At 70.0% G+C, this 55679-nt stretch carries 55 protein-coding genes and 4 tRNA genes (2 of these 59 running past the window's edge); 23 read left to right on the top strand and 36 right to left on the bottom strand.

The window, feature by feature from the left end:
• The 13 genes from ACIPFH_RS38340 to ACIPFH_RS38280 form a co-directional block, all read left to right on the top strand.
• Positions 1-677, top strand: the 3' portion of a protein-coding gene (locus ACIPFH_RS38340) for a phage tail protein (RefSeq protein ID WP_401833975.1). 517 nt of this gene lie to the left of the window's left edge; the window shows 677 of its 1194 coding nt (coding positions 518-1194); the start codon falls outside the window, past its left edge; it ends in the stop codon at positions 675-677.
• Positions 674-1963, top strand: a complete 1290-nt coding sequence (locus ACIPFH_RS38335; protein WP_401833973.1) for a tape-measure protein — start codon at positions 674-676, stop codon at positions 1961-1963. The genes ACIPFH_RS38340 and ACIPFH_RS38335 overlap by 4 nt, the downstream gene beginning before the upstream one ends.
• 101 nt (positions 1964-2064) lie before the next feature.
• Complete coding sequence (locus ACIPFH_RS38330) at positions 2065-2994, top strand: phage distal tail protein (RefSeq protein ID WP_401833970.1); 930 nt, start codon at positions 2065-2067, stop codon at positions 2992-2994.
• A 4-nt stretch (positions 2995-2998) separates the two neighbouring features.
• Positions 2999-4315 carry a hypothetical protein gene (locus tag ACIPFH_RS38325; RefSeq protein ID WP_401833969.1) on the top strand — a complete coding sequence of 439 codons (1317 nt, stop codon included), beginning with the start codon at positions 2999-3001 and terminating at the stop codon, positions 4313-4315.
• 74 nt (positions 4316-4389) lie between these two features.
• On the top strand, positions 4390-5598 hold the full coding sequence (locus ACIPFH_RS38320) for a hypothetical protein (RefSeq protein ID WP_401833967.1): 1209 nt from the start codon (positions 4390-4392) through the stop codon (positions 5596-5598).
• 14 nt (positions 5599-5612) lie between these two features.
• A complete protein-coding gene (locus tag ACIPFH_RS38315) occupies positions 5613-6800 on the top strand; it encodes a hypothetical protein (protein ID WP_401833966.1) in 1188 nt (395 codons plus the stop codon).
• Positions 6801-6843: 43 nt separating this feature from the next.
• Entirely contained in the window at positions 6844-7944 is a 1101-nt protein-coding gene (locus tag ACIPFH_RS38310; RefSeq protein ID WP_401833964.1) for a hypothetical protein, read from the top strand.
• Entirely contained in the window at positions 7941-9086 is a 1146-nt protein-coding gene (locus tag ACIPFH_RS38305) for a hypothetical protein (protein WP_401833962.1), read from the top strand. The genes ACIPFH_RS38310 and ACIPFH_RS38305 overlap by 4 nt, the downstream gene beginning before the upstream one ends.
• Positions 9086-9826, top strand: coding sequence for a hypothetical protein (locus tag ACIPFH_RS38300; RefSeq protein ID WP_401833960.1), 741 nt, complete (start codon positions 9086-9088; stop codon positions 9824-9826). The genes ACIPFH_RS38305 and ACIPFH_RS38300 overlap by 1 nt, the downstream gene beginning before the upstream one ends.
• Positions 9827-9855: 29 nt before the next feature.
• A complete protein-coding gene (locus tag ACIPFH_RS38295; RefSeq protein WP_401833958.1) occupies positions 9856-10410 on the top strand; it encodes an ATP-binding protein in 555 nt (184 codons plus the stop codon).
• A gap of 110 nt (positions 10411-10520) precedes the next feature.
• Positions 10521-11408, top strand: a complete 888-nt coding sequence (locus ACIPFH_RS38290) for a peptidoglycan-binding protein (RefSeq protein ID WP_401833957.1) — start codon at positions 10521-10523, stop codon at positions 11406-11408.
• A gap of 15 nt (positions 11409-11423) precedes the next feature.
• Entirely contained in the window at positions 11424-11684 is a 261-nt protein-coding gene (locus ACIPFH_RS38285) for a hypothetical protein (protein WP_401833956.1), read from the top strand.
• Entirely contained in the window at positions 11681-11941 is a 261-nt protein-coding gene (locus ACIPFH_RS38280; RefSeq protein WP_054238759.1) for a hypothetical protein, read from the top strand. Before ACIPFH_RS38285 ends, ACIPFH_RS38280 begins: the two co-directional genes overlap by 4 nt.
• A 78-nt stretch (positions 11942-12019) precedes the next feature.
• Here the strand turns inward: ACIPFH_RS38280 and ACIPFH_RS38275 are convergent, their stop codons facing one another.
• From ACIPFH_RS38275 to ACIPFH_RS38225, 11 genes are all read right to left on the bottom strand, one after another.
• Positions 12020-15919, bottom strand: a complete 3900-nt coding sequence (locus ACIPFH_RS38275; protein WP_356253226.1) for a DNA-directed RNA polymerase subunit beta' — start codon at positions 15917-15919, stop codon at positions 12020-12022.
• A 97-nt stretch (positions 15920-16016) separates the two neighbouring features.
• Positions 16017-19502, bottom strand: coding sequence for a DNA-directed RNA polymerase subunit beta (gene rpoB / locus ACIPFH_RS38270; RefSeq protein WP_401833954.1), 3486 nt, complete (start codon positions 19500-19502; stop codon positions 16017-16019).
• 556 nt (positions 19503-20058) lie between these two features.
• Positions 20059-20442 carry a 50S ribosomal protein L7/L12 gene (gene rplL / locus ACIPFH_RS38265; RefSeq protein ID WP_401833953.1) on the bottom strand — a complete coding sequence of 128 codons (384 nt, stop codon included), beginning with the start codon at positions 20440-20442 and terminating at the stop codon, positions 20059-20061.
• Between the two features lie 111 nt (positions 20443-20553).
• The gene (gene rplJ / locus ACIPFH_RS38260; RefSeq protein ID WP_307164887.1) at positions 20554-21084 is read right to left on the bottom strand and encodes a 50S ribosomal protein L10; all 531 of its coding nucleotides are present in this window, start codon (positions 21082-21084) and stop codon (positions 20554-20556) included.
• A 300-nt stretch (positions 21085-21384) separates the two neighbouring features.
• The gene (locus ACIPFH_RS38255) at positions 21385-22206 is read right to left on the bottom strand and encodes a hypothetical protein (protein ID WP_401833950.1); all 822 of its coding nucleotides are present in this window, start codon (positions 22204-22206) and stop codon (positions 21385-21387) included.
• A gap of 105 nt (positions 22207-22311) precedes the next feature.
• Positions 22312-23229 (bottom strand): hypothetical protein, encoded by a 918-nt coding sequence (locus tag ACIPFH_RS38250; protein WP_401833948.1) that lies wholly within the window; start codon positions 23227-23229, stop codon positions 22312-22314.
• Positions 23230-23376: 147 nt separating this feature from the next.
• On the bottom strand, positions 23377-24102 hold the full coding sequence (gene rplA / locus ACIPFH_RS38245) for a 50S ribosomal protein L1 (protein WP_171398899.1): 726 nt from the start codon (positions 24100-24102) through the stop codon (positions 23377-23379).
• An 86-nt stretch (positions 24103-24188) separates the two neighbouring features.
• Complete coding sequence (gene rplK, locus ACIPFH_RS38240) at positions 24189-24623, bottom strand: 50S ribosomal protein L11 (protein ID WP_006383482.1); 435 nt, start codon at positions 24621-24623, stop codon at positions 24189-24191.
• A gap of 191 nt (positions 24624-24814) precedes the next feature.
• Positions 24815-25675, bottom strand: a complete 861-nt coding sequence (nusG, locus tag ACIPFH_RS38235) for a transcription termination/antitermination protein NusG (RefSeq protein ID WP_401833945.1) — start codon at positions 25673-25675, stop codon at positions 24815-24817.
• An 80-nt stretch (positions 25676-25755) separates the two neighbouring features.
• A complete protein-coding gene (secE, locus tag ACIPFH_RS38230; RefSeq protein WP_020132677.1) occupies positions 25756-26043 on the bottom strand; it encodes a preprotein translocase subunit SecE in 288 nt (95 codons plus the stop codon).
• Between the two features lie 113 nt (positions 26044-26156).
• Positions 26157-26229: transfer RNA gene (locus ACIPFH_RS38225), tRNA-Trp, on the bottom strand.
• A gap of 218 nt (positions 26230-26447) precedes the next feature.
• Between ACIPFH_RS38225 and ACIPFH_RS38220 the strand changes: the two genes are divergently transcribed.
• Together ACIPFH_RS38220 and ACIPFH_RS38215 are read left to right on the top strand one after the other, a co-directional pair.
• Entirely contained in the window at positions 26448-27674 is a 1227-nt protein-coding gene (locus ACIPFH_RS38220; RefSeq protein WP_401833943.1) for a pyridoxal phosphate-dependent aminotransferase, read from the top strand.
• 170 nt (positions 27675-27844) lie between these two features.
• Positions 27845-28876, top strand: a complete 1032-nt coding sequence (locus ACIPFH_RS38215) for an adenosine deaminase (RefSeq protein ID WP_356253201.1) — start codon at positions 27845-27847, stop codon at positions 28874-28876.
• A 4-nt stretch (positions 28877-28880) separates the two neighbouring features.
• Here ACIPFH_RS38215 and ACIPFH_RS38210 read toward each other — a convergent pair whose 3' ends face one another.
• The gene (locus ACIPFH_RS38210; RefSeq protein WP_401833941.1) at positions 28881-29468 is read right to left on the bottom strand and encodes a TetR/AcrR family transcriptional regulator; all 588 of its coding nucleotides are present in this window, start codon (positions 29466-29468) and stop codon (positions 28881-28883) included.
• A gap of 99 nt (positions 29469-29567) precedes the next feature.
• Between ACIPFH_RS38210 and ACIPFH_RS38205 the strand changes: the two genes are divergently transcribed.
• Entirely contained in the window at positions 29568-30200 is a 633-nt protein-coding gene (locus ACIPFH_RS38205) for an NAD(P)-dependent oxidoreductase (RefSeq protein ID WP_401833939.1), read from the top strand.
• Positions 30201-30281: 81 nt separating this feature from the next.
• Here the strand turns inward: ACIPFH_RS38205 and ACIPFH_RS38200 are convergent, their stop codons facing one another.
• The 8 genes from ACIPFH_RS38200 to ACIPFH_RS38165 form a co-directional block, all read right to left on the bottom strand.
• Positions 30282-31337 (bottom strand): UDP-N-acetylmuramate dehydrogenase, encoded by a 1056-nt coding sequence (locus tag ACIPFH_RS38200; RefSeq protein WP_401833936.1) that lies wholly within the window; start codon positions 31335-31337, stop codon positions 30282-30284.
• A gap of 165 nt (positions 31338-31502) precedes the next feature.
• Entirely contained in the window at positions 31503-32969 is a 1467-nt protein-coding gene (locus ACIPFH_RS38195; RefSeq protein ID WP_401833933.1) for a DHA2 family efflux MFS transporter permease subunit, read from the bottom strand.
• Between the two features lie 104 nt (positions 32970-33073).
• Positions 33074-33643, bottom strand: coding sequence for a TetR/AcrR family transcriptional regulator (locus tag ACIPFH_RS38190; RefSeq protein WP_356265980.1), 570 nt, complete (start codon positions 33641-33643; stop codon positions 33074-33076).
• A gap of 91 nt (positions 33644-33734) precedes the next feature.
• Positions 33735-34163, bottom strand: a complete 429-nt coding sequence (locus ACIPFH_RS38185; protein ID WP_356265431.1) for a MaoC family dehydratase — start codon at positions 34161-34163, stop codon at positions 33735-33737.
• A 7-nt stretch (positions 34164-34170) separates the two neighbouring features.
• Positions 34171-34653: a MaoC family dehydratase N-terminal domain-containing protein gene (locus ACIPFH_RS38180; protein ID WP_356265434.1), complete on the bottom strand. Its 483-nt coding sequence runs from the start codon at positions 34651-34653 to the stop codon at positions 34171-34173.
• Between the two features lie 135 nt (positions 34654-34788).
• On the bottom strand, positions 34789-34953 hold the full coding sequence (rpmG, locus tag ACIPFH_RS38175) for a 50S ribosomal protein L33 (protein ID WP_003948671.1): 165 nt from the start codon (positions 34951-34953) through the stop codon (positions 34789-34791).
• A gap of 88 nt (positions 34954-35041) precedes the next feature.
• Positions 35042-35114, bottom strand: a tRNA-Met gene (locus ACIPFH_RS38170).
• Positions 35115-35160: 46 nt separating this feature from the next.
• Positions 35161-35233 (bottom strand) — tRNA-Thr (locus tag ACIPFH_RS38165).
• A 307-nt stretch (positions 35234-35540) separates the two neighbouring features.
• Between ACIPFH_RS38165 and ACIPFH_RS38160 the strand changes: the two genes are divergently transcribed.
• Both ACIPFH_RS38160 and ACIPFH_RS38155 read left to right on the top strand, forming a co-directional pair.
• The gene (locus ACIPFH_RS38160) at positions 35541-36809 is read left to right on the top strand and encodes an amidohydrolase family protein (protein ID WP_401833926.1); all 1269 of its coding nucleotides are present in this window, start codon (positions 35541-35543) and stop codon (positions 36807-36809) included.
• A 235-nt stretch (positions 36810-37044) separates the two neighbouring features.
• On the top strand, positions 37045-37701 hold the full coding sequence (locus tag ACIPFH_RS38155; protein WP_401833924.1) for an SDR family oxidoreductase: 657 nt from the start codon (positions 37045-37047) through the stop codon (positions 37699-37701).
• Between the two features lie 32 nt (positions 37702-37733).
• Here ACIPFH_RS38155 and ACIPFH_RS38150 read toward each other — a convergent pair whose 3' ends face one another.
• Positions 37734-37955: a hypothetical protein gene (locus ACIPFH_RS38150; protein WP_401833921.1), complete on the bottom strand. Its 222-nt coding sequence runs from the start codon at positions 37953-37955 to the stop codon at positions 37734-37736.
• Between the two features lie 98 nt (positions 37956-38053).
• Here ACIPFH_RS38150 and ACIPFH_RS38145 point away from each other — a divergent pair, with 98 nt between their 5' ends.
• A complete protein-coding gene (locus ACIPFH_RS38145) occupies positions 38054-38365 on the top strand; it encodes a hypothetical protein (protein WP_401833918.1) in 312 nt (103 codons plus the stop codon).
• An 87-nt stretch (positions 38366-38452) separates the two neighbouring features.
• Here ACIPFH_RS38145 and ACIPFH_RS38140 read toward each other — a convergent pair.
• A tRNA-Tyr gene (locus ACIPFH_RS38140) sits at positions 38453-38534 on the bottom strand.
• Positions 38535-38759: 225 nt separating this feature from the next.
• Here ACIPFH_RS38140 and ACIPFH_RS38135 point away from each other — a divergent pair.
• Entirely contained in the window at positions 38760-39248 is a 489-nt protein-coding gene (locus tag ACIPFH_RS38135; protein WP_328480289.1) for a YajQ family cyclic di-GMP-binding protein, read from the top strand.
• A gap of 178 nt (positions 39249-39426) precedes the next feature.
• Here the strand turns inward: ACIPFH_RS38135 and ACIPFH_RS38130 are convergent, their stop codons facing one another.
• Positions 39427-39693, bottom strand: a complete 267-nt coding sequence (locus ACIPFH_RS38130) for a GlsB/YeaQ/YmgE family stress response membrane protein (RefSeq protein ID WP_020132690.1) — start codon at positions 39691-39693, stop codon at positions 39427-39429.
• Between the two features lie 186 nt (positions 39694-39879).
• On the opposite strand from ACIPFH_RS38130, the gene ACIPFH_RS38125 reads away from it, so the two are divergent.
• Positions 39880-41133, top strand: coding sequence for an APC family permease (locus tag ACIPFH_RS38125; RefSeq protein ID WP_401833915.1), 1254 nt, complete (start codon positions 39880-39882; stop codon positions 41131-41133).
• A 132-nt stretch (positions 41134-41265) separates the two neighbouring features.
• Here the strand turns inward: ACIPFH_RS38125 and ACIPFH_RS38120 are convergent, their stop codons facing one another.
• The 13 genes from ACIPFH_RS38120 to ACIPFH_RS38060 all read right to left on the bottom strand — a co-directional run bounded on the left by ACIPFH_RS38120 (position 41266) and on the right by ACIPFH_RS38060 (position 53853).
• Complete coding sequence (locus ACIPFH_RS38120) at positions 41266-41838, bottom strand: SMI1/KNR4 family protein (RefSeq protein WP_401833913.1); 573 nt, start codon at positions 41836-41838, stop codon at positions 41266-41268.
• A gap of 122 nt (positions 41839-41960) precedes the next feature.
• Positions 41961-42353 carry a YccF domain-containing protein gene (locus ACIPFH_RS38115; protein WP_401833911.1) on the bottom strand — a complete coding sequence of 131 codons (393 nt, stop codon included), beginning with the start codon at positions 42351-42353 and terminating at the stop codon, positions 41961-41963.
• Positions 42350-43213, bottom strand: coding sequence for a zinc metalloprotease HtpX (gene htpX, locus ACIPFH_RS38110; protein ID WP_401833909.1), 864 nt, complete (start codon positions 43211-43213; stop codon positions 42350-42352). Before htpX ends, ACIPFH_RS38115 begins: the two co-directional genes overlap by 4 nt.
• Before the next feature lie 199 nt (positions 43214-43412).
• Positions 43413-44948 (bottom strand): NADH-quinone oxidoreductase subunit N, encoded by a 1536-nt coding sequence (locus ACIPFH_RS38105; RefSeq protein ID WP_401833908.1) that lies wholly within the window; start codon positions 44946-44948, stop codon positions 43413-43415.
• Positions 44945-46543 carry an NADH-quinone oxidoreductase subunit M gene (locus tag ACIPFH_RS38100; protein WP_401833906.1) on the bottom strand — a complete coding sequence of 533 codons (1599 nt, stop codon included), beginning with the start codon at positions 46541-46543 and terminating at the stop codon, positions 44945-44947. The genes ACIPFH_RS38105 and ACIPFH_RS38100 overlap by 4 nt, the downstream gene beginning before the upstream one ends.
• A gap of 6 nt (positions 46544-46549) precedes the next feature.
• Positions 46550-48544 (bottom strand): NADH-quinone oxidoreductase subunit L, encoded by a 1995-nt coding sequence (locus ACIPFH_RS38095; protein WP_401833905.1) that lies wholly within the window; start codon positions 48542-48544, stop codon positions 46550-46552.
• Positions 48541-48942 carry an NADH-quinone oxidoreductase subunit NuoK gene (gene nuoK, locus ACIPFH_RS38090; RefSeq protein ID WP_401833902.1) on the bottom strand — a complete coding sequence of 134 codons (402 nt, stop codon included), beginning with the start codon at positions 48940-48942 and terminating at the stop codon, positions 48541-48543. The genes ACIPFH_RS38095 and nuoK overlap by 4 nt, the downstream gene beginning before the upstream one ends.
• Complete coding sequence (locus ACIPFH_RS38085) at positions 48942-49601, bottom strand: NADH-quinone oxidoreductase subunit J (protein ID WP_401833900.1); 660 nt, start codon at positions 49599-49601, stop codon at positions 48942-48944. The genes nuoK and ACIPFH_RS38085 overlap by 1 nt, the downstream gene beginning before the upstream one ends.
• Entirely contained in the window at positions 49598-50182 is a 585-nt protein-coding gene (locus tag ACIPFH_RS38080; RefSeq protein WP_401833898.1) for a NuoI/complex I 23 kDa subunit family protein, read from the bottom strand. Before ACIPFH_RS38080 ends, ACIPFH_RS38085 begins: the two co-directional genes overlap by 4 nt.
• A complete protein-coding gene (locus ACIPFH_RS38075; RefSeq protein ID WP_356247389.1) occupies positions 50182-51150 on the bottom strand; it encodes a complex I subunit 1 family protein in 969 nt (322 codons plus the stop codon). The genes ACIPFH_RS38080 and ACIPFH_RS38075 overlap by 1 nt, the downstream gene beginning before the upstream one ends.
• Positions 51147-52724, bottom strand: coding sequence for an NADH-quinone oxidoreductase subunit C (locus ACIPFH_RS38070; RefSeq protein ID WP_401833896.1), 1578 nt, complete (start codon positions 52722-52724; stop codon positions 51147-51149). Before ACIPFH_RS38070 ends, ACIPFH_RS38075 begins: the two co-directional genes overlap by 4 nt.
• Complete coding sequence (locus ACIPFH_RS38065; protein ID WP_401833893.1) at positions 52721-53455, bottom strand: NADH-quinone oxidoreductase subunit B; 735 nt, start codon at positions 53453-53455, stop codon at positions 52721-52723. Before ACIPFH_RS38065 ends, ACIPFH_RS38070 begins: the two co-directional genes overlap by 4 nt.
• Positions 53446-53853 (bottom strand): NADH-quinone oxidoreductase subunit A, encoded by a 408-nt coding sequence (locus ACIPFH_RS38060; RefSeq protein WP_356247383.1) that lies wholly within the window; start codon positions 53851-53853, stop codon positions 53446-53448. The genes ACIPFH_RS38065 and ACIPFH_RS38060 overlap by 10 nt, the downstream gene beginning before the upstream one ends.
• Positions 53854-54052: 199 nt before the next feature.
• Between ACIPFH_RS38060 and ACIPFH_RS38055 the strand changes: the two genes are divergently transcribed.
• Together ACIPFH_RS38055 and ACIPFH_RS38050 are read left to right on the top strand one after the other, a co-directional pair.
• The gene (locus tag ACIPFH_RS38055) at positions 54053-55390 is read left to right on the top strand and encodes a sensor histidine kinase (protein ID WP_401833891.1); all 1338 of its coding nucleotides are present in this window, start codon (positions 54053-54055) and stop codon (positions 55388-55390) included.
• A gap of 179 nt (positions 55391-55569) precedes the next feature.
• Positions 55570-55679, top strand: the beginning of a protein-coding gene (locus ACIPFH_RS38050; protein ID WP_401833889.1) for a sensor histidine kinase. Its footprint extends 1297 nt past the window's final position; 110 of the gene's 1407 nt are visible here — the first part of the coding sequence; its start codon is at positions 55570-55572; the stop codon falls past the right edge of the window.

The following is a 55679-nucleotide window of genomic DNA, read 5'->3' as shown; positions in this document are numbered from 1 at the left end:
GCATCAAAAAGGCGATCTCGACGGTCGTCAAAGCCATCGCCACCGTCATCAAGACCTACGTCAACACCTGGAAGAAGGTCATCAGCACCGCGCTGAACGCGATCAAGACGGTCGTCTCCGGTGTCTGGAAGGGCATCAAGGCCGTCATCTCACCGGTCGTCAACTGGGTCAAGTCCGCGATCCCCAACGCCTTCAAGGCCGTCAAGGACAAGCTGTCCAGTATCTGGGGCGGCCTCAAGGGCATCGCGAGCCGTGCCTTCGACGGCATCACGAGCGCCGTGAAGGGCCCGATCAACGCGGTCATCGGCATCATCAACCGTGCCATCGGCGCTCTCAACGGCATCAAGGTGTCCATCCCCGGCTGGGTCCCGGGCGTCGGCGGCAAGACCTTCGGCGTCAGCCTGCCGAGAATCCCCATGCTGGCCACCGGCGGTGTCGTCATGCCCCGCTCCGGCGGTGTCCCTGCGATCCTCGCCGAGGCCGGTGAGGCGGAGGCCGTCCTGCCGCTGAGCAAGCTCGAGCGGCTGCTGAGGCGGGCCGCCGCGCAGGGCCCGGCGTACGCCGGGGCCGCCGGGGCGGGCGGCGCGCTGCACATCGAGCACTACTACGCGGCCGAGAGCAGCAGCCCGCAGCGGACCGCCGACGCCCTGATGTTCCTGGCGAAGGCACGCGGATGAGTACCGCCAAGAGGACCGCGGGCGGATGGACGGCCGATCCGCTCGTGGGAGTCCGGCCCGCCCTGCGTACCTTTCGCAGTCGGCTCGAGCAGAGTGGCGGCAGCCTGCGTTCGCTCAAGGGCGCTGTCACGAAAGCAGCCACCGCCGCCGACCGCGTCCAGTCCGTCACCGACCAGAGCAGCACCGCGGTACGGCAGACGAAGGCGAACGCCGAAGCCGCCACCCGCTCCGTCGCCCGGGCAGGACAGACAGCGACCACCGCCGCGACCGGAATGAAGTCCGCCGGCGGCGGGGCAAAGGGCTCCTCCAGATCCCTGGGCAAACTCCTGTCGGGACTCGGAGGGGTCGTGGCTCTCGTCGCGGGGCTGCTCAGCATCGCCGGCCCGCTCGGCGACCTCATGGGCACCTTCGGCACCGCCATGACCATCGGCTCCGGCGTCATGCTGATCATCAACGCGCTCACCCGCGCCAACCCCATCGGCTTCGTCACCGGGCTGCTGCTCCCCGTGGCCGGATGGCTGCTCGACCTCGCGATGAACTCCGAGACCGGGCAGCGGCTGATGCAGCAGCTCGCCACGCTCGTACTGAAGTACGTCGAGGGCTATCTGACCGTCATGACGCCGCTGCTCAAGGGCATCGCGAGCGCGGTGAACACGTACGTCACCGTCTACCTCGGTGTCATCACGACCGCGCTCACCGTGATCGGCGCGCTCGTGGGTACCGGCTTCGCCGTCCTGAAGGCGCTGACCACCGGGGACACCCGGGCGCTCAGCGGCAGGGTGGCGTCGGTCTGGCGGGGTTTCAAGGACGCGGTGAAGCCGGCGCTGGACTGGATCACCAAGGACCTCCCCCGGATGTTCACCCGGATCAAGGAGGCCACGTCCAACACCCTGGGCGCGATGGGGAAGTTCGTGACGACCGGCGCGCAGACCGTGGCCGGTGTGGTCAAGGGGCCGATCCAGGGGCTCGTCGCCTTCGCCAACTGGGTCATCGACGGGCTCAACTCCCTGAGCTTCTCGATCCTCGGCAAGAAGTTCGGCATCCACCTGAACAAGATCCCGATGCTCGCGGAGGGCGGCGTCGCCGTCCCCGGCGCCTCCCGGGGCGCGGGCCGGGTGCTGCCGCTGACCGCCCTGGAGCGGCAGCGGACGCTCGCCCGGCGGCACGGGTCACGGACGTCAGCGCCGCCACACCGCGTCAAGGAGTTCCACGAGAGCGCGGGCACCGGCGCCCGGGGCACCGCGGAGGACCTGCTCTTCCTGGCCGCGGCACACGCATGCGCCTGAACCCGCGCACGGGCCCGCGCAGAGGCCCGCGCCCGAGCCCACGCGGAGGCCCGCACCCGAGCCGCGCACGAGCCCGCACACAAGAGTGAGGTGACGGCCCGATGGCCGAGTTCACGACAACCGCATACACCGACTACACCGAGGACGCCGCCCCCGGCTCACTCATCACCCGCGACGGGCAGATGCAGTGGGCCGGACTGCTGATGGGCCCCGGCACCCCGTACGAGATCGACCGCAGCGGCCTCAGCGGCTGGGAGGACCTGCCGGAGTACGACTCCTCCGACGCCGACCACCCCACCGCGCACGGCGCCTGGCCGGGCGCCCGCTACGCCAAGCCCCGCAAGGTCGGCGGCACGGTGTGGACCGTCCCGGCACAGGACGGCGCCGCCTCCTCGCTCGCCGCCACCCGCGTCCTGCGCCAGGCCCTGCTGCTGGGCGACGCGGAGCGCTGGCTGGCGGTGCGGCTGCACGGCGAGACGCTGGCCGTACGGGCCCGGGTCAGCCAGCGGGTGCTGGCCGCCGACCGGACGTACACCACGCAGGGCGTCTCCCGGGCGTCCGTGCAGTGGTACGCCACCGACCCGCGCCGCTACTCGGTCACCGAGCAGAGCGCCGTCACCGGCGCCCCGCAGCCGGAGAGCGGTCTGACCTGGCCGCTGACCTGGCCGCTGTACTGGGGACAGGCGACCTCCACCGGGGACGTCAACGCCGACAACGGCGGCTCGGCGCCCACCCACCCGGTGATCACCTTCACCGGCCCGTGCGCCAACCCGACGGTGACCGACCGGACCTCGGCACAGCGACTGCGCTACGAGATCGCGCTGGCCACGGGCGACGAGCTCGTCGTCGACACCGCCGCGGGCACGGTCACCCTCAACAGCACCGCCTCCCGCCGGCACACCGCGGCCGCCGACAGCAGCCCCGAGGAACTCTTCGCTTTCGCCCCCGGCCGCGCCCAGCTGGCCTTCCGACCCGACGTCTACGGCACCGGCGCGCAGATGACGGTGCGCTGGCGAGAAGCGGAGTGGTGATCCCATGACCGTGCGAGCCGCCTGGCTCACGGAGACCGGCCAGACCCGGGAGGACACCCGGGTCACCCTGTCCGGACTCCTCACCCCGAACGCCCTGGTCGCCGAGAACATCCCGCTCAAGGCCCGCGGCGGCATCGTCCCCGGCGGCTTCGCGCTCACCGGCGCCCCCGGGGGCATGACGCTCACGATCGGCACCGGCCGCGCCTTCGTGCAGGGCGGCCGGACCGGCCAGGGCGCCTACCCCGTGGCGGTGACCGAACCCGAGAGCCTGACCGTCGACGACGGCGACCCCACGCACCAGCGGCTCGACCTGGTCGAACTCGTCGTCCAGGACAGCGCCTACGACGGCACCGCGGACACGGTGGCACGCGTCCGGCTGGTCAAGGGCACCCCCGCGGCCACGCCCCAGCAGCCGGTCGGCCCCGCCGGCAGCACCCTGCCGCTCTACCGGATCCTGGTGCCCGCCGGGGCGTCGGCCGGCGTCGGCGGACTGGCCTGGGACTCCGCCGTCACCAACCTGCGCTACCCGACGGTGGCCCTGGGCGGCATCGTCCCCGCCTTCGGTTTCAACGGCGCGTACGCCGGTCAGTACCGGGACAACGCGGGCGTCCTGGAGCGCTGGGACGGGGCCGCCTGGGTCGCGTACGCCAAGGGCGTCGGCGGGATCCCGCCGGCCGGCACCCTCACCGCCGGCACCTACGCCGGCCAGTACCAGGAGGACCCCACCGGCCCGCTCCAGCGCTGGGACGGCGGCGCCTGGGTCCCGTACCCGAAGTCCGTCGGCGGCATCGCCCCCGCCGGCACCGTCGCCACCGGCGGCTACCCCGGCCAGTACCGGGAGGACTCCGCCGGCCTGCTCCAGCGGTGGAACGGCTCGGCGTGGATCTACGCGGAGGGCCGCGCCACCCTGCTGCTCAGCGTCTCGCAGACCGGCATGCAGTCGGTGGCCCACGGCACGTGGACGCAGGTGAGCATGCAGAGCACGGACGTGGACGACGCGGCCGCCTGGTCGGGATCCAACACCTACACGGTGCCGAGGGCGGGCTGGTGGCGGGTGGCGGCCAACGTCAGCTGGTTCACCGAGTCCACCTCGGGTTCGCGCGGCGCGCGCGTCCACCTCAACGGCACCGGCGTCCCGCGCGCCACCTGGCTGATCGGCGCGGGCCCGGCCATCACCTCGGTCGGCGGCACCGCCCTGCTCAGGTGCGCGGCGGGCGACAAGCTCGCGCTCCACGCGCTGCAGAACTCCGGCTCCGCCGTCAGCACGCTCGGCGGCGCCGGCTACGCCACCAACCTCACGGCCGAGTGGCTGAGGGCCTGACGCGTTCTGACGGGCCCTCACCTCACCCGCACCCTTCCTCCGGAGTTCCCTCCGAAGACCACAGGAGACAGCAGATGAACCTGCGCAGCTCATGGGTGGCCGAGACCGGCCAGACCCGCGAGGACACCCGGCTGACCCAACTCGGCGCGACCACCCCGGCCAACCCGCTGGACGTCCGCTCCGGCATCCTGCCCGGCTCCTACGACGGCCAGTACCGCCTCTCCGGCTTCTGGATGGAGGGCGGCGCGGGCACCATGACCGCCACCGTCCACGAGGGCCGGGCCGTCATCCAGGCAGACAGCAACCAGGGCGCCTACCCGGTCGCCCTGGCCGAGCCGATCACCCTCACCTTCGCCGACGGCGACGCCTCCAACCCCCGGATCGACCTCGTCGTCCTGAAGATCTACGACGACCTGTACGACGACTCGGGCTTCACCAAGGCCTCGGTCGAGATCATCAAAGGCACCCCCGGCGCCACCCCCGCCGTGCCCGCCGTGCCGGGCATCGGGCTGCCGATCTACCAGGTCAGGGTCCCCGCAGGGAGCAGCGCCGGCAACGGCGGCGTCAACTGGAACGGCGCCATCGACCTGCGGACGCCCACCGTCGCGGTCGGCGGCATCCTGCCGGCGGTCGGCGAGAGCGGCAACGGCGCCTACCCCGGCCAGTACCGGGACTCCGGCGGCGCCCTCCAGCGCTGGGACGGCTCCGCATGGGTCGGCTACCCGAGCGCCCTGGGCGGCATCGCCCCCGCCGGGACGGTGACCACGGCCAGCTACACCGGGCAGTACCGGGACAGCTCCGACGGGACCCTGCAGCGCTGGGACGGCTCGGCCTGGGTCTCGTACCAGCGGGTCCCCACCTGGACCAACTACACGCCCGTCTGGTACTCGTCCGTGGGTCCCGCGCCCGTGGTCGGCAACGGAAGCCTCAACGGCAGGTACGTCAAGACCGGAAACCTCGTCCACGTCCGCGTACGGCTGGCCATGGGCACGACGACCAACCTCGCCGCGCTGGACGCCACGGGCGCCTGGTCCCTCTCCATGCCGTTCCTCCCGGCATCGGGCTGGATGACCGACATCCTGCTGAACGTCGTCGGCTTCAGCAGCAACGGCTTCCGGTTCTTCCAGGGCGCCGCCCAGCTGGGGACGGCCAACGGCGGCGTGGCCACGAGGCTGACCGTCGCCTCGGGCACGGCCGCGGCGAGCTGGACCAAGTCGGTGCCCTACACCTGGCAGGCCGGCGACGTCCTGTCGATCTGGGGCTCCTACGAGTCCGCCTCCTGACGAAAGGACACGCGATGACCGTACGTTCCGCCTGGCTGTCACCCGACGGCCAGACCCGGGAGGACACCCGGGTCACCCAGATCGGGGCGGTCACCCCGGTCACCGACATCAAGGGACGCTCCGGTGTCCTGCCCGGCTCCGAGAACGGCCTGTACCGGGTCACCGGACTCTGGCTGAACGGCACCGCCGGCGGCATGACCGCCACCGTCGGGGTGGGCCGGGCCGTCGTCCAGACGTCCGTCGCCCGCGGCGCCTATCCGGTCGCCGTCACCGAACCGGTCCCGCTCACCTTCGCCGCCGGCGATCCCCTGTTCGGCCGCGTCGACCTCGTCGTCCTGCGGATCTACGACGACGACTACGACGGCTTCGACCGCGCCGAGGCCGTCGTCGAGATCGTCCCCGGCACCCCGGCCGCCACGCCGGTCGCCCCCGCGGCCCCGGACGCCTCCCTCGTCCTGTTCAGCGTCGCGGTGGCCAAGAACGCCGGCGCCGGCAGCGGCGGCATCGACTGGGACAACGCCCGTATCGACCTGCGCCCCACCACCGTCCCGGTCGGCGGCATCCTGCCGACCCGCTCGGACGACACCGCGCCCGGCGGCTACCCCGGCCACTACCGGGACGTCAACGACACGCTCCAGCGCTGGAGTTCCACGGCCTGGGTGCCCTACCCCAAGGGCGTCGGCGGGGTCGTCCCGGCCGGGGTGCTGACCACCGGCGGCTACACGGGCCAGTACCGCGACTCCTCGCTCGGCCAGCTCCAGCGCTGGAACGGCAGCGCCTGGCTGCCCGCCGTGCCGGGTCCGGCGTTCGCCTCGTCGCTGGACGCCGGGACCACCGCCTCGACGACGTACACCGCCGCCCTGGCCTCCACCGCCGTCACGGCGCTCACGCTCAACTTCACCGCTCCGCCGTCCGGCTCCGTGGTCATCGGCCTGGGCGCCCGGATGTCCTCGGGCGGCGAGACCGCGCAGGCGCACATGTCCCCGCAGGTCACGCTGGGCTCCACGGTGATCTGGGCGGCGGACGACGAGCGGGCCGCGTCCGGTTCGGGCGCCGTGGCCAAGTCGACGTCGACCCAGCTGCGCCTGAACTCCCTCGCCGCCGGCTCCACCTACACCGTCACCGCGATGCACCGGTCCAGCAACGCGAGCTTCACCTGCGCGTTCGACACCATCTTCCTGCGCGTCGACCCGATCGCCTGAACCGGCGTCCCGCTCCCGCACGTTCTCCCGAAAGGAGTCGACCATGCCCGTGCGCTCCGGATGGCTCTCCCCCGACGGCCAGTCCCGTGACGACACCCGCCTCGTCTCGCTCGGCGCCCTGACCCCGACCTCGCCCGTCGCCACCCGCTCCGGTGTCCTGCCGGGCTCCTCCGACGGCGCCTCCCGCATCTCCGGCTTCACGCTCACGGGCACCGCGAACAGCATGTCCGCCACGGTCAGCCCCGGCCGTGCCGTGCTCCAGAGCACCGATGCCAGGGGCGCCTACCCGGTCGCCCTCACCGAGTATTCGCCCGTGACGTTCGCGGACGGCAACGCCCAGCACAACCGCGTCGATCTGCTCGTCCTACGGATCTACGACCAGGCCCACGACGGTTCCGGCCGCACCGAAGCCGTCGTCGAGATCGTCCCGGGCACCCCGGCCGCGGCCCCGACGGCACCGGCGGCGCCCGGCCTGTCGCTTCCGCTGTACGAGGTCACCGTGCCGGCCAACGCGAGCGCGGGCACCGGCGGCATCGCCTGGGCCTCGGCGCTGGCCGGCCGCCGCACCGCCACGGTCGGCGTCGGCGGCATCCTCCCGGTGACGACGGACACCTCCACCGGCGCCTACCCCGGCCAGTACCGTGACCTGGGCGGCCAGCTCCAGCGCTGGAGCGGCACCGCCTGGACCGACTACCCGGTCCTCCCCACCTGGCAGAGCTGGACGCCGACCTGGGTCACCAGCACCGGGGCGGCGCCCCCCGCCTTCGGCAACGCCTCGCTCAGCTGCCGGTACGTCAAGTTCGGCACGACCGTGCACCTGAACTTCGCGATCACGTTCGGCAGCACCACGTCCTTCGGCACCAGCCCCTCCACGAACGACAACTGGCGCTTCGGGCTGCCGGTCGCCGCGGCTTCGACGCGCCTGCTGATCGGCTTCGCCGAGCTCGCCGCCGCCGACGCCGCCAACCGCGCCACGGCACGCCTCCACCTCTCCACCACCACGGCCTTCGAGCTGATCCTCGCCTCGGGCCGGCCCACCGCCACCGCCATCCCCAACACCGGCGGGCTGGACTCGCTCACGCCGTGGACCTGGGCCGCCGGGCACACCATCGTGGGCAACGCCACCTACGAGGCCGCGTCATGACGAACACGAACACGCCGTACCGCGCGATCTTCTGCGATCTGCGCACCGACGACACCATCGACATCCTGCCCCTGCGGGACGTCACCGTCGACGACTACATCGGCAGGGCCGGATCCCTCTCCGGCACCGTCCCCGTCCCCAACCCGGAGATGGCAGCCCGCGTCCGCCGCATCGAGGAGGGCCGCACCGCGGTCTACCTCCAGCGCGGCAACGACCTGTGGTGGGGCGGCATCATCTGGACATCGACCCTGCAGAGCGACGACCGGGGCGTGCTCACCCTCGGCATCCAGGCGGCGACCTTCGAGTCGTACGCGGGCCGCCGCCGTATCCGCCAGGACCTCAGGTTCCCGGGAAGCGACGACCAGCTGGAGGTGGCCCGCCGGCTGTGGCGGCACCTCCAGACCGGCGAGCTCGTGGACGACGGCACGCCTCCCGCGCCGACGGGCGGCGACATCGGCATCACCTACGGGAGCGAGACCTCGGGGCGGCTCCGTTCGGTGTCGTACCGCGACGGCGACGAGACCGTCTACCTGGAGGCGATCGACGCCCTGGCCGCCCTGGAGAACGGCTTCGAGCACTACATCGCCGTGTACCGCGACCCGGTCACCGGCACCCGCGTCCGCCGGCTGCGGCTGGGCAGTCCGAAGATCACCACCGGCAGCACCGACCTGGTGATGGACCGACCCGGCACGATCCTGTCGTACACGTTCCCGCGCGACGCCACCCGCGGCGGGACCACCGCCCGGGCCCGCGGCGCCACCGACAACACCAACCAGGCCGTGGAGTCCCGCCCGCTGTTCGCCGACGCCGACATCCCGGACGGCGAGGCCCTGATCGCAGTCGGCTATCCGCGCGTCGACCTCGCCTCGGACCACAACGACATCGCGAGCACCACGATCCTGCGGTCCCTGGCCAACGCCGAACTCGCCGAGGGCACCGGAGCCGTGGTGATCCCCGAGATCAGCGTCCGGCTCGACGACCTGGTGCCGTCCGCGCTGCTCGGCCGCACCGTCCGCCTCCGGATCACCGACGAGTGGTGGACCGAGGGGCTGGACGCCCGTTACCGGGTCATCGGAGTCAAGGTCAGCCCCGCCCAGCGCGGCCGCCCCGACACCGCCGAGCTCTACCTGGAGGAGGTCTGATGCCCCAGCTCCCCGAAGACATCATCGACCGGCTCACCCAGATGGAACGCCGTATCCAACAGCTGTCCACCGCCGTCAACACCCGTCCCGCCCTCAACACGATCACCGGCGGCGAGGTGGAGATCAAGGACGGCACCCTGAAGGTCACCGACGGCGGCACCTTCCTGGTCCAGCGGCCCGGCAGCACCGACACGATGTTCCGGGTGGGCTCGTGGAAGGACGACGAGTACGGCCTGGAGATCCACCGCCAGACCGGCAGCCTCGCCATGACCCTGTTCAACGGGGACGGCAGCGCCGGTTCGCTCCAGCCGCTACGGATCTACGACAGCGGCGACCGCGAGATCATCTCCGACGACGTCAACAGCGGCGGCCTGGCCCGGCCCTGGCTGGCCATGCTGCCCCCGCAGGACACGGCGCAGGCACGCTGGCCGCAGACCGCCTCGACGTCCTGGGCGACGATCGCGATGTCGTACAACCCGGTCTGGCAGCCGAAGATGCGGCTGCGGCTGAGCACCGCGGCCGGCTCCGGCGCGACCGGTCAGGTCCGGGTGCTGGTGAACAGCGCCCAGTGGGGGCCGACGGTCGCCGCGGGCACCGAGTTCGACTACACGGACCTGATCAGCACCACCTTCTCCGCCGTGTACACCACCGCGGTCAAGGTCGAGATCCAGGCGATCGTCACCTCCACCTCCGGCACCGTCTACGCCAACCCGGTCCTCATGCACGGCCGTCAGAGCTGACCCCGACTTCTCAGGAAGGCAGCGCGCCCATGGACATCGACCCCACCCAGCCCTGGGGCCTCGCGATCGACTACGCGGGCCGGGCCACCCTCACCGAGAGCGGCCACACGATCCACGTCAACGTCTCCGACACCAGCCTCAGCTCGGTCATCGGTCCCGACTCGATCAGCGGGACCTACTCGCCGGTCAACGTCACCGCCCAGTTCACCGAGACCGGTGAGGGCGGCGCCGTACTGCGCGGCACCGGGCGCGTCACGATCATGCCGGTCGGCACGGACCCGGTCGTCCCCGACCGGACGGCCGTCCAGCGAGCGGTCGCCGAGGCCCTGACCGACTTCGCGACCAACGCGGCGGCCTACGTCGCCCTGTGCGCCCAGTGGCAGCCGGACGACGGCGCCGGGGACGGCGACGGCACCACCCCGGCCCCCGGGACCGAACCGGACCCGGACCCGGACACCGAGGCCGATCCCGAGACCGCCGCCGACGCGGCCGCCCAGACAGGCACCGACGCCGGCACCGCCACCGAGGCCGACGCCGGCACCAGCACCAGCACCAGCACCGACGGCGACCCCGCCATGATCTGAGGCCACCGCGCCGACAGAGGAACAGCCCCGCCACCACCCCCGCCACCCCGAGCCGCTCCCCGCCGGCCGGGGTTTTCTCATGCCCGAACACTCCCCAGGGAGGCACCACCATGGCCAACCCCCTCTCCGCCGACGCCCTCGTGTCCGCATTGCGGGCCGAGGGCGTCACCGTCGTCGAGCACTCCGGCTGGCGCACCAACAACCGCAACCACAAGGGAAGCTGGGGCCCGGTCAACGGCGTGATCGTCCACCACACCGTCACCTCCGGCACCAGCAACAGCGTGAACCTGTGCTTCGACGGCCACTCCGCGCTGCCCGGCCCCCTCTGCCACGGCGTGATCGCCAAGGACGGCACGGTCCACCTGGTCGGCAACGGCCGTGCCAACCACGCGGGAAGCGGGGACGGCGACGTCCTGAGGGCCGTCATCGCCGAGAAGGCCCTGCCCGCGCCGAACGAGAACGACACCGACGGCAACGTCCACTTCTACGGCTTCGAGTGCGTCAACCTCGGCGACGGCAAGGATCCCTGGCCGGACGTCCAGCTGGAGGCCATGGTCCGCGCCTCCGCCGCGCTGTGCCGAGCACACGGCTGGTCGGCCGCCTCCGTGATCGGCCACAAGGAGTGGACCAGCACGAAGATCGACCCGCGTGGCATCGCGATGGCCGACTTCCGGGCCAGGGTCACGACCCGGCTGGGCAAGCAGACGACCCCCACCCCCGGCACCGGCACCGGCACCGGCAAGCCGAAGTACCAGCCCTTCCCGGGCGCCGCCTGGTTCAGGAACAGCCCGAAGTCGGCGATCGTCACCGCGCTGGGCAGGCGCCTGGTCGCCGTCGGCTGCTCCGCCTACACCTCCGGCCCCGGCCCGCAGTGGACCGAGGCCGACCGTCTCTCCTACGCCAAGTGGCAGCGCAAGCTCGGCTACACCGGCGCCGACGCCGACGGCTGGCCGGGCGCCAGGTCCTGGGCCGCGCTGAAGGTTCCGTACAGCTCCTGAGAATCGAGGCTCCCGATGTCAGAGGCCGCCAAGCGCACCCTCCGTACCGTTCTCCAGACCGCTGTCGGCCTGTGCGTCCTGCTGCCGACGGTCGTCGACGCCGCCGGCGTCCCCGGCACCCTGCCCTGGGTCGCCGCGGCGCTCACCGCCGCCGCGGGCGTGACCAGGGTCATGGCCCTGCCCGTCGTGCAGACCCTGCTGCCCTCATGGCTGCGCACGGACACCGCGGCCGACGCAAGAGCCGGCGAAGGGCACAGCGAAAAGAGCGACGCGTGAACGAACCCTTCTCCGACCCGGCCGCCGTGGCCCTGGAACTGGAGCGGCTGCGCGGCACCGTCGAGGCCGGCTTCGCCCGCGTCGACGGCTCGCTCGCCCTGCTGGTCCAGCGCAGCGACCAGACCGACAAGCAGATAGCCGACCACGAACAGCGCCTCGACGCCCTGGAACGCTCCCGCTGGCCGCTCGCCAGCATCGGCGCCCTGGCCGCCCTGGCGACGGTGGCCGTCACCGCCTGGGAGCTGACCGGCCGCTAGACCTGTCCCGGACAAGCCGAAGGGCGGCCACCCCGTACGCAACGGGGTGACCGCCCTTCAGCACTTCAGACGTACGCCTTACTGGTTGTACGGACCGTAGTCGTAGTCCTCCAGCGGAACGGCCTGGCCGGAGCCGGTGCCGAACGGCGAGTAGTCGATGTCGTCGTAGCCGACGGCCGAGTACATCGCGGCCTTGGCCTCCTCGGTCGGCTCGACCCGGATGTTGCGGTAGCGGGACAGACCCGTACCGGCCGGGATGAGCTTACCGATGATGACGTTCTCCTTGAGGCCGATCAGGGAGTCGGACTTGGCGTTGATCGCCGCGTCCGTCAGCACCCTGGTCGTCTCCTGGAAGGACGCCGCCGACAGCCAGGACTCCGTGGCCAGCGAGGCCTTGGTGATACCCATGAGCTGCGGACGACCGGAGGCCGGGTGACCGCCCTCCTGCACCACACGACGGTTCTCGACCTCGAACTTCGAGCGCTCGACGAGCTCGCCGGGCAGCAGCTCGGCGTCGCCGGACTCGATGATCGTCACCCGGCGCAGCATCTGCCGGATGATGATCTCGATGTGCTTGTCGTGGATCGACACACCCTGCGAGTTGTACACCTTCTGGACCTCGCCGACCAGGTGGACCTGGACGGCACGCTGACCCAGGATGCGCAGCACGTCGTGCGGGTTGGTGGCACCCACGGTGAGCTTCTGGCCCACCTCGACGTGCTCGCCCTCGCTGACCAGGAGACGGGCGCGCTTCGAGATCGGGAACGCCGTCTCGTCGCTGCCGTCGTCCGGCGTGATGACGATCTTCTTGGTCTTCTCGGTCTCCTCGATCCGCACGCGGCCCTGGGCCTCGGAGATCGGGGCGACACCCTTCGGGGTACGGGCCTCGAAGAGCTCGACGACACGCGGCAGACCCTGGGTGATGTCGTCACCGGCCACACCACCGGTGTGGAAGGTACGCATCGTCAGCTGGGTACCGGGCTCACCGATGGACTGTGCGGCGATGATGCCGACCGCCTCACCGATGTCGACCAGCTTGCCGGTGGCCAGCGAGCGGCCGTAGCACATGGCGCAGGTGCCGACCTGGGACTCACAGGTCAGGATCGAACGGGTCTTGACCTCCTCGACACCGTGGCGCACGAGCTGGTCGATGAGCACGTCGCCCAGGTCCACGTTGGCCGGCGCGATCACCTTGCCGTCGATGACGACGTCCTCGGCGAGCATGCGGGCGTAGACGCTGGTCTCGACGTCCTCGGCCTTGCGCAGCACGCCGGCCTCGTCGTGCGAGGCGATCCGCAGCTTCAGACCGCGCTCGGTGCCGCAGTCCTCCTCGCGGATGATGACGTCCTGCGACACGTCCACCAGACGACGGGTCAGGTAACCCGAGTCGGCGGTACGCAGGGCGGTGTCGGCCAGACCCTTACGGGCACCGTGCGTCGAGATGAAGTACTCGAGGACGGACAGGCCCTCACGGAACGAGGCCTTGATCGGACGCGGGATGGTCTCGTTCTTCGCGTTCGACACCAGACCACGCATACCGGCGATCTGCCGCATCTGCATCATGTTTCCTCGGGCACCCGAGTCAACCATCATGAAGATGGGGTTCGTCTTGGGGAAGTTCGCGTTCATCGCCTCGGCGACCTCGTTGGTCGCCTTGGTCCAGATCGCGATGAGCTCCTGCGTGCGCTCTTCCTTGGTGATCAGACCACGCTCGTACTGCTTCTGAACCTTCTCGTCCTGCGCCTCGTAGCCCGCGACGATGGCCTTCTTCGCCTCGGGGACGACGACGTCGGAGATGGCCACGGTGACACCGGAACGGGTGCCCCAGTAGAAGCCGGCCGCCTTCAGGTTGTCGAGCGTCGCCGCCACGATGACCTTGGGGTAGCGCTCCGCGAGGTCGTTGACGATCTCACCGAGCTGCTTCTTGCCCACCGAGTAGTCGACGAACGGGTAGTCCTCGGGCAGCAGCTCGTTGAAGAGCGCGCGGCCCAGGGTCGTCCGCAGGCGGAAGGTGTCACCCTGCTGCCACTCCGGCTCACCCTCTTCGCGGGCCGGCGGGGTCCAGCCGCGCGGCGGGATGGTGCCCACCGGGAAGCGGATGTCGATCGCCGACTGCAGCGCGAGCTCACCGGCGTCGAACGCCATGACCGCCTCGGCCGAGGAGCCGAACGCGCGGCCCTCGCCCTTGGTGTCACGCAGCTCGCCGTCGGTGGTGAGGAAGAACAGACCGAGGACCATGTCCTGGGTCGGCATCGTCACCGGACGGCCGTCGGCGGGCTTCAGGATGTTGTTCGAGGACAGCATCAGGATGCGGGCCTCGGCCTGCGCCTCCGCGGAGAGCGGCAGGTGGACGGCCATCTGGTCACCGTCGAAGTCCGCGTTGAACGCGGTGCAGACGAGCGGGTGGATCTGGATGGCCTTGCCCTCGACCAGCTGCGGCTCGAAGGCCTGGATGCCGAGGCGGTGCAGGGTGGGCGCACGGTTCAGCAGAACCGGGTGCTCGGCGATGACCTCTTCGAGGACGTCGTAGACGACCGTGCGGCCGCGCTCCACCATGCGCTTCGCGCTCTTGATGTTCTGCGCGTGGTTCAGGTCGACCAGGCGCTTCATCACGAACGGCTTGAAGAGCTCCAGCGCCATCGCCTTCGGCAGACCGCACTGGTGCAGCTTCAGCTGCGGACCGACGACGATCACGGAACGCGCGGAGTAGTCCACACGCTTGCCGAGCAGGTTCTGACGGAATCGACCCTGCTTGCCCTTCAGCATGTCGCTGAGGGACTTCAGCGGGCGGTTACCGGGACCGGTGACCGGGCGACCACGACGACCGTTGTCGAACAGCGCGTCGACGGCCTCCTGGAGCATGCGCTTCTCGTTGTTCACGATGATCTCGGGCGCACCGAGGTCGAGAAGGCGCTTCAGGCGGTTGTTCCGGTTGATCACACGGCGGTACAGGTCGTTCAGGTCGGAGGTCGCGAAGCGGCCACCGTCCAGCTGCACCATCGGGCGAAGGTCCGGCGGGATGACCGGCACGCAGTCCAGCACCATGCCCTTGGGGCTGTTGCTGGTCTGCAGGAACGCGGAGACGACCTTCAGGCGCTTGAGCGCACGGGTCTTCTTCTGGCCCTTGCCGGTGCGGATGATCTCGCGGAGGCGCTCGGCCTCCTCGTCGAGGTCGAAGGACTCCAGGCGCTTCTGCAGCGCCGCGGCACCCATCGAACCGTCGAAGTACGTGCCGAAGCGGTCACGCAGCTCGCGGTAGAGCAGCTCGTCGCCCTCGAGGTCCTGGACCTTGAGGTTCTTGAAGCGGGCCCACACCTCGTCGAGACGGTCGATCTCGCGCTGGGCGCGGTCGCGCAGCTGCTTCATCTCGCGCTCGGCGCCTTCGCGCACCTTGCGGCGCACGTCGGCCTTGGCGCCCTCGGCCTCGAGCTCGGCCAGGTCGGTCTCGAGCTTCTTGGCGCGGGCCTCGAGGTCGGCGTCGCGACGGTTCTCGATCTGCTGACGCTCGACGGAGACGTGCGCCTCCAGCGAGGGCAGGTCACGCGTACGGCGCTCGTCGTCGACGTACGTGATCATGTACGCCGCGAAGTAGATGACCTTCTCGAGGTCCTTGGGAGCCAGGTCGAGCAGGTAGCCCAGACGGCTCGGGACACCCTTGAAGTACCAGATGTGCGTCACGGGGGCGGCGAGCTCGATGTGGCCCATCCGCTCACGACGCACCTTGGCGCGGGTCACCTCGACGCCGCAGCGCTCACAGATGATGCCCTTGAAGCGGACACGCTTGTACTTGCCGCAGTAGCACTCCCAGTCCCGGGTCGGACCGAAGATCTTCTCGCAGAAGAGTCCGTCCTTTTCGGGCTTGAGCGTGCGGTAGTTGATGGTCTCGGGCTTCTTGACCTCGCCGTGGCTCCACTGACGGATGTCGTCAGCGGTAGCCAGACCGATCCGGAGCTCGTCGAAGAAGTTGACGTCGAGCACTATGCGTCAATCCCTCTCAGGGTTGTAAGTCTTGGGGTCTGATACGGGGGTCCCGGGGCCGGCAGGGCTCAACGTCGTGAGCCCTGCCGAACTCCCGTCAGACCTCTTCGACGCTGCTCGGCTCACGCCGGGACAGGTCGATGCCGAGCTCCTCCGCAGCGCGGAAGACATCCTCGTCGGTGTCACGCATCTCGATGGACATACCGTCACTGGACAGCACCTCCACGTTCAGGCAGAGAGACTGCATCTCCTTGATGAGCACCTTGAAGGACTCGGGGATACCAGGCTCGGGGATGTTCTCGCCCTTGACGATGGCCTCGTAGACCTTCACGCGGCCGGTGACGTCGTCGGACTTGATCGTCAGCAGCTCCTGGAGGGCGTACGCGGCGCCATAAGCCTCCAGCGCCCACACCTCCATCTCGCCGAAACGCTGACCGCCGAACTGCGCCTTACCACCCAGCGGCTGCTGGGTGATCATCGAGTACGGACCGGTCGAACGGGCGTGCAGCTTGTCGTCGACCAGGTGGTGCAGCTTCAGGATGTACATGTAGCCGACCGAGATCGGCTCCGGGAACGGCTCACCGCTACGGCCGTCGAACATCCGCGCCTTACCGGTCGGGAGCACCATGCGCTCGCCGTCGCGGTTCGGGATGGTGTGGTTCAGCAGACCCGCGAGCTCGTCCTCACGCGCACCGTCGAAGACGGGGGTGGCGACATTGGTACCCGGGGCGACCTGGTCGGCGCCGATGAGCTGGAGGCGCTTCGCCCAGTCCTCGCCGAGACCGGAGACGTCCCAGCCGCGGCTGGCGAGCCAGCCGAGGTGGATCTCCAGCACCTGTCCCGGGTTCATTCGGGACGGCACACCCAGCGGGTTGAGGATGATGTCGACCGGGGTCCCGTCCTCGAGGAACGGCATGTCCTCGATGGGCAGGATCTTGGAGATGACACCCTTGTTGCCGTGGCGGCCGGCGAGCTTGTCACCGTCCGTGATCTTGCGCTTCTGCGCCACGTAGACGCGAACCAGCTGGTTCACGCCCGGCGGCAGCTCGTCGCCCTCTTCACGGTCGAAGACGCGGACGCCGATGACCTTGCCGATCTCGCCGTGCGGCACCTTCAGCGAGGTGTCACGGACCTCACGGGCCTTCTCACCGAAGATCGCGCGCAGCAGGCGCTCCTCCGGGGTCAGCTCGGTCTCACCCTTGGGCGTGACCTTGCCGACGAGGATGTCACCGGCGACGACCTCGGCACCGATACGGATGATGCCGCGCTCGTCGAGGTCGGCGAGGACCTCCTCGGAGACGTTCGGGATGTCCCGGGTGATCTCCTCGGGGCCGAGCTTGGTGTCACGGGCGTCGACCTCGTGCTCCTCGATGTGGATCGAGGAGAGGACGTCGTCCTGCACGAGGCGCTGCGACAGGATGATCGCGTCCTCGTAGTTGTGACCCTCCCACGGCATGAACGCCACGAGCAGGTTCTTGCCCAGGGCCATCTCGCCGTTCTCGGTGGCCGGGCCGTCGGCGAGGACCTGACCGGTGATGATCCGGTCGCCCTCGTTGACGATGACCTTCTGGTTGACCGAGGTGCCCTGGTTGGACCGGGAGAACTTGGCCAGGCGGTACGTGATGTACGTGCCGTCGTCGTTGGTCGTGGTGATGTAGTCCGCGGAGACCTCCTGGACCACACCGTCCTTCTCGGCCCTGACCACGTCGCCGGCGTCGACGGCGGAGCGGTACTCCATGCCGGTGCCGACGAGCGGGGCCTCGCTCTTGATGAGCGGCACGGCCTGACGCATCATGTTCGCGCCCATGAGGGCACGGTTGGCGTCGTCGTGCTCGAGGAACGGGATCATGGCGGTCGCGACCGACACCATCTGGCGCGGCGAGACGTCCATGTAGTCCACGTCGTCACCGGGGACGTAGTCGACCTCGCCGCCACGGCGGCGGACCAGGACGCGGTTCTCGGTGAAGCGCAGGTCGTCGTCGAGCGTGGCGTTGGCCTGCGCGATGACGAAGCGGTCCTCTTCGTCGGCCGTCAGGTAGTCGACCTCGTCGGTGACGACACCGTCGGTGACCCGGCGGTACGGCGTCTCCACGAAGCCGAACGCGTTGACGCGGCCGTAGGAGGCGAGCGAACCGATCAGACCGATGTTCGGGCCTTCGGGCGTCTCGATCGGGCACATGCGTCCGTAGTGGGACGGGTGCACGTCACGGACCTCGAAGCCGGCCCGCTCACGGGACAGACCACCCGGGCCGAGGGCGTTGAGACGACGCTTGTGCGTCAGACCCGACAGCGGGTTGTTCTGGTCCATGAACTGCGACAGCTGGCTGGTGCCGAAGAACTCCTTGATGGAGGCGACGACCGGCCGGATGTTGATCAGGGTCTGCGGCGTGATCGCCTCGACGTCCTGGGTCGTCATGCGCTCGCGCACGACGCGCTCCATACGAGCCAGACCCGTACGGACCTGGTTCTGGATGAGCTCGCCGACGCTGCGGATACGACGGTTGCCGAAGTGGTCGATGTCGTCGGTCTCGACCATGATCGAGCGACCGGACTCGCCGACCGTCTCGGTCTCCCCGGCGTGCAGCTTCACCAGGTACTTGATGGTCGCGATGACGTCCTCGACGGTCAGGACGCCGGCGTTGAGCGGGGCCTCGCCGCCGAGCTTCTTGTTCACCTTGTAGCGGCCGACCTTGGCGAGGTCGTAGCGCTTGGGGTTGAAGTAGAGGTTCTCGAGCAGCGTCTGCGCGGCCTCACGGGTCGGCGGCTCGCCCGGACGCAGCTTGCGGTAGATGTCCAGCAGCGCGTCGTCCTGGCCCTGGGTGTGGTCCTTCTCCAGGGTGGCGCGCATCGACTCGTACTCGCCGAACTCCTCGAGGATCTGCTCGGTGGTCCAGCCGAGCGCCTTCAGGAGGACGGTGACGGACTGCTTGCGCTTGCGGTCGATACGCACACCGACCATGTCGCGCTTGTCGATCTCGAGCTCCAGCCAGGCACCCCGGGAGGGGATGACCTTGGCGGAGAAGATGTCCTTGTCGGACGTCTTGTCGATGGAGGAGTCGAAGTAGACACCCGGCGAACGGACCAGCTGCGACACCACGACACGCTCGGTGCCGTTGATGACGAAGGTGCCCTTGTTGGTCATGAGCGGGAAGTCGCCCATGAAGACCGTCTGGGACTTGATCTCGCCGGTCTCGTTGTTGGTGAACTCGGCCGTCACGAAGAGCGGGGCCGCGTACGTGAAGTCGCGGTCCTTGCACTCGTCGATGCTGTTCTTCGGAGGCTCGAAACGGTGGTCGCGGAAGGTCAGCGACATCGACCCGGAGAAGTCCTCGATCGGAGAGATCTCCTCGAAGATCTCCTCCAGACCGGACTTGGTGGGGACGTCCTGACCGGACTCGAGAGCGGCCTCGACGCGACCCTTCCAGGCTTCGTTGCCGAGCAGCCAGTCAAAGCTCTCGGTTTGCAGCGCGAGAAGGTTCGGAACCTCGAGGGGCTCCCTGATCTTTGCAAAGGAGATGCGCAGCGGGGCGGTGCTGGCGGCGTTGTTCGTATTCGAGATCGAGGCGTTGCGCGAGGCGGCCAAGAGGGGGTCCTTCCGAGGGCTCGGACTCACTACGCGCGTACCGGCCCCTCTCCTGCGCGCAGAGACAGAAATCCCAGGTGAGGGATTGTCTGGTCGTCCGGCTCAAGTGAGGGCATGCCCCTGGTGACGGGCAGGGAACAGCTAACAGGCAGCGCAAAGGGTCAGTGTAGCCACTTGGCACACTGATGTCCAGTGCGGGTTTCTCGAGACCCTCGTAGTTCTCAACGCCCTCGTCTGCTAGCCCTCAACGCACGGTGATACTGCCCTCTTCGCCGTCGATCCATGCCTCGGATACGGATCCTTGTGACGACGCGTCCTGAGAATTGCGCGCTGCGTGCGGTTCGTCAAGGCCCCCCCGCGTGAACCACGACGCTCGGAGACACGATGAAGATCACCATACCCCCCGGTCAAGCGGGTGCAAGGTAACCGTGGCCGCGCTTCCAGGAACGCCGAAGAGCGACCACCCAGATGGATGATCGCTCTTCGGTGCGTGAGCGTTACAGCCCCGGAGGGACTGATTCAGCCTTCGCTTCCGGTCGTCGCCGACCGGAGGGTGTTACTTGACCTCGACGGAGGCGCCGGCGGCCTTGAGGGACTCGGCAGCCTTCTCGGCGGCCTCCTTGGCGACCTTCTCGAGGACGGGCTTCGGGGCGCCGTCGACGAGGTCCTTGGCCTCCTTCAGACCCAGGGAGGTCAGCTCACGCACGACCTTGATGACCTGGATCTTCTTCTCGCCGGCGCCGGTGAGGACGACGTCGAACTCGTCCTGCTCCTCGGCAACCTCAGCGGCGGCCGTCGGGCCGACGGGGGCAGCGGCGACCGCGGCGGCGGCGGTGACGTCGAACTTCTCCTCGAACGCCTTCACGAACTCGGAGAGCTCGATGAGGGTGAGGTTCTCGAACTGCGCGAGCAGCTCTTCCTGGGACAGCTTCGTCGCCATGGTGGGCGATCCTTCCATTCAATTCGGCAGGTGCCGGATGTACATGTCGGCGGGCGTACGTTCGGCCCGCGTCGACCGTCGCGTCAGGCGGCGGTCAAAGTGCGAGCCGAATTACTCGGCACCGCCCTGCTCGGCCAGCTTGACGCGAAGCGCCTCCGCGGTGCGGACGAACTTCGACGGAAGCGCCTGGAAGAGCGAGGCAGCCTGGGACTGCTTGCCCTTCATGGCGCCCGCCAGCTTGGCGAGCAGAACCTCGCGGGACTCGAGGTCCGCAAGCTTCTTGATCTCGTCGGCGGACAGCGCCTTGCCGTCAAGGACACCGCCCTTGATGACGAGGTTCGGGTTGTCCTTGGCGAAGTCACGAAGACCCTTCGCCGACGTCACCGGGTCACCAGTGATGAAGGCAACCGCCGTCGGACCGTTGAACAGGTCGTCGAGCGTCGAGATCCCGGCCTCGTTGGCCGCGATCTTGGTCAGCGTGTTCTTCACCACGGCGTACTGGGCGTCGTCACCGAGCGAACGACGCAGCGTCTTGAGCTGCGCCACGGTGAGACCCCGGTACTCGGTCAGCACAGCGGCGTTCGAGCTGCGGAACTGGTCCGCGAGCTCGGCTACCGCGGCAGCCTTGTCGGGCCTTGCCATAGAGCGTCGGCCTCCTTCCGGGTGATGAGGACCGCTCAGAAGGGGCTGGGACAAACGAAACGCCCCGGCGCAGGCGCACGGGGCGTAAGCTCGACCGAACGAATTCCGTGGAAGGATTTCGGTCCGGGAGCGTATCCACTGACACCTGCGCGGGTCGTCCGCATTGCAGCGGATCCTTCGGCCACCGCCCCCTCTTGCGAGAGCACGGCAACGACCAGCGGTCTTTGGCTTCTCGTGGAGAGTACGTGAACGGGTCGCCGTCAAGCAAATCCGCCCGTACGGGGACCGCGCGGGCAGGCCTCAGCCCCGGTCCTTCTTCAGCTCCCGGGCCATGTCCAGGGTGTCCGAGGCGGGCGGCGCCTGCAGGGTCACGGGCTTGCCGAAGTCGAGGAACGTGATGGTGAGGTCGAGCTCCCCGTGCCGTCCGAAGCCCTGCACCCGCAGCTGCCGCGTACGGTCCTCGGCGTCGGTCCACAGGTCCATGGTGAGTTCGTCCACACCCTGCTTCTCGTACTGCGCGAGGCTCTTCTCGGTCCGCTGCCGGACGCTCTTGTCCTCGTCCTGGTAGGCGGCGCGGATGTCGTCGACGGTGGCCGTGCCGGTGTAGCGGGTGGTGCGGACGCCGCCGACGGTCTCGGAGCCGGCCTTCTTCAGGTCGTCGGCCGCGGCGAGGAAGCCGCCCTCGTGAGAGGGGTTGTCCCGGACCCGGTCCACCATCGTGCCGGTGTCCACCTTGATCCCGCTGGGGGTGTCGGAGCTGCCCGGCGCCCCGAACCTGATCCAGTGCTTGCCGTCCTCGCCCGCCTCGTCGCTGCCCACGTACAGCACCCCGCCGACCAGCCGGAACTCACCCGTGCCCTTGTCGGGCCCGCTGAGCACGGTGGACTTCAGACTCATGGCCGGCGGCTCGATGCCGATCGCGGCCTCGGCCTTGATACGGCCCTCCTCCGGCGTCCGGCCGGTCATCCGGTAGCGCAGGGACACCGGCTGCTCCGCCTTCTCCGCGGCCCGGGTGACGGCCGTCGCGGCGGCCGAGTCACCCCCGCCCCCGGTACCGCCCGCCGCCGCGCAACCGGCGACGAGCAGCGCGGACAGCCCGAGTACACCCACACGGACACCCACGGCAGACCTCATCCGACTTCCCCCAGAACCCGATACAGCGAACACACGGTCGATTCACAGCAAGACCGTGAAGGTATCCCAGGGGATCGGGAGAGGTCCCGTGAATTACGAGCCGGTGCCCGCCCCCTGCTGCTTCACCAGCTCCGAGAAGTCCGCCGTGTCGCTCGCCGGAGGCACCTGGGCGGAGACCTCGGTGCCGTAGTCGCTGTAGTACGCGGTCTGGGTGTAGGCGCCCGCCGTGGTCTCGCCCTGCTCGACCTTCTTGACCAGAAGGTCCCGGTCGTCGACCCAGATGTCGACGGTCTCGGTGGTGACGCCGGCCTGCTCCAGCGTCTTCCTGAGGTCGTCGAGCTGGCTCTGGCTGAGGCCGGAGTTCTTCTCGGCGAGGTCGGCCACCTCGACCGTCCCCGAATAGTGCGTGGCCCGCCGGCCCCGCACCTTCTCCTCGCCGACCTCCCGCACGTCCCCGGAGGCCAGCAGCAGCTTCACCGACTGGTTCGGGGTGGTGTTCTGCATCTGGTCCTTCAGATACGCGCCGGAGCTGCCGCCGAGGCTCTCCAGGTCGTCGTACGCGTACTTGATCCAGTGCCTGCCGCCGGCCTGCTCCGCGAAGGTGTCGCCCATCCTGGCGTAATAGGCGTCGGGCAGGTAGCGGGCCTCCATCGACGTGGTGCCCATCTGACGCATCGTGTCGGCCATGGTGCCGCCGGTGTACGTGATGGTGAGCGTCCCGGTGAGCCCGTCCTCCCAGCCGAGAGCGCCGTCCGCGGTCATCGACATCACGGAGCCCATGGTCGTGGAGGACTCCACCTTCGCGGAGTCGGCGCCGTCGGTGGACTTCTCGGCGGTGCGCAGGGCCGCGACCGGGCTGAGCCGGGGACTGCCGTCCCCACTCTTCTCGGAGCCGCCGGAACCGCCGGAACCATCGGAACCGCCGGAGCCACCGCCACAGGCCGTCACGCCCGTCAGCAGAGCCGCTGCGGCGACCGAGAGGCCCGCACGGCGCAGGGTCATGCGCTTCATTCGTCCCACCCCCATGGATTCCTGTCACTGAAAGCTAACGCACAGCACTGACAGTCGTACGAAAAAAGAGCCGTACGGCAAAAGGGACGAGCCCCGCACCTCGAAAGGTTGCGGGGCTCGTCACCGACTGAGGGTGAGCTGTGGGGCTCAGACCGCGGCCGGGTCCTCCTCGACGAGAAGGTTGCGGGTGCGGTTCGGGTCCACCAGGATGCCGGGGCCGATCGTGGAGCTGATCGCGGCCTTCTTGATGTAGCGACCCTTGGCGGCGGACGGCTTCAGACGGAGGATCTCCTCCAGGGCCGCGCCGTAGTTCTCCACCAGCTTGGTGTCGTCGAAGGACACCTTGCCGATGATGAAGTGCAGGTTCGAGTGCTTGTCGACGCGGAACTCGATCTTGCCGCCCTTGATCTCCGTGACGGCCTTGGCCACGTCGGGGGTGACCGTGCCGGTCTTCGGGTTCGGCATCAGACCACGCGGACCGAGCACACGGCCGAGGCGGCCGACCTTGCCCATGAGGTCCGGGGTGGCGACGACGGCGTCGAAGTCCAGACGGCCCTTCGCGACCTCGTCGATCAGTTCGTCGGAGCCGACGATGTCGGCGCCCGCGGCCTCCGCGGCCGCAGCACGGTCACCGGTCGCGAAGACCAGGACCCGGGCGGTCTTGCCGGTGCCGTGCGGCAGGTTCACGGTGCCACGGACCATCTGGTCGGCCTTGCGCGGGTCGACACCCAGGCGGAAGGCGACCTCGACGGTGCCGTCGTACTTGCTCGTGGAGGTCTCCTTGGCGAGACGGACGGCCTCGAGCGGGGCGTAGAGCTTCTCCCGGTCGACCTTGGCGTCCGCAGCGCGGAGGGACTTGCTGCGCTTGCTCACTACTGCTCCTGATGTGTTCTGAGGAGTCGTGGTACGGGCCGAGCAGGCCCTGCCACGGTGCTACGAAGGTGCTACGGGGCTGGTGATCAGCCCTCGACCGTGATGCCCATGGAGCGGGCGGTGCCGGCGATGATCTTCGACGCGGCGTCCAGGTCGTTGGCGTTCAGGTCGGGAAGCTTGGTCGTGGCGATCTCGCGGACCTGCGCCTGGGTGATCTTGGCGACCTTGGTCTTGTGCGGCTCGCCCGAGCCCTTCTCGACACCAGCGGCCTTGAGGATCATCTTCGCGGCCGGCGGCGTCTTGGTGATGAAGGTGAAGGAGCGGTCCTCGTAGACCGTGATCTCCACCGGGATCACCCAGCCACGCTGCGACTCGGTCGCGGCGTTGTAGGCCTTGCAGAACTCCATGATGTTGACGCCGTGCTGGCCGAGCGCGGGGCCGACCGGCGGGGCCGGGTTGGCCGCACCAGCGTTGATCTGGAGCTTGATGAGCCCCGTGACCTTCTTCTTCTTGGGAGGCATTGCTCTCTCCGGGTCCTAGTGAGAGTTTTCAGCCCCGGTCCGGATGATCCGGATGGAGGCATACCGCACAACGATAACGGGTATCTGTGCGCGGCCAAAAACCGAGCAGGTCAGACCGTCCCCCGCAAGCGGGAGGTACCCCCAGCGAGGGCGTGGTCTGACCTGATCGGAGGCTTGTGCTCCAGAGGAGGCTAGTTCTTCTGGATCTGGTCGAAGCTCAGCTCGACCGGGGTCTCGCGGCCGAAGATCTCGACGAGGCCCTTGACCTTCTTCGAGTCGGCGTTGATCTCGTTGATCGTGGCCTGGAGCGTGGCGAACGGACCGTCGGTGACGGTGACCGAGTCGCCCACCTCGAAGTCCAGCACCTGGACCTCGACCTTGCGGGCCGGAGCCGGCTTGCCCTCGGCCTCGGCGGCCTCACGCGCGGCCTTCTCCTCGGCCTCCGGAGCGAGCATCTTGACGATCTCGTCCAGGGTCAGCGGGTACGGGTCGTACGCGTTGCCCACGAAGCCGGTGACGCCGGGGGTGTTACGGACGACGCCCCAGGACTCGTTCGTCAGGTCCATGCGCACCAGCACGTAGCCGGGGAGCTTGTTCTGACGGATGGTCTTGCGGTCGCCGTTCTTGATCTGGACGACCTCTTCCTGCGGCACCTCGGCCGCGAAGATGTAGTCCTCGACGTTCAGCGAGACGGCGCGCTGCTCCAGGTTGGTCTTCACGCGGTTCTCGTAGCCGGCGTACGTGTGGATGACGTACCACTCGCCGGGGAGGGTGCGCAGCTCCTCGCGCAGGGCGACGACGGGGTCGACGGGCTCGGCCGGCTCTTCTTCCTCGGCCTCGTCGACGACGTCCTCGTTCTCGACGTCCTCGTTCTCGACGTCCTCGTCGGCTTCCTCGTCCTCGACGTGGAGTGCGGCTTCCTCCGCGGGTTCGCCCGCTTCGGCCTCGGCAGCCTCGAACTCGTCCACCTCGTCCGCGCCCTCGACGATGTCGAGCTCGTCGTCCACGGACTCTTCCGGCTCGATGGCGTCGTTCAGGTTCTGGTCAGACACGGTGGCTGCTTCTTCCTGGATACATAGGGGTGGAACATGCGAAAGGGGCGCCGGATACCTCGGCGCCCTTCGCTCTAGGCTCAGCCAAAGACGTACTTGGCGGCGTGGCTGAGTCCATAGTCAATCACGGTCACCAGGCCGATCATGATGACGACGAAGACGATCACCACGGTCGTGTACGTCGTCAGCTGGTTCCGCGTCGGCCATACGACCTTGCGGAGCTCCGCAACGATCTGCCGATAGAAGAGCGCGAGACGCTTCAGCGGGCCCTTCTTGGCGCGCTTACCGCCCTTGCGGGTCTTCTTCTGCGCCTCAGGCACCTCGTCCTGGGCATCAGGCGTGTCGATGGAGCCCACGGCATCCGCCATTCGTCCTCACCTGTTCCCGGGTCGTGGCCGTGCCGCGCCCGGTCTGAGCCGCACGGCGATGCATTGCTGTACGTACATGCGCTGCGCACACATCCTGGTGACGGAGTGTGTAGCAGGGCCGGAGGGACTTGAACCCCCAACCGCTGGTTTTGGAGACCAGTGCTCTACCAATTGAGCTACGACCCTTTGTGTGTGTTCCCCAACGTACCGCATCCGACCGGGTGCTCGGTGTGCACCTGATGTGGCACAGCTGTTGGAGGCCAACGACGTGTGAGTGTACGTGGTCTTGAGCGCCTCGTCGAACGGAAAGCGACCTTGATCGGAATCACTCTGATGTTCAGTCTGCTGACCAGTACGTGAAACCCGTGTGCCGGGGCGGTTTCCGGTCTGAAACCATGGGGCCCATGAGCGCTGCAATCCCTCCCACCGAGCGCCGGGTCTCCGCCCGCGTCGGCGCGATCTCCGAGTCCGCCACCCTTGCCGTGGACGCCAAGGCCAAGGCACTGAAGGCCGCCGGGCGTCCGGTGATCGGCTTCGGCGCCGGTGAGCCCGACTTCCCGACCCCGGACTATGTCGTCGAGGCGGCCGTCGAGGCCTGCAAGAACCCGAAGTACCACCGCTACACGCCGGCCGGTGGTCTCCCCGAGCTGAAGGCCGCGATCGCCGCGAAGACGCTGCGTGATTCGGGTTACGAGGTGGACGCCTCGCAGATCCTGGTCACCAACGGCGGCAAGCAGGCGATCTACAACGCGTTCGCCGCGATCCTCGACCCGGGCGACGAGGTCATCGTCCCGGCGCCGTACTGGACGACGTACCCGGAGTCCATCCGGCTGGCCGGTGGCGTCCCGGTGGAGGTCGTGGCCGACGAGACGACCGGTTACCGGGTCTCGGTCGAGCAGCTGGAGGCGGCCCGCACGGCGAACACGAAGGTCGTGCTCTTCGTCTCCCCGTCCAACCCGACCGGCGCCGTCTACAGCGCCGAGGACGCCGAGGCGATCGGCCGCTGGGCCGTCGAGCACGGCCTGTGGGTGATGACGGACGAGATCTACGAGCACCTCGTCTACGGCGACGCGGAGTTCACCTCGCTGCCGGGGATCCTGCCCGAGCTGCGCGACAAGTGCGTGGTCGTCAACGGCGTCGCCAAGACGTATGCGATGACCGGCTGGCGGGTGGGCTGGATCATCGGCCCGAAGGACGTCGTCAAGGCCGCGACGAACCTGCAGTCGCACGCCACCTCTAACGTCTCCAACGTGGCGCAGGTCGCCGCGCTGGCCGCCGTCGCCGGTGACCTGTCGGCCGTCGAGAAGATGCGCGAGGCGTTCGACCGCCGCCGCAAGACCATGGTGCGGATGCTCAACGAGATCGACGGCGTGTTCTGCCCGGAGCCCGAGGGCGCGTTCTACGCGTACCCCTCGGTGAAGGGGCTGCTCGGCAAGGAGATCCGCGGCAAGCGCCCGCAGGACTCGGTCGAGCTGGCCGCGCTCATCCTGGAGGAGGCCGAGGTCGCGGTCGTCCCGGGTGAGGCCTTCGGAACCCCCGGCTACCTGCGTCTGTCGTACGCGCTGGGCGACGAGGACCTCGTCGAGGGCGTGAGCCGCATCCAGAAGCTGCTGGCGGAGGCCAGGGACTGACGTCCACGTCCTCACGCGCGCGTGCGGGCCGTTTCCCTCGCGGGAGGCGGCCCGCTTCTTCGTGTCCGCGGGTATGCGGTGCCCCTACTCCGTTCGTGTCTGAGTGCGAGCAAGACCACTATCGGGGAAAGCGGTACCGGGACGACCGGAATGTGCGGCAGGATCCTTGAATGGAGCGTGTACGTGATGTCTCTGAGCTGCCGAAAGCCCATCTGCACCTGCACTTCACCGGGTCGATGCGGGCAACCACCGTGCTGGAACTGGCCGACAAGTACGGCGTGCGCCTGCCGGAGGCGCTCATCGAGGCGCTGACCAGCGGGGAGCCACCGAAGCTGAGGGCCACGGACGAACGGGGCTGGTTCCGCTTCCAACGCCTGTACGACGCGGCACGGTCGTGCGTGCGGGAGCCGGAGGACATCCAGCGGCTGGTGCGGGAGGCCGCCGAGGAGGACCTGCGGGACGGCTCGGGCTGGCTGGAGATCCAGGTGGACCCGACGTCGTACGCGCCTCGGCTGGGCGGGCTGATCCCGGCGCTGGAGATCATCCTCGACGCGGTGGAGACGGCCTCGCGCGACACCGGGCTCGGCATGCGGGTACTGGTCGCGGCGAACCGGATGAAGCACCCGCTGGACGCTCGCACCCTGGCCCGGCTGGCCGTGCGGTACGCGGACCGCGGAGTGGTCGGTTTCGGGCTGTCGAACGACGAACGCCGGGGCATGGCAAGGGACTTCGACCGGGCCTTCGCGATCGCGCGGGAGGGTGGGCTGCTGTCCGCCCCGCACGGCGGCGAGCTGACGGGCCCTTCCTCCGTCCGCGACTGCCTGGACGACCTGGACGCGACCCGGCTGGGCCACGGCGTACGGGCGGCCGAGGACCCCCGGCTGCTGAAGAGGCTCGCCGAGCGGGGCGTGACCTGCGAAGTGTGCCCGGCCTCGAACGTGGCACTGGGGGTGTACGAGAAGCCGGAGGACGTTCCGCTGCGGACGCTCTTCGAGGCGGGGGTGCCGATGGCGCTGGGCGCCGACGACCCGCTGCTGTTCGGCTCGCGCCTGGCGGCCCAGTACGACATCGCCCGCCGCCACCACGCCTTCACGGACGAGGAGTTGGCGGAGCTGGCCCGGCAGTCGGTACGGGGCTCGGCGGCACCGGAGGACGTCAGGGCGAAGCTGCTGGCGGGCGTGGACGACTGGCTGGCGTCCTGAGCCCTCAGCCCGCGATGCCCGCCAGAAGGGTGCGCGACAGGCGGGCGGCGAAGTCGTCCACCTCCGGCCGCTCCGCCGCCGCGTCGTAGGCGAACGCCCGCTGCGCGCAGGCTCCCATCAGCAGCGATGCCGCGGCGGACGCGTCCGTGTCCTGCCGGACCCGGCCCACTCCCTGCTCGGCCCGCAGATAGGCCGCGAGCTGCTCGATCGGCACGTGGGGGCCCACGCCCAGGTCCCGCATGGCCTCGTCGTGCCGCCGCTTGAGCTGGGTCTCGGCGTACAGGGAGGCGGCGATGGGGAAGCTCTGCTCGTAGAAGAGGGCGGCCTGGCGGGCGATCTCCGTGAGGTTCCCTTCCAGCGTGCCCCGGCCCGGCTCGGCCGCCAGGCTGCTCAGCAGTGGGGTCAGACGGGGCAGCCGTTCCGCGAGGACACGGATGAACAGCTCCTCCTTGCTCGCGAAGTACTTGTAGAGCGCCGCCTCGGAACAGCCGGCGGCCTTCGCGATCTCCTTGGTGGTGGCGCGGGACAGTCCAACGGTGAGCATCAGCTCGTGCGCGGCGTCGAGGATGCGGACGCGGGCCGGTCGATCCATGCGGGGTCCCCTCTTGACGGGTGGGTGAATGCTTACCCACTCTAGAGGCAGCAAGGGTGAGTGAATACTCACCCACCTGACCGGAGTGGGGAGCACACCATGAAGTTCACCGTTTTCGGGGCCACCGGAGGCATCGGCCGAGAGGTCGTCCGTCAAGCCCTCGACGGGGGTCACGAGGTCACGGCCGTCGTACGGGATCCCGCCCGGCTCACCGTCACCGGCGACCGCTTGCAGGTGGTCCGCGCGGACCTCACCGACCCGGAGGCGCTGCGCCCCGCGGTGACCGGCCGGGACGCGGTCCTGTCGGGGCTCGGCGCACGAAGCCGCAAGGACGCCGGGGTCGCCGCCCGGCTCACGCGTGCGGTGCTGTCGGCCCTGGAGGCGGAGGGCGTGCGCCGGCTGCTCGTGGTGAGCGCCGGCCCGGTCGGCCCCGAGCCCAAGGACGACGGAGTCCTGGACCGCACCATGCGCGGCCTCGTGTCGGCGGCGCTGAAGGACGTGTACGCCGACCTGCGGGCGATGGAGGCGGAGCTGACGCGCAGCGCCACCGACTGGACGGTCGTACGGCCGCCGCGACTGCAGGACAAGCCGGTGACGGGGTCGTACCGCGCGGTGGTGGGCGGCTTCCCGCCCAGGGGCCGGTTCATCGGACGGGCCGACGTGGCGCACTCGATGCTGGCGATGGTGGCGGACGCGGGAACGGTGAAGCAGGGCGTAGGGGTGGCCTACTAGGGCCGCTCCTCACCCCCTTGGCGGCGGCCCGGAGCCGCTTGGGGCGACGCCCCCTCGATGCCCTGGCGATCCGCTCGGGGCCTACAGCCCGACGCCCACCATCACCGGCTCGTTGACGAGCGTGACCCCGAAGGCCTCGCGTACCCCGGCCACGACCTCACGGGCCAGCGCCAGCAGGTCCTCCGTGGTGGCCGCGCCTCGGTTGGTGAGGGCGAGGGTGTGCTTGGTGGAGATCCGGGCGGGCCCGCTGCCGTACCCCTTGGTGAAGCCCGCTCTGTCGATCAGCCAGGCGGCGGAGGTCTTGGTGCGGCCCGCTCCCGCCGGGTAGGCGGGCGGCTCCACGCCCTCGCCCAGCCGCTCCTTCGCGCGCGCGTGGAACACGGCGAAGTCGGCGTCGCCGAGGACCGGGTTGGTGAAGAAGGAGCCGGCCGACCAGGTGTCGTGGTCCTCGGGATCGAGAACCATGCCCTTCCCGGCGCGCAGCTTCAGCACGGTTTCGCGCGCCTCGGTGAGCGGCACCCGGTCACCGGGCTCGACGCCCAGCGCGCGTGCCGTCTCGGCGTACTTCAGGGGCGCCGACAGACCGTCGGCGTCCTCGAGTTCGAACCGGACACGCAGGACGACATACCGCTCGGGGTCGGCCTTGAAGCGGCTGTGGCGGTAGGAGAAGGCGCACTCCTCGTTGGTGAGCGTGACCGTCCCACCCGCCCGGCGGTCGTAGGCGATCACCTCGGTGATCGTCGCGGAGACCTCCTGGCCGTACGCCCCGACGTTCTGGATCGGGGTCGCGCCCGCCGAGCCCGGGATGCCGGCCAGGCACTCGACGCCGGCCAGCCCGGCCGCCACGGTGCGGGCGACGGCGTCGGTCCAGACCTCGCCCGCGGCCAGCTCCAGCTTCGTCCCGAGGAGTTCGCAGCCACGCGTGGCGATGCGCAGGGCGGTGCCCTCGAAGCCCTTGTCGCCGATGACGAGGTTCGAGCCACCGCCGACGATCAGCAGCGGCGTACCGTCGGCGTCGGCCTGGCGCACGGCGGCGACCACCTCGGCGTCGGTCGTCGCGGTCACCAGCCTGGTGGCGGGACCGCCCAGCCGGAAGGTGGTCAGCGGGGCGAGCGGGGCGTCCTGGAGTTCCTGCACGCGCCCAAGCCTACGAGACACCACCGACAGCCCCGCCCTCCCCGGCCCCGACAGCCGAACCGCCGTCCGCCCGGCCGCCTGCCCGTCGACGCACGCGCGCGTACGACCCCGCCGAGGTGGACGGGGCCGTACGCGCGCGTGCGGGGTGTCTTCGGTTCCGGGGTCTCAGCGGACGGCACTCTCCAGCGCGGGCGCCGGCCGGGACTCCCCTTCGGTCGCCACCCCGGCCTGTACCGCTGTTCCGTCCTGGGCCGCTCGCCGCACGGCCGGAATCAGGAGGGCGGCGAACCCTGCGAGGGCGACCACGGCCGAGCCCGTGACGAGCGCGGGCCGCAGTCCGTCGACGAAGGCCTGACCGGACTCGTAGCCGCCCTGCGCCGAGAAGATCGACGACATGATCGCGATGCCGAGGGCGCCGCCGACCTCCCGCAGCGCGTTGTTGGCGCCGGAGGCGATCCCCTGTTCCTGCGCTCGGACACTGGACATCACCAGGCTGGAGGCCGGGGCGAAGAACAGCGCCATGCCGATGCCGCTGACGATCAGACCGGGCAACTGGACGGCGTAGGAGGCGTCGACGGTCGCCACGGCGGCCATCCAACCGAGTCCGACGGCCTGGAAGAAGAGCCCGGCGGCGACGACCGGCCGGCCTCCGACGCGGTCGGAGAGAATGCCGGCGATCGGCGCGACGAGCATCGGCATACCGGTCCACGGCAGCATCCTGAGGCCGGCCTCGGTGGGCGAGTAGCCGAGAACCCCCTGCATGTACTGGCTGAGCAGGAAGATCGAGCCGAACATTCCGAGGAACATCAGCAGGCTCGCGGCGTTGATCCCGGCGAAGGCGCGGGAGCGGAAGAGGCGCATCGGCAGCATGGGGTTCTTGGCCCGCAGCCCGTGCAGGACGAACCCGGCGAGCAGGGCGCCGCCCGCGACCAGGCCGGTCAGGACGAGCGGGCTGGCCCAGCCGTCGGCCGGCCCGCGCACCAGGCCGTAGACGAGCCCGAAGAGGCCACCGCTGGCGAGCAGGGTGCCGACGATGTCGAGCGGGGCACCGGTGCCGTACGACTCGGCGAGGCGCAGGCGGGCGAGCGGCAGCAGGGCGAGGCCCAGCGGGACGTTCAGCCAGAAGATCCAGTGCCAGGACACGTGCTCGGTGAGGCTGCCGCCGATGAGCGGCCCGGAGGCGACCGCGAGTCCGTTGACGGCGCCCCAGATGCCGTACGCCATCCCGCGCTTCGCGGCCGGCACGGCGGCCGTGAGCAGGGTCAGCGTCAGCGGCATCATGACGGCCGCGCCGACGCCCTGGACCGCGCGGGCGGCGATGAGGGAGTCGATGCCGGGCGCCATGGCCGCGGCGGCGGAGGCGACGGTGAAGACGCTGAGTCCGACGAGGAACATCCGGCGACGGCCGAACCGGTCGCCGAGCGCGGCGCCGAACATGAGCAACACCGCGAAGGTGAGCGTGTAGGCGCTCACGGTCCATTCGAGGTCGCCCAGCCCGCCGCCGAGATCCTCACGGATGGACGGCAGGGCGGTGGTGACGACGAGGTTGTCGAGTGCCGCCATGAACCCGGCGACACTGGTGATGACGAGGGCCCAGACGGCTCCCCCGCGACGTTCGGTCTGCTGTGACATCGCTCCCCCAGCGGGTGTTCTCACTTGGTTAGTAATTGATGACTAACTTTTGCGCCCAAAAAAAGAGCGCCTGTCCGAGGCGAGGATGAACCTCCTCGCCCGTGCTACTTCTCCAGCCGGCCCTTGAGTCGAGCCGACGGATACAGCCCTTCCCACACCCGGTGTTCGGGTGAGAACCCCATGGCCACCAGGCAGTTGATGAGCATGCCGTACGCCATGAACATCGTCGTCCCGTTGACGTCGGCGCCGAGGGGCACATGCACGGCGTCCCAGAGCCGCATCCATCCGGCCCGGACGGCCTCGCCGAACCCGCGGTCACCCTCCGCCTCGGCGGCGGCCACCGCGACGTACGTCTGCATCTGCATCAGCAACTGTTCGGGCTGCTCCGCGATGACCTTGGTGTACGCGTTGGCCATCGCGTGCAGAGCCTCTTCGCCCTTCAGCCCCTCGGCCGCCTCCGTGAACGTACGGACGGTGTCGTCCATGCAGCGCTCGGAAGCCGCGAGGAAGATCGCTTTCTTGCCCGGGAAGAGCCGGAAGAGATACGGCTGCGAGACGCCCACCCGCTTGGCGATCGTCTCGGTGGACGTGCCGTGGTAGCCGCCGCGGGCGAACTCGCTCGTCGCCGCGCGGATGACGCTCTCGCGCCTCTCGTCTGCGCTCATCCTGACCATGCGGCAAAGTTAGTACTCAATCACTAACTAAGTCAAGGCCCCGTCCACACGTAAGGGGCGCCTCCCCATGGGAGGCGCCCCTTACCGCTGATCAGGCCAGGCGTACGACCGCCCGGGACATCCCGAGCACCTTCAGGCCGCCGCTGGTCACGGTCAGGTCGACCCGCACGGTGTTGTCGTCGAGCTTGGCGCCCACCTTGCCGGTGACCTCGATCACGGCGCCCTGGTCGTCGTTCGCGACGACGACGGGCTTGGTGAAGCGGACGCCGTAGTCGACGACCGCACCCGGGTCGCCGGTCCAGTCGGTGACGACGCGGATCGCCTCGGCCATGGTGAACATGCCGTGCGCGATGACGTCCGGCAGGCCCACCTCCTTGGCGAACTTCTCGTTCCAGTGGATGGGGTTGAAGTCCCCGGAGGCACCCGCGTACTGCACGAGTGTGGCGCGGTTCACGGGGAAGGACTGGGCCGGCAGTTCGGTGCCGACCTCGACGTCGTCGTAAGCGATCTTCGCCGTCATCGGTTCCTCACGCCTTCCCGTCCGTGGCGTCCACGGATTCCGTCGGCTCCGCCGCGCGGGCGACGAGCTTGGTCCAGGCGGTCACGACGTGCTCGCCGCTCTCGTCGTGGACCTCGCCACGGATGTCCAGGATGTCGTTGCCCGCCAGGGACTTGACCGCCTCGATGGTCGAGGTGACCGTGAGCCGGTCACCGGCGCGCACCGGGCGCTTGTAGGCGAACTTCTGGTCGCCGTGCACCACGCGGCTGTAGTCGAGACCCAGCTTGGGGTCCTGGACGACCTGCCCCGCGGCCTTGAAGGTGATGGAGAACACGAAGGTCGGCGGCGCGATCACATCGGCGTGGCCGAGCGCTTTGGCGGCCTCCGGGTCGGTGTACGCCGGGTTGGCGTCGCCCACGGCCTCGGCGAACTCGCGGATCTTCTCCCGACCGACCTCATAGGGGTCGGTGGGCGGGTAGGTCCGCCCGACGAAGGACTGGTCGAGCGCCATGGCCTCGGCACCTCCTGGTTGCTCTGCTGCTTCGCTGCTCTACTGCTCAGCGTTGCTCTACTGACCGGTACGGGTCACTCAACGACACGAGGCCGCCCCCGATCACTCGGGGACGGCCTCGCATACGAGCCTGATTTATCGCGTTTCGCGATGCGCGGTGTGCGCATTGCAACGCGGGCAGTGCTTCTTCATCTCCAGTCGGTCCGGGTTGTTACGCCGGTTCTTCTTGGTGATGTAGTTCCGCTCCTTGCACTCCACGCAGGCCAGCGTGATCTTCGGGCGGACGTCGGTGGCAGCCACAGGAGTGCTCCTTGACGAACGGATGGGACGATTAACGCATAGAAGAGTAGCCGATCGAAGGACCGACCCCACAATCGGCTACTGTCAGTAGCGGTGACCGGACTTGAACCGGTGACACAGCGATTATGAGCCGCTTGCTCTACCGACTGAGCTACACCGCTTTGATGGGATCAGGTCCCGCCTCACGACGGGAACCTCACCCACCAGAGCCCCAATACGGAATCGAACCGTAGACCTTCTCCTTACCATGGAGACGCTCTACCGACTGAGCTATTGGGGCGAGCGATGAAGACATTACACGGTTCGCAGCCGTTCACCCAAATCCGTTTCGCGAGGCCCTCCGGGACCGCACGGAGGGCCGTTTTCCCAAGGTCCCAGCGGTCTCCCGAGCCCCTCGGGCACGCCGGACCACACCGGTACGACTATTGCGCTCCTCCCCGCTCGCGCCGAAACCCCGTCCTAGGCTCGACTCACTCTGCGTGATCTTCCGTCCTCACGACTCGGCGTGACCCGAGCCACCCGCGTCACAGGCATCACCCACACAGCCCGCGTCCCCGCGCAGTCCCGAGCCGAGCCCCTGGAGTGCGATGCCCGACAGCCAGCCGCAGCCGCCCCCTTCGTCACCGTCCTCGTTCGGCTCCTCGGGGGGTTCGCCGGATCCGGCGGCCCTCCTGCTGTGCGGGGCGCGCCTGACGGACGGCCGGACCGTGGACGTGCGGCTGGGCCGCGGGCGCATCGAGGCGGTCGGCACGGCCGGCAGCCTGGCGGCCGGCCCCACCCGTGGCGGCACGCGCGTGGACCTCGGCGGCTACCTGCTGCTCCCCGCCCCCGCCGAGCCGCACGCGCACGTCGACACCGCGCTCACGGCCGACACCGACGGACCCGTCCCGTACGCCCCCGAGGACGTCCAGCGCCGCGCCACGGAGGCCGCGCTGCTGCAACTCGGCCACGGCGCGACGGCGCTGCGCGCGCACGTGCGCGTGGGCGACGTCCAGGGCCTCGGCTCGCTGGCCGCCGTGCTGCAGGCCCGGCGTTCGCTGCGCGGGCTCGCCGAGCTGATGACGGTGGCGATGCCCCGGGTACTGACCGGGGCGGCCGGGGCCGACGGGCTCGCGATGCTGCGGGACGCGATGAAGATGGGCGCCTCGGTGGTGGGCGGCTGCCCGGACCTGGACCCCGATCCGACGGGCTACGTGGAGACCGTCCTGGAGGTCGCCTCCGAGCACGGCTGCCCCGTCGACCTGCACACCGACGCCGCCGACCCGGGTCGCCTCGCCCGCCTCGCCGCGATGGCCGGCGGTCTGCGCCCCGGCGTCACCCTCAGCCCCTGCGGCGGCCTCGACCACCTCCCCGCCGAGACGGCCATCCGCACCGCCGACCAACTCGCCGCCGCCGGCGTGGCGGTGGTCTGCCTTCCCCAGGGCGGCTGCGGCGCCGCCGAACACCGGGGCACGGCGCCCGTACGGCTGTTGCGCGCGGCCGGCGTGCGAGTGGCCGCGGGCAGTGGGGCGTTGCGGGACGTCTCCAACCCGGTGGGCCGGGGCGACCCCCTGGAGTCGGCCTACCTGCTCGCCTCCCACCACGGCCTGCGCCCCGAGGACGCATACGACGCCGTGAGCACGTCCGCACGGGCTGTCCTGGGCCTCCCCGAGGTCCGCGTGGAGGCGGGCTTCCCGGCCGACCTCCTGGCCGTCCGCGGCGACCGGCTGGCGGGTGCCCTGTCCCTGGCGTACAGCCGGATCGTGATCCACCAGGGCCGGGTGGTGGCCCGCACCAGCGCCGTCCGCGAGTACCGCAACTCGGCGACCACCCCGGATCGGGGCCTGCCGAGGCAGGGCCGGGGGGAACTGTCGTAGGACGAGGGACAGACCCTCCACCCCGGCTGCCGCGACCACGCAGACGGAGCCGGGGGTGGGAAGTCGAGGCGGACAGCCCGGAGGCGGACGACGCAGCGGCGGACGACAACGCAGCAGACGGCGCAGCGGCCGACGACCCAGCAGCAGACGGCGCAGCGGCGGACAGGCGCACAGACGTACGGGTTCACCCTCGGGCGTGCGGCGGATGCGGCCGTCCGGGCGTACGGTCGGAGGCATGCGCATTGTCATCGCTGGGGGTCATGGTCAGATCGCGTTGCGGCTGGAGCGGCTGCTCGCCGCGCGCGGGGACGAGGTCGCGGGGATCATCCGCAAGGCCGAACAGGGCGACGACCTCCGGGCGGCCGGCGCCGAACCGGTCGTCCTGGACCTGGAGTCGGCGTCCGTCGAAGAAGTCGCGGAGCCGCTGCGCGGCGCGGACGCGGCGGTGTTCGCGGCGGGTGCGGGCCCGGGCAGCGGGACGGCCCGCAAGGACACGGTGGACAGAGGCGCGGCCGTGCTGTTCGCGGACGCCGCGGTCCGGGCCGGCGTACGGCGCTTCGTGGTCGTGTCCTCCATGGGCGCGGACCCAGACCACCAGGGCGACGAGGTCTTCGACGTCTACCAGCGCGCCAAGGGCGAGGCGGACGCGTACGTGCGGGGCCTTGACTCCCTCGACTGGACGATCCTGCGCCCCGGTGCGCTGACGGACGACCCCGGCACCGGACTGGTCCGTCTGGAGGCCCGTACGGGCCGCGGTCCCGTCCCCCGCGACGACGTGGCCGCGGTGCTGGCGGAGCTGCTGGACAGCCCGGCGACGTCGGGCCTCACCCTGGAGCTCATCAGCGGCTCGGCCCCGGTACCGGTGGCGGTCAAGGCGGTGGCCGGGAACTGAGGAAGACGAGGCCCCGGCAGAAGAGGGCCGCGTCAGAAGAGGGGCAGCTGCCCTGGAAACTCCGGGACCACGTACCCGTCCAACGACGGCTGGGCCGCGCCCAGTTGCGCCGTACTGCGTGAACCGGGGCAGGACACGAGGTCGCCGGTCTCCCGCGCGCCCGGCGGATCGTGCCGGGCGAACCGTCCGGCGACGACGGCGATCTCGCGACGGCATTCGGGGCAGGTTCTACGACGGCTGGACGCGCTGGACATGCCGCCAGTCTGCCCCAGTGGGCCACGCGGGTACCCCGTGACGGGACGCGCCCCGCTCGCCGCGCGGAAGTGCGGCCACCTCCATAGCATCCGTACACGTGGCACATACCTTCGAGGAACTCGTGGAGAAGCAACGCGCGGCCGACGAGGCACACGCGAGAGTCGAAGCGCTGCGGGACGCGTACGGCGCACCCACGGCCACCGCCTGGTCGGACATCCAGACCGACACCTACGAAACCGCCTGGCGCGCCTGGCGCGACCTCGCCCGCGACGTACAGGCGGCGGTGACCGAGTACGCCAAGGACGAGAACAAGCCGCGCAACGACGTCGAGGCGGAGGTGAAAACGGCGGCGAAGACACCCTCAACGGAAACACCGGAGGCTCCGGAAGACTCTCCCGAACGCGAGTGAAGCGCGTCGCCGTCCACGCTTCCCCCCACACGAAGAAACCCCTCCGCTCTGCGTTTCCGCAGTTCGGAGGGGTTCCCTCTCTCAGCGTGGCGGCGCCAGGGTTCGAACCTGGGTAGGCTGAGCCGGCAGATTTACAGTCTGCTCCCTTTGGCCGCTCGGGCACACCGCCGGGTTTGCTGCCCATTCGAACCGCTTTTCGGCGGTGCTCCCTGGCAACGACGTAAACGATACCCGATGCCCAGGGGTGCTCCGCCACCTGATTCCTCGCCGCCCGGCGAGGGTGGGGTGACTAGGCTTGTGCGGATGCGGCCCGGGATCACGCCGGGCTCGGCGGTCGCCCCCACGCACGCCGAGACGCACCAGACACGCACCCCGATACAAGGAGCCACAGGACATGGCCGACTCCAGTTTCGACATCGTCTCGAAGGTCGAGCGGCAGGAGGTCGACAACGCCCTCAACCAGGCCGCCAAGGAGATCTCGCAGCGCTACGACTTCAAGGGCGTCGGCGCCTCGATCTCGTGGTCCGGTGAGAAGATCCTGATGGAGGCGAACTCCGAGGACCGGGTGAACGCCGTCCTCGACGTCTTCCAGTCCAAGCTGATCAAGCGCGGGATCTCCCTGAAGGCGCTGGAGGCGGGCGAGCCGCAGCTCTCCGGCAAGGAGTACAAGCTCTTCGCGGAGATCAAGGAAGGCATCTCCCAGGAGAACGCCAAGAAGGTCGCGAAGCTCATCCGCGACGAGGGCCCCAAGGGTGTGAAGGCCCAGGTGCAGGGCGAGGAACTGCGCGTGAGCTCCAAGAGCCGTGATGACCTCCAGGCCATCATCACCCTGCTCAAGGGCCAGGACTTCGACTTCGCTCTGCAGTTCGTGAACTACCGGTAGTCGGCCTGACCGCCGGGTGGCGCGGGGAATCATCACCCGGTGAGCGTCTTCGGACGGTTACGAGCAGAGGTGGGCACCCCGACGGGAGCCCACCCTTCTGTTCCACCCCTTCTGTCCCCACGCTTCCGGCTGCGGCCACGGTCTCGCGGCCACCGACGGGTGGGCCTCGGCGAGAGGCTCAGTCGCGCGAGTTGCCGAACAGCAGGCGGTAGACGATCAGCAGCACGAGGGAACCGCCGATCGCCGCGGCCCAGGTCGCCCCGTCGTAGAAGTCCTTGGTGATGGGGTGGTCCAGCCAGCGGGCCGATATCCAGCCGCCGATGAACGCGCCCGCGACGCCGATCAGGGTCGTGCCGATGAAGCCGCCCGGGTCGCGGCCCGGCAGCAGGACCTTGGCAATGACTCCGGCCAACAACCCCAGGATGATCCAGCTGATGATGCTCATGCCCTGAACCTGCCCTTCCGTGCTGTGCCCGCGCTGTCCGGACACTGTGATGTCGCTCGCTCCGGACGGGCTGTGCTCGTTGCCGTCGCGCCCCGCGTCCTACGTCGCACGCGGGTTCGGGTCGTGTTGATGTGGACGACGTCACGACGACACCGGTTGGTTCCGTCGATCAGTAGGGTGCGGGCCATGACACAGTCCGGATCGGGTGCCGCGCTGCGGCGGACCCTGGGCGTCGGCGACGCCGTGGTCATCGGGCTCGGATCGATGATCGGTGCCGGCGTCTTCGCCGCGCTCGCTCCCGCCGCGCAAGCCGCGGGCTCCGGGCTCCTGCTCGGACTCGGGCTCGCCGCGCTGGTCGCCTACTGCAACGCCATGTCGTCGGCGCGACTGGCCGCGCTGTATCCGGCCTCGGGCGGCACGTACGTGTACGGCCGCGAGCGGCTCGGCGTGTTCTGGGGGTATCTCGCGGGCTGGTCGTTCGTGGTCGGGAAGACGGCCTCCTGTGCGGCGATGGCTCTGACGGTCGGGGCGTACGTCTGGCCGGGGCAGGCCCACGCGGTGGCGGTCGCGGCCGTGGTCGCGCTGACCGCGGTGAACTACGGCGGCGTCCAGAAGTCGGCCTGGCTGACGCGGGCGATCGTGGCGGTGGTCCTGGCGGTCCTCGCTTCCGTGGCGGTCGTGTGTCTGGGGTCCGGCGCAGCGGACGAAGGGCGGCTGGACGTCGGGCTCTCCGGGGGCGTCGGCGGGGTGCTGACGGCCGCCGGCCTGCTGTTCTTCGCCTTCGCCGGGTACGCCCGCATCGCGACCCTGGGTGAGGAGGTACGGGATCCTGCGCGCACCATCCCCCGCGCGATCCCCCTGGCCCTGGGCATCACACTGGTCGTGTACGCGTGTGTGGCGGTCTCTGTCCTTTCCGTGCTGGGGTCGGGCGGTCTGGCGCTGGCGGGAGCCCCGTTGGCCGACGCGGTGCGGGCGGCGGGGGTGCCGGGGCTGGTGCCGGTGGTACGGATCGGGGCCGCTGTGGCGGCGCTGGGCTCGCTCCTCGCCCTCATCCTGGGCGTCTCACGCACGACTCTCGCCATGGCACGGGACGGGCATCTGCCCGGCGCCCTGTCAGCCGTACATCCGCGCTTCCAGGTACCGCACCGGGCCGAACTCGCCGTGGGCGCGGTGATCGCGGTGCTGGCCGCCACGGTGGACGTCCGGGGCGCCATCGGGTTCTCCTCCTTCGGTGTGCTGGCGTACTACGCGGTTGCCAACGCGTCGGCCTGGACGCTTGATTCGGCCCCGGCGAAGCGGTTGCTGCCTGCGGTGGGGCTCCTGGGCTGCGCGGTGCTCGCGTTCGCCCTGCCGGCGGCTTCGGTCGTCGCGGGGGCGGGAGTGCTGGCGGTCGGCGCACTCGCGTACGGCGTGCGGCGGCGCTGGACGGGCGCACGTTAGCTGTACGGCCGCGCTGGGCGGCGGGCACGCGGCAGCCGTCCGACGGCGAGGCAGGCGGGCAGGCGGGCAGGCGGGCAGGCGGGCAGGCGGGCAGGCGGGCAGGCGGGCCAACGACTACATGGCAGCAGGCTGCTATGGCGTCGTTCTCCCGGTCGTCGCCGTACGTATGCGGAACTCGTTCCACGGAGCCAGTTCCAGGTCATCGTTCAGGGCGTCGTACCAGCCAGTGCCGTCGAGCCAGGCTTGCAGCCAGCCGGCGAGGCTCGGGGCGTCGACGAACCAGGCGTGGTCGGGGTCGCCGGAGTTCGGTTCGAAGAGCAGGACCGTCGCCTGCGGGGAATGGCAGTCCACGCACGCGTACATGGCGCAGCCCCAATGGGATATCGGCAGGACACCCTCTGGCCAGGGCCAGTCCGGGTCCTCGTGACCGCTTGCGCGATTGGCGAGGTACTGCGGGACGGAGGCGGGTTCACCGGCCGGAGAGCTGTCGAGCAGGGGCAGCAGTCCGTACTCCGGGCCGAATCCGCCGTCCCCTGTACGCAGGTAGAGGTCGGCGAGCAGGGGTGGCAGTCGGAAGCCGAGGGCGGCCTCGGCGCGGACCACCGTGTCCGCGTCCACGGGGTCGGGGAGCGAAGGCCAACCCCAGGGGCGGGTGGCGGCCGCCTTGGCCGCCACCCTCGCCTGCAACTGCTCGTTCTCGGTCATGCGTTCATCATGCAACCCGTCACTGACGACCGGGCCGGCCTGTGGACAACCCGCCGTCTGTGGACAACCTACGAGCGGACGGCCGACCGGTCGTGGACGACGAGCGGTTGGGGCTCGCCCCGTCAGCGGGACGCGAACGGCTGGTCCGTGGGCACGATCTCGCGGCCGAGTGGGAACAGCGAGACCGGGATCAGCTTGAAGTTCGCGATGCCGAACGGGATGCCGATGACGGTCAGGCAGAGGAGGAATCCGGTGACGATGTGTCCGATGGCCAGCCACCAGCCCGCGAGGATCAGCCAGAGCACGTTGCCGAGGCAGGAGGGCGCACCCGCGTCACGACGCTCGATCGTCGTGTAGCCGAAGGGCCAGAGAGCGAAGATTCCGATACGGAACGCGGCTAGGCCGAAAGGAATGCCGATGATCGTGATGCAGAGCAGAGCTCCCGCGGCCAGGTAGGCGAGGAACAGCCAGAAGCCGCTCAGGATCAGCCAGATGACGTTCAGGATGGTCTTCACTGGAATCGACCTGCCATTTTCTCGAGCCGGGCGATGCGGTCCGCCATCGGCGGGTGTGTCGAGAACATCTTGGAGAGTCCCTGGCCCGGACGAAAGGGATTCGCGATCATCATGTGGCTTGCGGTCTCGATACGGGGCTCAGGAGGCAGCGGAAGCTGTTTGGTGCCTGTCTCCAGTTTGCGCAGCGCGCTCGCGAGGGCCAACGGGTCACCGGTGAGCTGGGCGCCGGACGCGTCCGCCTCGAATTCCCGGGAGCGGCTGATGGCGAGCTGGATGAGGCTGGCGGCGAGCGGGCCGAGGATCATGATCAGGAGCATGCCGAGGATGCCGGGGCCGTCGTCGTCGTCCGAGCGGCCGATCGGGATCAGCCAGGCGAAGTTGACCAGGAACATGATCACCGAGGCGAGTGCGCCGGCGACCGAGGAGATCAGGATGTCCCGGTTGTAGACGTGGCTGAGCTCGTGGCCGATGACGCCGCGCAGTTCGCGCTCGTCGAGGAGCCGCAGGATGCCGTCCGTGCAGCACACCGCGGCGTTGCGCGGGTTGCGGCCGGTGGCGAAGGCGTTGGGTGCCTCGGTCGGGGAGATGTACAGGCGGGGCATGGGCTGGCGAGCCTGGGTGGAGAGGTCACGGACCATCCGGTACAGGGCGGGGGCCTCGAACTCGCTGACCGGGCGGGCGCGCATCGCGCGTAGCGCCAGCTTGTCGCTGTTCCAGTACGCGTACGCGTTGGTGCCGAGGGCGATCAGGACCGCGACGACCAGCCCCATGCGGCCGAAGAAGCTGCCGATGAGGATGATGAGTGCGGACAGTCCCCCGAGGAGTACTGCGGTCCTGAGCCCGTTGTGCCGGCGGTGCACGGTACGCCCTCCAAGTCGTGCAGCAGGGGAACCCTTTGCTAGCGAGTCTCTTGTTCTCCGGTGGCACTGTGCCGTGGTGTCACGTCCAGTGCACCCTCCCGTACTGGTCAACGCCAGGCGGGAGGCACTAGTTCCCTTGTGCCTGCGGGCAGGGGCGTGGGCCGTCCGGGTGAGGACGGAGGTACGCGCGCGTGAGGACTCAGAAGAGGCCGGTGCCGGCGAAGCGCAGGATCAGCTGGGGTGCTCCGGAGAGGGCGATGCCGAGGGCCGCTGTGAGGGTGATCGCGGCCGTGAGCGGGGCGGGGACGCGGTGCTTCTCGGGCTCGCCTTCGGGGGCGCGGAAGAGCAGGGCCGTCCACTGCAGGTAGTAGTACAGGGCGATCACCACGTTGACGGCCATGACGACCGCGAGCCAGCCGAGGCCCGCGTCGACGGCTGCCGAGAAGACGGTGACCTTCGCGAAGAGGCCGATGATGCCCGGCGGCAGTCCGGCGAGGCAGAGCAGGAAGAAGGCCAGGAGGAGGGCTGTCAGAGGGTTCTTCGCGTAGAGGCCCCGGTAGTCCGTGATCCGGTTCGTCGTGCTGGTACGGCCCACCAGCGCGGCCACCGCGAAGGCGCCGAGGTTCACGGCGGCGTACATGAGGGCGTAGGCGACGGTGGAGCCGATGGCGTGCTCGGCGTCGTCGGAGTACGCGGCGGCGGCGATCGGTACCAGGAGATAGCCGGCTTGGCCCACGGACGACCAGGCGAGCAGGCGTACGGCGCTGTACGCGCGTGTGGCCTGCTGGCGGAGTGCGCCGACGTTGCCGACGGTCATGGTGAGGGCGGCCAGCGCGGCCAGGGCGGGGCCCCAGACGTCGGCGTACGAGGGGAAGCCGATGACGGTGACGAGGATGAGGCCGGAGAAGCCGACGGCCTTGCCGACGACCGACAGGTAGGCGGCGATGGGCAGCGGGGCACCGACGTAGGTGTCGGGCACCCAGAAGTGGAAGGGGACGGCGGCCGTCTTGAAGGCGAAGCCGATGAGGGTGAGGACGACACCGGTCTGGGCCAGGGTGTGCAGTTGGCCGTCGACGTGCTGGATGCGGTCGGCGACCTGGGTGAGGTAGAGGGTTCCGGTCGTCGCGTACACGAAGCTGATGCCCAGAAGGCTGACGGTGGTCGCGGTGACGGACGACAGGAAGAACTTCAGGGCCGCCTCGGAGGACCTGCGGTCGCCGTGCCGGATGCCGACGAGGGCGAAGGCGGGCAGGGACGCGACCTCCAGGGCGACGACGAGGGTGGCGAGGTCGCGGGAGGCGGGCAGCAGGGCGGCACCGGCGGCGGAGGACAGGAGCAGAAACCAGAACTCGCCTTCGGGGAGCCGCCCGCGCGCGTCCTTCAGTGCGGTGACCGACAGCAGGGCCGCCAGTAGCGCTCCCCCGAGCACCAGGAACTGGATGACGAGGGTGAAGCGGTCCGCCGTGTAGCTGCACACGCGTGTGTCGCCGGTCAGGCAGAAGGTGGAGCGGTCGCCGTCCAGGAGGGGCAGCAGGAGAGCCGTGGAGGCAGCGAGGCCCGCGACCGAGAACCAGCCGAGGAGCGGCTTGCGGGCGTCGTCGACGAAGAGGTCGGCGACGAGGACGACGAGGGCGACGACCGCCGCGAGGGTGGGCGGTGCGATGGCCAGCCAGTCGACGGACTGGACCACCGATGCGGTCAGGGGCTGGAGCACGGGTTGGGCCAGTGCGCTCATCGGGTGCCTCCTGCGAGGAGTTGCTGCACGGCCGGATCGGTCAGACCGAGGAGGACCTTCGGCCACAGGCCGGCGACGACGGTGAGGGCGACGAGCGGGGCCCAGGCCGCGAACTCGTAGGTCTGCACGTCGGCGAGGCGTGGGGCGTCCTGCGGGACGGCACCCATGCAGACGCGGCGGACCACGACGAGCAGGTACGCGGCCGTCAGCAGTGTGCCGAACGCGGCGATCGCCGTGAAGGTGAGGAAGGCGGGGCGGCTGAGGTCGTCGGCGGGGTCGAAGGCGCCGAAGAGGGCCAGCATCTCGCCCCAGAAGCCGGCCAGGCCCGGCAGGCCGAGCGAGGCGACGGCGGCGAAGGCGAGGAGGCCGCCGAGGCGGGGGGTCCGGCCGTAGAGCGCGGCGCCGGTCTGCTCGGCGAGGGTGTCCAGGTCGGTCGTGCCGGTGCGGTCCTTCAGGGCTCCGACCAGGAAGAAGAGGAGGCCGGTGATGAGGCCGTGGGCGATGTTGGCGAACAGGGCGCCGTTCACGCCGGTCGGGGTCATGGTCGCGATGCCGAGCAGGACGAAGCCCATGTGTCCGACGGAGGAGTAGGCGATGAGGCGTTTGAGGTCGCCCTTCGCGCCCTGCTTGGCGAGGGCCAGGCAGGCCAGGGATCCGTAGATGATCCCGACGACGGCGAAGGCGGCGAGGTAGGGCGCGAAGGTGCGGAAGCCGTCCGGTGCGACGGGTAGCAGGATCCGGACGAACCCGTACGTACCCATCTTCAGCAGCACGCCGGCCAGCAGGACCGAACCGATGGTCGGGGCGGCGGTGTGGGCGTCGGGCAGCCAGCTGTGCAGCGGCCACATCGGGGTTTTGACGGCGAGCCCGATCCCGATCGCGAGAACGGCGATGACCTGCACCGATGTGGTCAGCGACCGGCCGTTGTCAGTGGCGAGTGCCACCATGTCGAATGTGCCCGCCTTGATTCCGATCAGGAGCAGGCCGAGCAGCATGACCACGGACCCGAGCAGGGTGAAGAGGATGAACTTCCAGGCGGCCCGGGTCCGACCCGCACCGCCCCAGCGGGCGATGAGGAAGTACATCGGGACGAGGACCATCTCGAAGGCGAGGAAGAACAGCAGCAGGTCGAGGACGGCGAAGGCCGCGAGGGTACCGGACTCGAGGACCAGCACCAGCGCGACGAACGCTTTCGGGGACGGGTCCGAGGCCTGCGGCGTCGGCCGCTGATGTTGTTGCTTGAAGTAGGAGTACACCGCGCAGAGGAAGGTCAGCAGCGCGGTCAGGACCAGCAGGGGGAGGGAGATGCCGTCGATGCCGAGGTGGATGCGCACGTCGAGTGCGGGGATCCAGCTGATGTCCGTACTGGCCTGCATCTTCGAGGGATGGTCGTGGTCGAAGCCGAGCGCGAGGACGATCGCGGCGAGGAGGACCGCGCCGGTCACGGTCACGCCGTGCCGCAGCACGGCCTGCTCGGGTGACTTCCCCTTCAGCCCGGGCGGGGCGGGCAGAAGAGCGGCGACGGCGCCGAGGAGCGGGCCGACCACGATGAATGCCAGAAGGAACTGCATCACGGACGCGTTGATATCGATCACGCCTGCTCACGCTCCCGAAGCGACGAGAAGGGCGGCGACCGCCAGGACGACGGTGCCGGCGAGCAGCGCGCTCACATAGGTCTGGAGATTTCCGGTCTGGGCGCGCCGCACGGCGGCCCCCAGCCAGCGGGGCAGGGCGCCCGCGCCGCGTACGTAGGTGTCGACGACCTCGCGGTCGAGGAACCGGACGAGACTCGCGCCGGCCTGGACCGGGCGGACGAACAGTGCCTGGTACACGGCGTCTAGGTGGAAGCCAACGGCCGCGTGGCGGTGCAGCGGGCCGAGCAGGAGCCGTCCGGGGTCCGCCGGGTCGGGAGCGGAGGCCACGTCTCCGTAGGCCGGCGCGTGCGTCGCGATGGCTTCGGCCTCGACGAGTCCCGCGTCGCCCTCGGGGTGGGCGGCGACCGCGCCCAGGGGGACGCGGGCGGCGGTCCCGGTGAGATGGCGCCAGGCGGCGTACGTGACGAGTCCGCCGCCCAGGGCCACGCCCGTGCCGAGGACGGACGTGGTGAGGGTCGGGGCGAGGTCGTTGCCGTCGAACCAGTCGGGGAGGGCGCGGTAGGCGAACCCGCCGAGGGCGAGGGACGGAACGGCCAGGACCCACAACACCACGGTCATGGTCAGGGGCTGGCGGCCGTGGTCGGGGGCCTCGGCGCCCCGGCCGTAAAACGTCAGCAGCCACAGGCGGGTCGCGTACGCGGCGGTGAGGAGGGCGGCGAGCAGACCGGCGACGAGGACGATCCAGCCCGCGGCGCCGGGCGCGTGCTCGGTGTGGCCTGCGGTGATGTGCTCGGCGGCGCCGAGGACCGACTCCTTGGAGAAGAAGCCGCTGAACGGCGGGATCGCGGCGAGCGCGAGCAGCGCCACGGTCATCGTCCAGTAGGCGTCGGGGATGCGGTCGCGCAGATGGCTCATGCGGGACATCGCGGCCAGCGAGTTGGTGCCGGCGGCGTGGATGATCACGCCCGCCGCGAGGAACAGCAGCGCCTTGAAGGCGCCGTGCGAGAGGAGGTGGAAGACGGCGGCACCGCGATCGCCGACGGCGAGGGCGCCGGTCATGTAGCCGAGTTGGCCCATCGTCGAGTAGGCGAGGACGCGCTTGATGTCGTCCTGGGCGAGGGCGGCCAGGCCCGAGCCGACCATCGTGACGGCGGCCATCGCGGCGAGCACCACCATCGCGGCCGAGGAGGCCTCGAAGACCGGGAGGAGACGGGCGACGAAGTAGACGCCGGCGGCGACCATCGTCGCGGCGTGGATCAGCGCGGAGACGGGCGTGGGGCCCGCCATCGCGTCCGGGAGCCAGGTGTGCAGCGGGAACTGAGCGGACTTGCCGGCCACGCCCGCGAGGAGCAGCAGAGCGACGAGGGTCGGGTGGTCGAGTCCGCCGTGGGCGACTGTGGCGAGGACCTCCGTGATCCGGAAGGACCCGGCGTCGGTGGCAAGGGCGAACAGGCCGATGAGGAAGGGGACGTCGCCGAGTTTGGTGACCAGGAAGGCCTTGATGGAGGCGGCGCGGGCCTCCGGGGTCTCCCAGTAGTGGCCGACCAGGAAGTAGGAGCAGATGCCCATGACTTCCCAGCCGACCAGCAGCACGATCAGGTCTCCGGAGTAGACGACCAGGAGCATCGCGGAGGTGAAGAGGGAGACGAGCGCGGCGTACGAGGGGTAGCGCGGGTCCTCGCGCAGGTAGCCGGTCGAGTAGATCTGCACGCAGGTGGCGACGAGCCCGACCAGGACGGCGACGAGGGCGGCGAAGCCGTCGATGTACAGGGCCAGTTCGATCGGAACCGAGCCGGTGGGAGTCAGTTCGGTGGCCGCCTCGACGGAGGCGCCTCCACCCTGGCGTACGGCGACGATCGCGGCCAGTACGAGCGCGGCGAGCGTCGGCAGGACGGCGAGCGGGCGCACGAAGCCAGGGGCGGTGCGGCCGAGGAGCAGGCCGGCGGCGGCGCCCAGGAACGGCAGGAGGGGGACGAGGACGGCGAGGGTGGTCGTGGTCACGCGGTGGCCTCAGCCTTCTCGGCGGCCGTTCCGGTCGCGGGGGTGTCGCTTTCGGGACCGTCGGTCGCGGGGCTCTCGTGGCCTTCAGCGGTGTCTCGGAGCCGGTCGATGTCCGCGGTGCCCCGGTTGCGGTGGACGGCGAGGACGATCGCCAGGCCGATGCCGATCTCGGCGGCGGCGATGGCGATCGTGAACAAGGTCAGGGCCTGACCGGAGTGCAGGGTCTCCTCGGCGGTCCTGCTGAGCCAGACGTCGAAGGCGACCAGGTTGAGGTTGACGGCGTTGAGCATCAGCTCGACGGACATCAGGACGAGGATCGCGTTGCGCCGGGCGAGGACGCCGTAGAGACCGGTGCAGAAGAGAAGGGCGGACAGGACGGCGGGATAGGCGAGGTGCATCAGCGGGTGCCTTCCTGCTCGGCCGGGTCGGTCCGGGCGTCCGGGACAGAAAGGGCACTCTCTGTGACGGACCGGGAACTCCTGGTGACGCCTCGGGCGTTCACAGGGGGAGAGCTCGACTCCGCCTTCGCCTTGCGGGACAGGACGATCGCGCCGACCAGCGCCGCGAGGAGCAGGACGGAGAGGGCCTCGAAGGGGAGGACCCAGTTCTGGAAGAGGCTCGCGCCGGTGACCTCGGTGGAGCCGGCGGCCGGGCCGTTCAGGTCGATCCAGGTGGCGCGGAAGGCGTCGACGACCACCCAGACGAGGGCGGTCGCCGCCGCGACGGCCACCGTGAGAGCGGCCCAGCGGTTGCCGGAGTCCGCGTCCGGAGAGCGGCCGATGGGGGCCTTGGTGAGCATCAGACCGAAGAGGAGGAGCACGACGACGGACCCGACATAGATGAGTACCTGCACCCAGGCGATGAACTCGGCGGTGAGCAGGAGGTACTCGACGGCGAGGCCGCCGAGGGTGACCACGAGCCACAGGGCGGCGTGCACCAGCTGCTTGGTGGTCACGGAGACCAGGGCGGCACCGAAGGTGACCAGGCCTACGAGCAGGAAGGCGATCTCGACGCCGGTCGGGGAGAGAAAGCCGTGGTGTGCCTGAGCGAGGATCACGATTCTCCTCCCTGGGGTGCGTTCGGCTCGGGTGACTGGGGGGCGTTCGACGTGGCCTGGGCCGCCGCCAGCTTCTCGGCCGCCTTGCGGGCGGCCGCGATCTCCTTCGGCTCCTCGGCGGCGGGGTCGAGGGCGGGTGGGGCCGGGACGGTCCACATCCACTCGCGGAGCTTGTCGCGTTCGTGGGTGAGTTCGTGGATGTCGGTCTCGGCGTACTCGAACTCCGGGGACCAGAACAGGGCGTCGAAAGGACAGACCTCGATGCAGATACCGCAGTACATGCACAGGGAGAAGTCGATGGCGAAGCGGTCGAGGACGTTGCGGCTGCGCTCGCGGCCGCCCGGGGCGGCGGGCGGGACCGTCTCCTTGTGGGAGTCGATGTAGATGCACCAGTCGGGGCACTCACGGGCGCAGAGCATGCAGACCGTGCAGTTCTCCTCGAACAGGCCGATGACGCCCCGGGTACGGGGCGGGAGTTCGGGCTGGGCGTCCGGGTACTGCTCGGTGACGGTCTTCCGCGTCATCGTGCGGAGAGTGACGGCCAGGCCCTTGGCGAGGCCACTGCCGGGGATGGGGGCCATTACCGGATCACCACCTTGACGATGCCGGTGAGGGCGATCTGGGCGAGGGAGAGGGGGACGAGGAGGGTCCAGGAGAGCTTCTGAAGCTGGTCCTCGCGCAGGCGGGGGTAGGTGACGCGGAGCCAGATCACGACGAAGGCGAGGACGGCGGCCTTGAGGAGGGTCCAGACCCAGCCGAGGCCGTCGGCGCCCCAAGGGCCGTGCCAGCCGCCCAGGAAGAGGACGGTGGTCAGGCCGCACAGGACGACGATTCCGGCGTACTCGGCGAGGAGGAAGAGAGCGAAGCGCAGGCCGGTGTACTCGGTGTACGCACCGAAGATGATCTCCGAGTCGGCGACGGGCATGTCGAAGGGCGGCCGCTGCAGTTCGGCGAGACCGGCGACGAAGAACACGATCGCGCCGGTGATCTGCCAGGGCAGCCACCACCACTCGAAGGCGTCGACGATGCCGGGCAGGGAGACCGTGCCGGCTGCCATCGCCACCGAGGCGGCGGTGAGCAGCATCGGGAGTTCGTAGGCCAGGAGCTGAGCGGCGGTGCGCAGGCCGCCGAGAAGGGAGTACTTGTTGGCACTGGCCCAGCCGGCCATGAGGGAGCCGAGCACACCGACGCCCATCACCGCGAGCACGAAGAAGACGCCCGCGTCCACGACCTGGCCGACTGCGCCCTCGCCCGGGCCGATGGGGAGGGCGAGAAGGACCAGGAGGTACGGGAGGAGGGCCACGGCCGGCGCGAGCTGGAAGATACGGCGGTCCGCGCCCGCGGGGACGATGTCCTCCTTCTGTACGAACTTGACGCCGTCCGCGACGAGTTGGGCCCAGCCGTGGAAGCCGCCCGCGTACATCGGTCCCAGCCGGCCCTGCATGTGGGCCATCACCTTGTGCTCGGTCTGGCCGACGATCAGGGGGAAAGTGAGGAAGACGACGAAGACGACCAGAAGTCGCAGGGCGACGTCGAGAGCGTCGTTCACTGCCGGCCTCCTGTGGGGTCCTCGGGGGCGTCGGGGGCGTCGGGTTCCGTGCCCTCGGTGGGGGGCGACGCGCTGTGAGCGGGCGACGGCATCTCAGCGGGGTTCGACCGGCGGGGGCTGGTCCGGCCGGGAGCGGTCCGCTCGGGGCTGACGGACTTCGGCGCCGGGTCGGACTCCGGCTCGGCCCTCACCTCCGTCTTCTGTTCCGGCTCGCGCTTCTCGATCGGCTCCGGTTTCTGTTCCGGCTCACGCTTCCCGCTCGGCTCCGGATTTTCCTCCGACTCGCGCTTCTCGCCCGGCTCCGTCTTCTGTTCCGGCTCACGCTTCTCGATCGGCTCCGGCCGCCTCCGCTGCCGCTCCAGCTTCTCGCCCGGTTCTGGGTTCTGCTGGGGTTCGTCGAAGGCGGGGCGGGCGTGGTGCCACGGGGCATCGGAGCTGCGGGGGGCCGTGGAGGGGCGGGTAGGGGTGTCGGAAGGTGTCGTCGGCGGCTGGGTGCGCTGGGAGGCCGAGCCCTGGGAGGCGCTGCGCGCGCGGCGCGGTCCTGCCGGGGAGCGGGGGGCCGGCTCGGGAGCCGTCGGTTCCGTCGGGGCCGTCTCCGTGGCGGGGTCGGTTCCTTCGGCACCGGCGGAGTGCAGGGCGTCCGCCAGCGGTGAGGCCGAGCCCGCGCTCGCGCTTCGGGCGCGGCGGGGTCCGGCCGAAGTTTCCGGAACGGATGGAGTCGAAGAAGCCGGTGGGGCTGGAGAGGTAGGTGAGAGTGATGGGGCTTCTGTGCCCGGGGCCGGGGTGCTGGGCGCTCCTGGCTCTGACGGTGGCGTCGGTGTGGCGGGGGTGGCCGGTGTTGTCGGTGTGGCGGGGGTGGGCGGGGTTGTCGTCTGGCTTGCTGAGCCTTCCGATGCTGTGCGGGCGCGGCGGACCGGGCGGTCGCCTGCCGTGCGTCCCGCTGCCGCGCCCGCCCCTGCCGCGCGTCCCGCTGCCGCTCGGGCCGGGCGGGCCGGGGCGGGGGGGAGTTGGCCCTTCTGGGGGCCCCATTCGTTGGGGTCGGGGACGCCTGGAGGGAGCATCTGGCGGCGCTTGGGGCCGCCGTGCTCGGACTCTCCCGGCTCCTTCGCACCGGGCCACGCCTTGGCGACGCGGGCCGCCAGAACGAAGTCCTTGCGCAGGGGGTGGCCTTCGAAGGTCTCCGGAAGGAGGAGGTGGTTCAGGGCCGGGTGGCCCTCGAAGGTGATGCCGAACATCTCGTGTGTCTCGCGTTCGTGCCAGGTGGCGCCGGCGTAGACGTCGACGGCGGAGGCGAGGGTCGGCGCCTCGTGCGGGATCGTCGTGCGCAGCAGCAGCCGGCGCACCGGGGACAGGGCCACCACGTGCGCCGAGACGCGGAAGCCCGTGCCGGGTTCGTCGACCGCGCTCAGCCAGTCGAAGTAGGTGCAGGACAGGCGGTCGCGGGCCACGCGCAGGGCGTCGGTCCAGGATGAGGGAGGGACGTCGACCGTCAGGACGTCGTACGACTCCTCGGCCGTGGTCCGGGAACCGAAGAGGTCCTCGGCGGAAGCGGGGAGCCAGCCGATCGTGGTCATCGGTCCTCCCCCGACGGCTCCGAAGGGGACTGGGCGGCCGGGGGGCGCACCAAGCCGCTCTGGAGGGCCGCCGTCGAAGGGCGGGCCGAGGGGCGGGAGGCGGCCTGATGGGGCGCGGTCGGGCCGTAGCGCTCGCCCAACGATTCCCGGGCGATCTTCTCCTGGAGCTTGAGGATGCCCTGGAGCAGCGCCTCCGGGCGCGGCGGGCAGCCCGGCACATACACGTCCACCGGGATGATCTGGTCGACGCCCTTGGTCACCGAGTACGAGTCCCAGTAGGGGCCGCCGCAGTTGCTGCACGCGCCGAAGGAGATGACGTACTTCGGCTCGGGCATCTGCTCGTAGAGGCGCTTCACGGCCGGGGCCATCTTGTCCGTGACCGTGCCGGAGACGACCATCAGGTCGGCCTGGCGCGGGCCCGGCGCGAAGGGGATGACACCGAGGCGGATGAAGTCGTGGCGGGCCATCGACGCGGCGATGAACTCGATCGCGCAGCAGGCGAGGCCGAAGTTGAAGACCCAGAGCGAGTAGCGGCGGCCCCAGTTCAGGATCACCTTCATCGGCTCCGGGGCCAGGCGGGCCAGGGTGCCCAGGCGCTGCGGCGCGGGCAGCGGGACGGGTTCCGAGCGCACCTGTTCGTGCCGGCCCGACGGATCCGGCCGGCCCGACTGATCCCGCTGGTCCGACGGATCCCGCTGGTCCGGGGCATTCACTTTCGGCGTCACGTCCATGTCAGGACGCCCTTCTTGTAGGCGTAAAGCAGGCCCACGGCCAGGAAGCCGAGGAAGATGAACATCTCCACGAGCGTGGCGGCGCCGTAGCCGGGGGCCGCGAAGACCGTCGCCCAGGGGAAGAGGAAGATCGAGTCGACGGCGAAGATCACGTAGAGGAAGGCGTAGACGTAGTAGCGGACCTGGGTGTGGGCCCAGCCCTCGCCCACGGGGTCGACGCCGCACTCGTACGTCAGGAGCTTCTCCGGCGTGGGGACCACCGGGCGCAGCAGGCGCCCCGCGCCGAACGCCACGGCGACGAACAGCACGCCGACGACGGCGAGCAGTCCGACGACGGAGTAGGACTGGAAGTAGTCTGCGGCGACTTCCGCCGCGACCTCGACGGTCCGTTCCCGCACGCCCGTCCCTCGCTCCCTGACCTCTGTCTCTTCGACAGCAGGCCCGTTCGACGATCTGTACGCACGCGAGTCTAGGCCCTGATAAAGAGACGGTAAGCAGCCCGTCACACCTCGGTCTGCGGGGCGGGGGTTTTCCCCCGGTCGAGGAAGGCAGCAGACCTCATGGCGCGGCGCCGTGCGGCGCGGCAGGCTAGCCCATATGACCGCTTCCGCCAGCCGATCCACCTCCGACCCGGGAAGCACCGACCCGGGAAACTCCGACCAGGGAAGCTCCGACCAGGGGAGTACCGATCCGAGAAGTACGCGAGCGGGCGGCTTCCCGCCGAGAGCCGGCCATCCCACGGCCTCTTCCCCGGCCGGGGCGGGGCAGGACGACGAACATCTGCCGCCGGCCCGTCTCGCCTACGACCCGCAGACGTGGAAGGAGATCACGCACCTTCTGACGAACCTGCCGATGTCGTTGATCGGGTTCACCTATGTGATGACGGTGATCGTCAGCGGCGCCGCGATGACCGTCACCGTGGTCGGGTTCCCGCTGCTCGCGCTCGGGCTGGCCGGGGCGCGGCTGATGGGCCGGTTCGAGCGGGGGCGGGCCCGCGTGCTGCTGGGGATGCGCATCGACGAGCCGAGCCCGCTGCCGCTGCGCAGGGCGGGCGGCCTCTTCGCGCGGCTGTGGCTGGCGTTGAAGGACCCGGTGGCCTGGCGCACGGTGTTGTACGACTTCATCCGGATGCCCTGGGGGATCCTGACGTTCAGCGTGGTCGTCCCTTCGCTGTTCGTGCTGTGGCCGGTGCTGCCGTTCCTGGCGCGTGGGCTGACCAACGCGGACCGGGCGATGGTGCGGGCCCTGCTGTCGCCCTCCGACGAGCTGGAGCGGCGGATCGCCGAGCTGGAGTCGGACCGGGGGGTCGTGGTCGACACGGCGGCCGCCGATCTGCGCCGCATCGAGCGCGACCTGCACGACGGGGCGCAGGCACGGTTGGTCAACCTGGCGATGGGACTGGGCCTGGCGAAGGAGAAGCTGCTGGAGGGACAGGCCGACGAGGCCGTGGCGGCGATGGTGGAGGAGGCGCACGGCGAGGTGAAGCTCGCGCTCCAGGAACTGCGGGACCTGGCGCGAGGGATCCATCCGGCCGTCCTCACCGACCGGGGGCTGGACGCGGCGTTGTCCTCGGTGGCCTCGCGCTGCACGGTGCCGGTGAAGGTGACCGCCGACCTGACGTCGAGGCCGGCCCAGGCCATCGAGGGCATCGCCTACTTCACCGTCTCCGAGCTGCTCCAGAACGTCAGCAAGCACAGCGCGGCCCGGTCCGCGTCCGTCGACGTGTGGCGGACCGACGACCGGCTGCTCATCCAGGTGTGGGACGACGGCCGGGGCGGAGCGCGGCTCGACGGCGGGTCGGGGATGCGGGGGCTGGCGGAGCGGCTGGACGCGGTCGACGGGCTGTTCGTCGTCGAGTCGCCGGTGGGGGGCCCTACGACGGTGACCGCGGAGTTGCCCTGGCGGAGCCGCGGCGGGAAGGACCGGCGGGGGTAAGGGTCGGAGGGGCGAGAGGGGCGGGGCAGGCGACGGTCGTGGGAGGTAGGGAAAACCCCCCTTCCAAGACGCCGACGGACTCCATGGTCCGCGCGCCCGCCGCCCAGGAGGGTTGGAGGTACGGATCGACAGCTCCGCGACGAGCAGGACGAGCAGGACGAGCAGAACGGACGACGCCGATGGCCACGCAGTACGGGCAGTACGGACAGGACGACCGGTTCGAGGACGGCGTCGGTCTGTTCGGGCAGCCGGACCGGTACGGACCGGAGTACGGGGGCCGGGCCGGAGG

The sequence above is a fragment of the Streptomyces sp. NPDC088157 genome (genome assembly GCF_044741545.1).
GTDB lineage: Bacteria > Actinomycetota > Actinomycetes > Streptomycetales > Streptomycetaceae > Streptomyces.
Note: the sequence above shows the minus strand (reverse complement) of the source record. Positions and strands in the feature narration are given on the sequence as shown.

What these genes read in the sequence shown, in the direction of transcription:
- ACIPFH_RS38335 (WP_401833973.1), top strand. Translation starts at nt 674, where the DNA reads ATGAGTACCGCCAAGAGGACCGCGGGCGGATGGACGGCCGATCCGCTC.
- ACIPFH_RS38330 (WP_401833970.1), top strand. Translation starts at nt 2,065, where the DNA reads ATGGCCGAGTTCACGACAACCGCATACACCGACTACACCGAGGACGCC.
- ACIPFH_RS38325 (WP_401833969.1), top strand. Translation starts at nt 2,999, where the DNA reads ATGACCGTGCGAGCCGCCTGGCTCACGGAGACCGGCCAGACCCGGGAG.
- ACIPFH_RS38320 (WP_401833967.1), top strand. Translation starts at nt 4,390, where the DNA reads ATGAACCTGCGCAGCTCATGGGTGGCCGAGACCGGCCAGACCCGCGAG.
- ACIPFH_RS38315 (WP_401833966.1), top strand. Translation starts at nt 5,613, where the DNA reads ATGACCGTACGTTCCGCCTGGCTGTCACCCGACGGCCAGACCCGGGAG.
- ACIPFH_RS38310 (WP_401833964.1), top strand. Translation starts at nt 6,844, where the DNA reads ATGCCCGTGCGCTCCGGATGGCTCTCCCCCGACGGCCAGTCCCGTGAC.
- ACIPFH_RS38305 (WP_401833962.1), top strand. Translation starts at nt 7,941, where the DNA reads ATGACGAACACGAACACGCCGTACCGCGCGATCTTCTGCGATCTGCGC.
- ACIPFH_RS38300 (WP_401833960.1), top strand. Translation starts at nt 9,086, where the DNA reads ATGCCCCAGCTCCCCGAAGACATCATCGACCGGCTCACCCAGATGGAA.
- ACIPFH_RS38295 (WP_401833958.1), top strand. Translation starts at nt 9,856, where the DNA reads ATGGACATCGACCCCACCCAGCCCTGGGGCCTCGCGATCGACTACGCG.
- ACIPFH_RS38290 (WP_401833957.1), top strand. Translation starts at nt 10,521, where the DNA reads ATGGCCAACCCCCTCTCCGCCGACGCCCTCGTGTCCGCATTGCGGGCC.
- ACIPFH_RS38285 (WP_401833956.1), top strand. Translation starts at nt 11,424, where the DNA reads ATGTCAGAGGCCGCCAAGCGCACCCTCCGTACCGTTCTCCAGACCGCT.
- rplL (WP_401833953.1), bottom strand. Translation starts at nt 20,442, where the DNA reads ATGGCGACGAAGCTGTCCCAGGAAGAGCTGCTCGCGCAGTTCGAGAAC.
- rplJ (WP_307164887.1), bottom strand. Translation starts at nt 21,084, where the DNA reads ATGGCAAGGCCCGACAAGGCTGCCGCGGTAGCCGAGCTCGCGGACCAG.
- ACIPFH_RS38250 (WP_401833948.1), bottom strand. Translation starts at nt 23,229, where the DNA reads ATGAAGCGCATGACCCTGCGCCGTGCGGGCCTCTCGGTCGCCGCAGCG.
- rplK (WP_006383482.1), bottom strand. Translation starts at nt 24,623, where the DNA reads ATGCCTCCCAAGAAGAAGAAGGTCACGGGGCTCATCAAGCTCCAGATC.
- secE (WP_020132677.1), bottom strand. Translation starts at nt 26,043, where the DNA reads ATGGCGGATGCCGTGGGCTCCATCGACACGCCTGATGCCCAGGACGAG.
- ACIPFH_RS38220 (WP_401833943.1), top strand. Translation starts at nt 26,448, where the DNA reads ATGAGCGCTGCAATCCCTCCCACCGAGCGCCGGGTCTCCGCCCGCGTC.
- ACIPFH_RS38215 (WP_356253201.1), top strand. Translation starts at nt 27,845, where the DNA reads ATGGAGCGTGTACGTGATGTCTCTGAGCTGCCGAAAGCCCATCTGCAC.
- ACIPFH_RS38210 (WP_401833941.1), bottom strand. Translation starts at nt 29,468, where the DNA reads ATGGATCGACCGGCCCGCGTCCGCATCCTCGACGCCGCGCACGAGCTG.
- ACIPFH_RS38205 (WP_401833939.1), top strand. Translation starts at nt 29,568, where the DNA reads ATGAAGTTCACCGTTTTCGGGGCCACCGGAGGCATCGGCCGAGAGGTC.
- ACIPFH_RS38195 (WP_401833933.1), bottom strand. Translation starts at nt 32,969, where the DNA reads ATGTCACAGCAGACCGAACGTCGCGGGGGAGCCGTCTGGGCCCTCGTC.
- ACIPFH_RS38190 (WP_356265980.1), bottom strand. Translation starts at nt 33,643, where the DNA reads ATGGTCAGGATGAGCGCAGACGAGAGGCGCGAGAGCGTCATCCGCGCG.
- ACIPFH_RS38185 (WP_356265431.1), bottom strand. Translation starts at nt 34,163, where the DNA reads ATGACGGCGAAGATCGCTTACGACGACGTCGAGGTCGGCACCGAACTG.
- ACIPFH_RS38180 (WP_356265434.1), bottom strand. Translation starts at nt 34,653, where the DNA reads ATGGCGCTCGACCAGTCCTTCGTCGGGCGGACCTACCCGCCCACCGAC.
- ACIPFH_RS38160 (WP_401833926.1), top strand. Translation starts at nt 35,541, where the DNA reads ATGCCCGACAGCCAGCCGCAGCCGCCCCCTTCGTCACCGTCCTCGTTC.
- ACIPFH_RS38155 (WP_401833924.1), top strand. Translation starts at nt 37,045, where the DNA reads ATGCGCATTGTCATCGCTGGGGGTCATGGTCAGATCGCGTTGCGGCTG.
- ACIPFH_RS38150 (WP_401833921.1), bottom strand. Translation starts at nt 37,955, where the DNA reads ATGTCCAGCGCGTCCAGCCGTCGTAGAACCTGCCCCGAATGCCGTCGC.
- ACIPFH_RS38135 (WP_328480289.1), top strand. Translation starts at nt 38,760, where the DNA reads ATGGCCGACTCCAGTTTCGACATCGTCTCGAAGGTCGAGCGGCAGGAG.
- ACIPFH_RS38130 (WP_020132690.1), bottom strand. Translation starts at nt 39,693, where the DNA reads ATGAGCATCATCAGCTGGATCATCCTGGGGTTGTTGGCCGGAGTCATT.
- ACIPFH_RS38125 (WP_401833915.1), top strand. Translation starts at nt 39,880, where the DNA reads ATGACACAGTCCGGATCGGGTGCCGCGCTGCGGCGGACCCTGGGCGTC.
- ACIPFH_RS38120 (WP_401833913.1), bottom strand. Translation starts at nt 41,838, where the DNA reads ATGACCGAGAACGAGCAGTTGCAGGCGAGGGTGGCGGCCAAGGCGGCC.
- ACIPFH_RS38105 (WP_401833908.1), bottom strand. Translation starts at nt 44,948, where the DNA reads ATGAGCGCACTGGCCCAACCCGTGCTCCAGCCCCTGACCGCATCGGTG.
- nuoK (WP_401833902.1), bottom strand. Translation starts at nt 48,942, where the DNA reads ATGCACCTCGCCTATCCCGCCGTCCTGTCCGCCCTTCTCTTCTGCACC.
- ACIPFH_RS38080 (WP_401833898.1), bottom strand. Translation starts at nt 50,182, where the DNA reads ATGGCCCCCATCCCCGGCAGTGGCCTCGCCAAGGGCCTGGCCGTCACT.
- ACIPFH_RS38070 (WP_401833896.1), bottom strand. Translation starts at nt 52,724, where the DNA reads ATGACCACGATCGGCTGGCTCCCCGCTTCCGCCGAGGACCTCTTCGGT.
- ACIPFH_RS38065 (WP_401833893.1), bottom strand. Translation starts at nt 53,455, where the DNA reads ATGGACGTGACGCCGAAAGTGAATGCCCCGGACCAGCGGGATCCGTCG.
- ACIPFH_RS38055 (WP_401833891.1), top strand. Translation starts at nt 54,053, where the DNA reads ATGACCGCTTCCGCCAGCCGATCCACCTCCGACCCGGGAAGCACCGAC.